Here is a 57,671-nt window from a genome sequence, read left to right as displayed (position 1 = left end):
GAGAAGAACCAGGCCAAGGCTCGCCGGGAAGAGCCTGCGATCGTGTTCTCTTTCGACCCCCAACGGCCGGCGGACGAAACATATCCGGCGGGGACCGCCGTCGAGCTCTCCACGCAACTTCAAGCCTGGATGGCGCTGGAAGCTGCGGCCACGCTCTAGCTGCCGTTGGAAGAGCCGCCGCTGGAAGCCGGACGCTTCCGCTGCGGGTACGGGGTTTCGTGGCGGGCCAGCATCTCCACGAAACCGGCGATCTTGCGTGCCCGGGTCTCTGCCCGTTTGACCCCGTTGGTGCGGTGAATGAGGGCGAAGCGGTTCTGGGAGGTCAGGACGTCATACATGGCTTGGGCTTCAGGAACGGCTGCGATGGCTGCGGCGAGGTCCTCCGGGACAACCGAGTCGGCGGGGCCAGCGTAGGCGGCTTCCCAGCGTCCATCAGCTTTTGCGGCCTCGACGGCGGCTCGTCCGGCGTCCGTCATTTTGCCCTCGGATTCCAGCCGCGCAATGTGCCCCACGTTGCGAGCTGACCAGATGCTCTTGCGGCCCCGCGGCGTCATGCGCTGCATGTAGCTTTCGGCGTCGCGGCTCTTCGCTTGTCCGTCGATCCAGCCGAAGCACAGGGCTTCGTCCAAGGCGGCGTCGTAGTCCAGCTCCGTGACCGTGCCGCCCTTCTTGTGCAGGATCAGCCACACACCGGGGCACGCTGCGGCGTTCGCCGACAACCAGGTGCGCCACTCGGCGCCGTCTCGGACAAGAAGTTCTTCAAGCTCAATGGGCATGGATTCATTCTGCTGTGAACGGCAGATACGGCATAGGCTGAAACGCGGAAGCCCTGACAAACCCAGGAGGAGCAATGTTGCGATCCCGCCCCATCCACTACACGTCCAGGCCCGAGGAGTGGTCCGCACTCCTGCAAGCGCTGGGCCTGGTGAGAACCGTGGACGACGGCGACTGGCGGGAGTTCGACGCCGGTTCGGGTCGCCTCGCGTTAGCCGCCGTGCAGCATGGCCACCCGCTGGACGGATCCACGGTCTTTGGCGTCGAGGTGGGAAATCTGGAGGAATTTGCCCGGCGTACCGAGGAAGCCGGCACCGAGGCGGAACTCCACGAAGGCCCTGACGGAATTACGGTGCGAATTTCTGCAGACGACGGCTTTGAGTTCTTCGCTTTCCCCGCGGAACGGGCAGCGGATGGCACCTGGGCCACCTCTGGCAACGCCCACCCGGCGCTGACCGTGGTGGCCACCTGGATCAGCCCCTTGGTAGGCCTGGCAGCCAACGCGCTCAGCAACATCGGCGCCAGGCCCCGGAACGAGGACGACGAATCGGCCACGTTCACCACCAAGAACGGCGGAATCCTGCGGGTGATCCACGGAGCGGATGGTGCCAACGGCGATCTCGCGTTCGAGTACGACGACGGGTTGGAACCACTGCTGGAACGCCTCAAGGAAGCGAAAATCGAGGCCCGGATCAGCGAGAACGTCCTGTACATCGCCAACCCTGATGCCTCGGGCGGCGCGGCGCCGGCGTCGATCCTGGTGGAAAGCCCACCGGCTGACCGAACGCCCGCACCGCAAGCGAGCCAGTACAGCTAGAGCTACAGCTAGTCCTCCAGCGCCCCGTCACACAGGCGGCCAACTACCTCGGTGAGCATGGTGAGGCCAGCCACGATGTCCTGGTCCGTGGTGTATTCGTGCTCGTTGTGGGAGATCCCGTCCACGCTGGGCACGAAGAGCATCACGGTGGGAACGAGGTCCTTCATGTTGGTGGAGTCGTGCCCGGCGAGGGTCATGACTTCCTTGTTGGACAGCCCGAGGTCGGCCGCAACCTTGGCCGCGAGCTCCACGCCTTCGGGCTGGTACGGGGTGACGGCCCACGAGTGTGAGTGGTGCTTCTCAACGGACACGTTGGCCAGCCGTTCGATCTCCGTGATGCGGGCGTGTAGCAGGGCGTCGGCCTCGGCCAGGACGGCTTCGTCGGCGCTGCGCAGGTCCAGCAACAGGTTCACGCGGGACGGGACAACCACGGGCGAGTTCGGGTAGACATTGAGCTGACCCACCGAGGTGTGCAGGGCACCTGGGAAGCGATCAGCGAGTTCGCGCGCGGCAACCACCAGCATCGAGGCCCCGAGCAGGGCATCCTTGCGGTCCGCGATCACCGTGGAACCGGTGTGTGCTTGCTCCCCGTGAACCACGAACTCGTACTTGTTCGCGGCCCAGTTGGAGCTGACCAGCCCGATAGTGACGCCTTCACGCTCCATGCTGCGGCCCTGCTCGATATGGATCTCGGCGCAGTACGCTGCCTCCGGCCCCTCAAACGTTCCGCGGCACCCGATAGCGTCCAAGGCGTCGCGCACGGTAACCCCGGCGGCATCCTGGGTGTTCAGTGCGTCCTCGAGTTTTAGCTTGCCGGTGTAGACGGACGAGCCCATCATGGACGGCTTGAAGCGGCTGCCTTCCTCGTTGAACCAGTTGACGACGGCGAGGTTGAACTTGGGTGCCGTGGCGCCGGCTTCCCAGCGGGCTGCCAGGCGGAACGCGGCGTGGGCAGCAGCGAGGACGCCGTACGCGCCGTCGTAACGTCCCGCCGTCGGCTGTGAATCCATGTGCGAGCCCACCACCACGAAGGGCGCACCGGGCACGGCTTCGTAAAGGCCCCACTGGTTGCCGGCGTGATCGAACTTCACCGTGAAGCCGTGCTCCTCCAGGAGGCCGGCGAGCCAGCGGCGCTGTTCGCCGTCGGGAATGGTTGCGGCTTGGCGATCCACGCCGCCGTTCGCCGTGGCACCGAAAGCGCTCATGGTCCGGAAGTCCTGCACGAAGGCGGTGTCCTGGGTGGTGAAACTGGTGGTGATGGTCATGGTCTCCCCTATGAGCTTTGGGTTGCTGATACACGGCCCGCTGAAACACGGGACGCGAACGAACTTTCAGGGGAAAGTTCAGCGTGGAAGTGGGTTGATTGGTAGGTAAAGCGGCCTCCGACGGCGGTGGCCAGGACCTGCAGTTCGCTGATGCTGGGTGCCGTCAACGGTGAGGCCGAAAGGACGGCGAAGTCGGCGAGTTTGCCCGGCGACAGGGTGCCCTTGTCCCCGAGGGAACCCGTGGCTGCGGCGGCTCCGCTGGTGTACGCGGCCAGAGCTTGATGGGGGGTGAGGCGTTCGGCCGGGTTCCCGAAGACGGCCCCGGACCCGGTCCTGCGGTCCACGAACGCCTGCATGCCGCGAAGCACGTTCCCGTCGGCTACCGGCCGGTCCGAGCTTCCCGCGAGCACCACTCCTGCTTCCAGGAAACTTGCTGCCCGGTAGGCCCACGGTAAACGGTCCGGCCCGAGGGACGCGGTCATGCCGTCCCCACCGTCGCGGAAGAAGCTTGCCTGGGGTGTCACGGCAATTCCTGCGTCCGCGAGCCTTGCCAGCTGCTCAGGGCGCGTCATGGAGGCGTGCTCGATCCTGTTGGGCAAGCGGCGCTGCCCGTACACGGCCTGGCAGTGGGTGATGATATCCACGGCGAGGTCAACGGCCCTGTCCCCGATGGCGTGGGCCGCGATGGACCACCCGGCGGCGTAGGCGGCCTCGATGCGTTCCCGCAGCTGGGCGGGGTCCGCTTGGAAGTAGCCGGTATTGCCCCTGTTGTCCTTGTGCCCGTGGCTGCAGAACTCGTGGCTCACGGCTGCGGTTTCGCCCAGAAGCGAGCCATCCAGGAACACCTTTGCGGGGCCGAGGGACAGGTGGTCATTGCCGAATCCGCTGGTGATGCCAAGATCCAGCCCGGCCGGGGTGGCACCAACGCTGTCCGAGGAATGCCCGTTGAGGCCGTGCAGTACATCAAGCACCGGCATGACCTGTGCACGGGCATGCAACCGGCCGTTGGCGGAGGCGCTCTGGTAGGCGGCGAGCTCGGCCGGGCTGTGCCCGATCCACCCGCCGCCCACCCCGGCCTCGGTAAAACTCGTGATGCCCTCGGAGGCGTAGTACAACGTGGCCCTCTCGAGGGCGGCTTCGATCTCCTCCAACGAATACGGCAGGATCAGCTGCTGGATCAACTCCTGGGCCGTCTCCTGGACCAGTCCGGTGGGGTGTCCCGCTGCGTCGCGGACGATCGCACCGCCGTCGGGATCCGGGAACGACGGCGACTCCGCACCTGCCAGCCGCAGCGCGGCGGTGTTGACCACGGCCATGTGCCCGGAGTTGTGGCGCATGAACAGCGGCCGCTCCCCCGTGATGCGGTCCAGCTCGGCAATGTCCGGGAAGGACCCGCCGTGCTGTGTCTGGCTGAACCCGGTAGCGAAGAGCCAGCCCCCGCCGTCGTCGGCGTTGGTACCAGCCCCGGCGTCGCTAACAGCACCTGTCAGCAGCCCATAGAGCTCCTCCAAGCCACGTGCACCGGACACGTCCAACTCCGCGAGGCCCAGCCCGAACCACGTGGTGTGGCAGTGGGCATCAATGAAGCCTGGAGTGACGGTGGCACCGCCAAGGTCCAAGACTTCAACGGCGTCCAAGCCATCCAGATCGTGGTCCAGGCCTACGATGCGGCCCTGCCAGATGCCCAGCGAACCGGCCACCGGGTGGTCCGGATCCATGGTGATGATGTCTGCGTTCCGCAGGAGGAGGTCGAGTTTCATGTCCGGTTCTAGCGGTGGGAGGTGGTGACGGATTTGATGCGCGTGTAGTCCTCAAGTCCGTAGACGGAGAGGTCCTTACCCGTGCCCGAATGCTTGAATCCGCCGTGCGGTGCTTCTGCCGGGATCACCTGGTGGCAGTTGATCCAGACGGCTCCGAAGTCGAGTTCGTTGGATACGCGGGTCACCACGCCGTGGTTCTCGGACCACACGCTGGAGGCCAGCGCGTACTTGGTGCCGTTGGCGAGTTCGATCGCTTCTTCCTCGGTGGCGAACGGTTGGACGGTCAGCACGGGGCCGAAAATTTCGTCGCACACCACCTCGTCTGTCTGGAAGACGCCGTCGATCACCGTCGGCTCAAAGTGGAAGCCGGTTCCGGTGCGCTTTCCACCGGAAAGGACGCGGGCGTTGGCAGGCAGGCGGGACATGAAGCCTTCTACCCGCTCCAACTGCGCAGCACTGTTGAGCGGGCCAAGATCGGCTTCTTCTCCCCCAACCTTCAAGGCAGAGGCGGCGTCGGCCAGGGCTGCTGCGAACTCCGTATGAATGTCCTGGTGCACCAGAACGCGGGTCACCGCAGTGCAGTCCTGCCCGGCATTGAAGAAGGCAGCCAGAGCGATTTCGCTCGCGGTCCGCTGGATATCGACGTCGGCAAACACCACAGCGGGCGCCTTGCCACCAAGCTCCAGGTGAACGTCCTTAAGCGTCTTGGACGCAGCAGACATGACCTGCGCACCGGCCCGGGTGGAGCCCGTAATGGAGACCATCTCCGGGATGTCGTGCTCCACCATCGCAGCGCCGGCTTCGCGACCGCCACACACGACGTTCAGCACGCCGGCCGGGTAGACCTGCTGCGCCAGTTCACCCAGGACCAGAGTGGACCAGGGGGTGGTGTCGGCAGGTTTGAGGACCAGAGTGTTGCCCGCAGCGAGGGCAGGACCGATCTTCCAGATGGCCATCATGAACGGGTAGTTCCACGGCGTAATCTGGGCCACCACACCGATGGGCTCGCGACGAATGGTGGAAGAGAAACCCTCCACGTACTCCGTCTGGGCCGTACCGGAAACCACCCGGCACGCCCCGGCGAAGAAGCGCAGTTGGTCCGCGCCGCGCAGGATTTCGAGCTCTTTGGTAAGGGCGGAAGGCTTGCCGGTGCAGGCAACCTCGGCCTCGAGCAGACGGTCAACGTTCGCCTCGATGAGGTCGGCCAGCTGCAACAGCAGCGACTGGCGCGTTCCCGGCGTCGTGCGCTTGTAGCTCTTGAAAGCTGCGGCAGCGGCCTGGAAAGCGGCGTCGACGGCGGCAGCGTCACTGTCCGGCGCGGTGCCGATCTGCTGGCCCGTGGCGGGGTCGAAGAAGGGCAGGCTGGCCGCGGCGTCCACGGACTCGCCGTTGATGATGTTCTGAAGCTGGATCACAGTGAGGGCTCCGGTCAGTTTGTTGAAGTCTTGGGGGAACGCGTGGTGGGGTCCTGCGGCAGGTGCAACAGGGCCGGGAGCCCTGAGTCGACGGCGCGGCGGAACGCGGCTGCGAAGTCTTCCGTGCGGTCCACGCGCTCGCCGAAACCGCCGTAGGAACGGGCGAGTGCGGCGAAGTCCGGGTTGGTCATGTGCGTGCCGGACGGCCGGTCCGGGTAGTGCGCTTCCTGATGTTCACGGATGGTGGCAAAGATGCCGTTATCCACCACCAGGACGATGAACGCGGCGCCGTAGCCCATGGCCGTGGCGATCTCCTGGCCGTTCATCATGAAACAACCGTCGCCTGCCACGGAGATGACCTGACGGCCGGGATAAGCGAGCGAGGCTGCCACGGCTGCGGGGATACCCATGCCCATGGCACCATTGCGCGGAGCGGCCAGGGAATTGGCCGAGTTGTGGTCCAGGTACCGGGCGGGCCACAGGGCGTGGTTTCCGGCGCCGAAGGTGAGGACGGCGTCGTCGGCCATTTCCTTTGTGAGGACCTCCATGGCGACGCCCAGGTCGACGCCGATGCCGCCGTCGGGCGCCGGCGTGGAGAACGTGAGCTGATCGGCGCGGGCGCTGGCGAACCAGCCTTCCTCGCGGTTACCGGTCGCGTTGGTGGTCGCGTTGGTGGTCGCGTTGGTTGAAGCGAGGGCGTTGGCGAATGCGGTGACATCCGCAACGATGTGCTGGTCCACGCGGCCGAAGTGGCCCAGGAGGTTGGCGTCCGCGTTGACCACGACGGTGTCGGCGTCGAGTCCGCGCTTGTAGCCATCGGAGAGGACGTCGCCGCGGACGCAGCCAACAAAAACGATCAGATCAGCGTCGTCCAGGCGCTGGGCGTTCGCGTCGCTGCGGCCGTAGCCAAGGAAACCGGCGTAGGCATCGCTGCGGTGCGGGACGGCGTCGTAAGCGCGGAAGTCGGCCACCACCGGGACGCTGTTACGGCTCGCCCAAGCGGCCAACTGCTCACCGGATTCCTGGGTCCAGCCTTCACCGCCGACGACGACCAGCGGCTTGCGCGCCGCCGTCAGCTTCCGGTTCAGCTCCTCCAGGTCCGTGAGGGCCGGCTCAGGGCGGGCAACCTTGCGGGGTTCCACAGTGGCGTTCTCCACGACGTGCACCAATACGTCTTCCGGGAGACCGATCACCACGGGGCCGGGGCGTCCGCTGAGGGCGGTGAAGATGGCGTCGTCCACCACGCGGGCGGCGGAAGCGGCGTCGTCGAGGGTCACTACCTTCTTGGCGGTACTGCCGAACCAGGCGTTGATATCGAATTCCTGGAAGGACTCACGCCCGCGGTCGGCCACCGGAATCAGGCCCACGAACAGGATGAGCGGAGTGGCGTCCTGGTAGGCGGTGTGGATGGCGATGAAGGCGTTGGCCGCACCCGGACCACGCGTCACCATGGCAACGCCCGGCAGTTCAGTCAGGCGGCCTTCGGCGAGTGCCATGAACCCGGCACCGCCTTCCTGGCGGGCCACCACGTTCTGGATGGGCGAGCCGTGCAGCCCGTCAAGGACATCGAGGAAGCTCTCGCCGGGAACGGTGTACACACGCTTGACGCCTGCCCGTTCGAGTTGGCCAACAATCAAGTGGCCGGCGGTGGTTGTGCTCAATGCTTCATTCCTTCTTCTTCGATGGAAAGGGCGGGGAGGAACAGTCCGGAGAGTGCCGTCAGTACGGAAACCACCAGCAGGATGATGGCGCCCGGCCAGAAGGAGTTGTTGGCTGCCACCAGGGCGGTGGCGATCAGCGGCACGAAGCCGGAGATGACGCCGGCAGTGTTGGAGGTGATGGCGACGCCGGTGTAACGAACCTTCGTGGCGAACAACGCGGTCAGGGCCGTGCCGGAGACGGCGTACGGGATGGAGAGGACGGCGACGCCGATCATCATGCCCAGGACAACCAGAACGGGGTCGCGGCTGTCGATGGCGAGGAACACCGGGATGGCAATGATGGCCGAAGCCACGCCGCCCCACAGGATGACCTTGCTGGCGCCGAACTTTTCACCCAGGCGGCCGGCCCAGATGAGGGCGCCGATCTCCAGGGCTGCAGCAAGCAGGGTGCCCATGAGCAGGAGTTCAGAGGGCAGTTTGAGGACCTTGGTGCCGTAGAAGACCACAAAGCTGGTGATGAGGTAGAAGCCACCGATGCCGAGCAAAGCCGAGCACATGCCCACCAGGATCTGGCGCCAGCTGTTCTTCAGGACGCCACGGATGGGAGCGTGTTCGGTCTCGCCGGACTCCATGAGGGCTTCAAATTCGGGTGATTCGCTGAGGCGGCTGCGGATCCACAGTGAGATGGCCAGCAGCGGGATGGCTGCGATGAAGGGGATGCGCCAGCCCCAGGCGTCAAAGTTGCTCTGACCCACCAGGAACAGCATGCCGAAGAAGCCGCCGGAGGACAGGATGGTGCCGATCGGGGAACCGATCTGCGGCAGTGCGGCGTAGCGTGCACGCTTCTCCACTGGTGCATTCTCGACGGCGATAATCACCGCGCCGCTCCACTCACCGCCGACGGCGAGGCCCTGGACGATGCGCAGGGCAACCAGCAGGATGGGGGCCGCCAAGCCGATGGTCATGTAGTTCGGCAGGAGGCCAATGAGGCCGGTGACAATGCCGATGCCCACGATGGTGACCATGAGGATCTTCTTGCGGCCAACCTTGTCTCCGAGGGCACCGAAGATGAAGCCACCGATCGGCCGGGCTACGAAGCCGACTGCGAGTGTGGCGAAGGATCCCATGGCCGCCACGAAGGGGTCCTGGGAAACGAAGAACTGTGCGTTGAACACCAGCGCAGCGGCTGTGGTGAAAAGGAAGAAGTCGTACCATTCCAGTGCAGTGCCCACGAGGGCAGCCAGGGCCACCTTCTTGGTAACGCTTTCATCGACGACGCGTACTGCCGTGGGACTTGCGTCCGTGGCTCCGCTGACCGTGCTTGCCATAGTTGCTCCATGAGTGCGAACGGGACCGGACGTTGGGGGTGCCCGGGCAAATTTGTGTGACTCAATCCATAGTGCCAGTAGTTTTTCCCAAAAAGACTAGCAATCCACCACGGAATCAGGGCGCTAGAATGTGTGAATGCACAATTCCGATACTTCAGGGCATTCTGTTCGCTGGGCCGAGTTGGTGGATGAACTCGAAGGCAGACTGGACACCCTGGCCCAGGCCTTCACCACCAGGGTCCGGGAGATCCCCGAGTACGGCGAAAGCCAAGTGACAGTCCTGGAAATCCAGGAGACTGCACGGGAGACATTCCGGCGGCTGATCAGCGGCCTGAGGAATGGCAGGACAGACAGCCGCGATGGCCTGCTCGACTTCGCTTCCGACCTTGGCTCCAAACGCGCCAGGGCCGGCATTCCACCGGAGTCCCTCACCTCTGCCGTACGGCTGGACTTCAGCATTCTCTGGGCCGAACTCCTGGAGATCGCCCACACCGAGGACGCCGCCTTGCTGGCCACCCGGGTGGACCAGGTATGGAGCGTGGTGGACGAATTTGCCACCCGGACGCACACCAGTTACCTGACCGAGCGCGTCAGCATGGCACAGGAAGAGTCCAGCATCCAACGGGAGTTCATTGCACGCCTGTTCAACCAGAGCAGCCCCTCCTTGGAAACGTCCTCCCAAGTAGCTGCGGCACTGGGCATCAGCCCTGAGCAACGCTTCGCCCTGGTGGCAGCAAGCGGCGAACCCGGAGCCCGGCTTCGCGCCGCAACATCCCAGTTCGGATCAGGGCAGCACACCCGGCAGCGTTTGTTCCTCCACGAGTCCGGCGGCAACACCTACGTTTTCTGGGCGCTGCCGGCTGTTCGGACGCGGGGTCCTGAGCCCCTTGGCGAGACGCGCAGCCCTGAAGCCGAAGGTCAGCAGCTGCCACCCGGCGTCGTCGATGTCCCCTGTGGCTACGTGCCCGAAGTCCTTGGACTGCGGGCCCTCCCAGGGGCCGCCCGCACGGCCGAGAGCCTGGCCGCTTTGCTGCGGCCACGCGATTCCGGTCCACTGTCAGCCGATTCCGCGTGGGCCCGGCTGGCCCAGCAAAACCTGCAGGACGCAGGCCTGGACCTCGCCGCGGAGCTCGAAGAGGCCCTGGCCGAGTGCCGCGGCGGCGAGCGCGAACGCCTGCTGGAAACGGTCCGGAACTACCTGGCCACCGGCAATGTCACCGTCACGTCCGAGCAACTCTTTTGCCACCGCAACACCATCCTCAACCGACTCAACCGCTTCCAGGAGCTGACGGGAATCGACCTCGCCGTTCCTGCGAAGACGGCACGGCTGGTGGTGGCGTGGGCCTAGCGCCCTTGTGGCGGCCATAGCGCTTCGGTGTGTGTTTCCACATTCCTGGCCCCGAATTGCTGGAGTTTATGCCATTGATGGTGTGATCCGGCACACACCATAGTTGTAGCTACCTTGCACCGGACATTCGTCCCCGCACCCCATCCGGAGAATCAGATGGCCCACACGGTAGATACTTCCTCCGCATCCACATCCAGGCTGGACCTGGCCAAGATGCGCAAGATTGCCCTTGCCAGCGTTATTGGCACCACCGTCGAGTGGTACGACCTTTTCGTGTTCGGAACAGCGTCCGCCCTCGTCTTCAACAAGATCTTCTTCCCCAGCTTTGATCCGATCGTCGGCACCATGCTGGCGTTTGGCACGTTCGCTTCCGCCTACATTGCCCGCATGGTGGGCGCCATCATCTTCGGCCACTTCGGAGACCGGTTGGGCCGCAAATCCATGCTGCTGGTCTCCCTCCTGACCATGGGAGCGGCAACGTTCGCCATCGGCCTGCTGCCCGACTACAACAGCATCGGCATCATGGCGCCACTGCTGTTGCTGTTCCTCCGTGTCATCCAGGGCCTGGCCCTCGGCGGCGAATGGGGCGGCGCCGTGCTCATGACGGTTGAACACGCCCCTCCCGCCCGTCGGGGCTTCTACGGTTCACTGGTGCAGGTTGGCGTCCCCGCAGGCACCCTGATCGCCAACGTGGCCTTCCTGATTGTGGCCTCCACGGTCAGCACCGAGGCCCTGTACTCGTGGGGCTGGCGCATTCCATTCCTGGCCTCGGTGCTCCTGGTCACCGTGGGCATCTACATCCGGCTGCACATCGAGGAAACCCCGTCCTTCCAGGCAGTCAAGACCGCCGGTGCCAAAGCCAAGATGCCGTTCGCCGCGCTGATGGCCAAGTACTGGAAGCAGGTTGTCCTGGGCGGCGTCGCCACCCTGTCCACGGGCAGCACCTTCACCCTGCTGGTGGCCTCCGGCGTCTCCTACGGCAAGAAGGAACTCGGCCACTCGGAGAGCCTGATGCTCTGGGTGGTCCTGGCCTCCTGCATCCTGGGACTGTTCCTCATCCCGTTCTTCGGAAAGCTCTCCGATAAGTTCGGCCGCAAACCCATCATCTTCGCCGGGGTCGCTGCCGAAGCCGCCCTCGCGTTCCCCATGTTCTGGCTCATGGACACCAAATCGGTGGCACTGCTCTTCGTCGCCTACCTGGCCATGATGACCGCGTTCTGCGCCAACTACGGGCCCATCGCCACGTTCCTTGCCGAGCTCTTCGGATCCAAGGTCCGCTACTCCGGCCTGTCCGTGGCCTACATGCTCTCCGGCCTCCTGGGCAGCGCCGCCACCCCGTTCGTCACCACCTGGCTCCTGGGTATGACGGGACAGAGCTCCTCGATCGCCTGGTACATCATGGCCGCAGCCGGGCTGTCCCTGGTGGCGCTCTTCCTGCTGACCGAAACCCGGTACGGCAACATCGACGCCGTCGATGAAGCCCCGGCGTCCGCTGGCTCCACGGAAGCCGCGGCAGCGAAGTGACCGTTCCCACCATCGGGCGCTTGGCCGGTATCCCCGGCCAGGCGCCCGCCGTCGGGCCCTTTTCCCCGGCGGTCATTGCCAACGGTTTCGTCTTCACCTCCGGCCAGATCCCCGCGATCACCGGCCTGGATGACCAGCCGGACACCTTCGAAGGGCAAGTCCGGCAAACCATCCAGAACCTGGCGGGCGTGTTGGAAGCCGCAGGGTCCAGCCTCGACCACGTGGTCAAGGTCAACACGTACCTCACCAGCCAGGATCAGCTCGAGGAATACAACCGCGTGTACGTGGAATACTTCGGCACCGCCAAACCCACCCGGACCACCGTATGCGTGAGTCTCTGGGGCGTGTCCCTGGAAATCGAATGCGTGGCTGTAGTTGCCCAGGACCCGGAGGTAACCCCATGAGCCCAGCACTCCTGCAGGAGCTGAGCGATGTCAGCTACCCCACCATCGGGCACTTCCTTGAGGACGGCTTCGTCTCCCCTTCCATCCAGTCGCTGCTGGCAAACGTGAAAATTGCCGGACCCGCCGTCACAGTGCGGATCGCAGACCACGATGCCACCGCCATGAACCACGCGCTCCTCGCGCTCCGTCCAGGCGATGTACTGGTGGTGGACATGGGCGGCGACCACCAGCATGCACCCGTGGGGGCCGTCACGGCAGCCGCCGCGCTCGCCCAAGGAGCAGCCGGCGTCGTGGTTGATGGCGTGGCCACTGACGTCCTGGAACTCCGGGAGGCCAGCCTGCCCGTATTCGCCCGCGGGACGTCCTGCCTGACCACCAAACGCCTGCACGGGACCGGCTCCGCCGTCAACGTCCCGGTGCACTGCGGAGGCGTGCAGGTCAACCCCGGAGACCTGGTCCTGGGCGACGACAACGGGCTGATCATCCTCTCCCCCGAAGCTGCACGCGACGTGCTGGGGAAGGCCCTCGCCTCGGACGCGGCGGAGCCCGCCATCCTTGCCCGCATAACATCCGGGGAGCCGCTCGCGTCCATTCTGGCCCTCTAATACCGCCGAGAGCGTAACCACGCAGCCACCGGAACGCCACCAAGGAACTTCGGCTGGGGATGGGGTAGAACTTAACCATGAGCGTACGTACACCCGACCCGTATCCAGGCTGGCTTTCAGATGAAGACCTCTTCGAAGCCCGCGGCCGACTCCCCATGGTCTACGTGGAGGCCGTCCCGGTCAGGCTGGATCCGCTCGGGTACGTGAACGAAGTTGGCACCCTCCTGCAGGGCGACGCCGACGGCAACATGGTGCGCTACCTCGTCTCCGGCCGCGTTCTCTACCGCGAGACCATCCGCGCAGCGCTCCTGCGGCACATGGAAAAGGACCTCGGTCCCCTGGCGTTCCCGCAGCTGCCCATCAGCCCCGTCCCCTTCACAGTGGCCGAATACTTCCCTGCCCCGTCACAGACCGGCTTCACCGACGACAGGCAACACGCCGTCTCGCTGGCCTACGTCATCCCGGTGACCGGCGAATGCGAACCGCGCCAGGATGCCTTGGAACTCACGTGGATGACGCCCCAAGAAGTGCTCAGCGACAACGTCCAGCAGGAATTCGACGGCGGCCGCGGGAACCTCGTGCGGCAGGCACTGGCTTTCTCGGGCATCGTCCTCTAGCGGGTCCCCGCCCCCGCGCCAGCCGGTCTTTGTAGACTGGACGGCGGACCCCACGAGAACCAAAGGACTTCCGATGACTCACAGCCCAGCCACACAGCAGTACACAGAAAAGCAGGCTGGGGACCTGCAGCCCGGAGATTTTGTGTTCCCACCCGGTGACGGGCCGGCCGAGGAAATCAGCACCATCGAGGTGCAGAACGACGACTACGGCGTGGCAGCCCTGCTGCTGGTGACAATGGTCGACGGCGGCGCGGTGCGGATCGCTGTCGGGTCCAGTGTTCCTGTGGGCGAGGGGGTTCCTGTGGGCTCTGGTGATGCGCCGGGTTCTGGTGATGCGACCGGCTCTGGTGATGCGCCTGACTCCAGCACCTCCGCCGAACCCGACGCCGAGGCTCCCGCCGGACCCGCCGTCGTCGTGCCTCCCCGCCCGGAGACACCCCCGGCGCATACCGGACCCAGCGCCGAAGAACTGGCACTCATCCCCGAGCCGGACGGCACCCCGGAAGCTGTTGTGCGCGCGGCTGCTGCCGACCACAAGGGCAAGAACGGCGTGCAGGTGTTGTCGGAACGGCTCGCGAAGGGCATCAACACCAAGTCCGGGAGCTGCCTCCGGGACCTCAGTGATCTCGCCTTCGATCTGTGCATTGTGCTGCGGGACCCGGACCACGCGCTGGCTGTGGCCGATCTGCTCAATGTGCTGCCCTTCGACGGCAACCTGGACCGCTGGGCATCGATCGAAAGGGCGCTGGCGCTGTCCAGCTTCATCTGCCGCGAAGCCGGTCAAGCCGAACGTGCCGCGGTCTACGAGAAACTGCTGCGCTCCCCCGAGTCCCAGGAAGAGGATCCGTTCAAGGCCCGGATCAATGCGCGGGTCCGCCAGCGCTCGCTCAACGAACCCAACCTTTATGACAAGGAAATCTTCCGCGCGATCGACAACGGCAACCACGAAGCCGAGCGCGAATGGCGGTTCCTTCGCCTCGAAGCGCTGATGTTCCTGCGTGCCCACGGCGGTTCGAAGACCATTGGCGAAGAAGAGCTGGCGCGTCGGATCGGCAATGAACTGGAATCGGTGCGCGCATAGGATTCCCCGTTCGGTTTATTTCCGGAAGATCAAGACCTGTTATGTGGGCGCCAACGGCGGTAGATTCGGGGCCATGACGAACAATCTGAGCGTTGTGATTAATGCCGACGCGCAGCAGGTTTGGACAATGCTGCGTGAACCGTCCCTGGTCGCTCAATGGCACGGCTGGGAAGCTGACGACCTCAGCGACGAAATCAAACAGATCTACTTCAACACGGACGTCGTGGAAGGACCCGATCATACGAGCCTGACCGTTAACGGCGGCGATGTCTTTGAACTCCACCCCGTTTCCGGCGGTACGGAAGTCAGAATTACCAGGGTTGCCCTGGACCACGACTCCGAGTGGGCCGACTGGGACGAGGACATCACCCAGGGTTGGCTCACGTTCCTTCATCAACTGCGCTTCGCGCTGGAGCGTCACCCGCACGGGCACCGGCGGACGCACTTCGTCTCCGTCTCCGGCAAAGGCGGTCCAGCCATTGAGAAGCTGGGGCTCGGGGATTTGCCGCCCGTCGGCGAAGAGTATTCGCTCACACTTTCCACGGGCGAGAAGATCTCCGGCAAAGTCTGGTTCAAGAGCCGGCACCAGGTTGGCCTCACCGTCCACAGCTACGCCGAGCATGGCGAAGGGCTGCTGATTGTGGCTGAGCAGCTGCCCATCCCGGAGAAAAGGCCCGACGGCGGGTCCATGGTGATTGCCTCAACCTACGATTTGGGGGCCCACACCTTGGCCGATATCAGGTCCTCGTGGGACAACTGGAAGGCTGAGAACAGCGGGTCCTAGGGTTTCCTGAACAGGTTACTCCCGGTAAAGCTGGCACACTTGGTAGCGTGCCAGCTTCCCTTCCTGCTTCCGCGTCTGTGCCCTCCCCTACTCCTGCTCTGCCTGACTTGGCTGCCCGGCAATCGGAGTTCTCCTTCTCGGTGGGCAAGCGCCTTACCGAAACGTGCCCGCCGTCGGACGCTCAGGTAGACGCCAACGGCGGCGCTTTCCTTGGCCGGACCGGAACCATCACCACACCGCACGGAACCATCCAGACGCCCGCGTTCATCGCCGTCGGGACCAAAGCCACCGTGAAAGCAGTGCTGCCCGAGTCCATCGCCGAGCTCGGTGCCCAGGCCGTGCTGGCCAACGCGTACCACCTCTACCTGCAACCCGGGCCGGAGATCCTCGATGCCGCGGGTGGACTGGGCGCCTTCATGAACTGGTCCGGGCCAACCTTCACCGATTCCGGTGGATTCCAGGTGATGAGCCTGGGCTCGGGGTTTAAGAAGGTCATCGACATGAAGAACGTGGACAGCTCCGGGCCGGATGACGCAGTGGCTCCGGGCAAGGAACGGCTCGCACACATTGACGACGACGGTGTCTGGTTCAAATCGCACCTCAACGGGGACAGGCACCGCTTCTCCCCCGAGATCTCCATGCAGGTCCAGCACCAGATCGGCGCGGACATCATGTTCGCCTTCGACGAGCTGACCACGCTGCAGAACTCGCGGGCCTATCAGGAGGAGTCGCTGGAACGGACGCGGTTGTGGGCGCTTCGCTGCCTGGAGGAGCACGCTTCGTTGACTTCTTCCCGCGCGGGCAAGCCCTACCAGGCATTGTTCGGCGTCATCCAGGGCGCGCAGTATGAGGACCTGCGCCGCAAAGCCTGCCAGGACCTCGGCGCCATGCCGTTTGATGGTTACGGGATCGGCGGGGCGCTGGAGAAGGAAAACCTGGGCACCATTGTGCGGTGGTGCAACGAGGAACTGCCCGAGGACAAGCCCCGGCACCTCCTGGGGATCTCTGAGCCGGACGACATCTTTACTGCGATTGAGAACGGCGCCGACACGTTCGACTGCGTCTCCCCCACGCGTGTGGCCCGTAATTCCGCGTTCTACACTCCGTTTGGCCGATTCAACTTGTCCGGAGCTCGCTATAAAACCGATTTCGGGCCGTTACAGGATGGCTGCGACTGCTACACGTGTGTGAACTACTCGCGCGCCTACATCCACCACCTGTTCAAGGCCAAGGAAATGCTCTCGGCAACGCTGATCTCCATCCACAACGAGCGCTTCGTGGTGAAGATGGTGGACGACGCACGCCTAGCCATCGAGTCCGGGGACTTCTTCGAGTTCAAGGCGGAGACGCTGGGCCGGTACTACTCGTAGGTGCTTCTCGCGCCGAGATCGCCGGAAGCGTGCGTGAGCGTGCGGAAACTTCCGGCGAACTCACACGCTTCCGGCGAACTCGGCCAGTTGCGCGGGGGCCTACGCGGCGACTACCCCGTAGCTGGGCTCGCGCTTCTTGATCCAGCCGACAACCAGCACGGTGACCGGGACGAACAGGAACTCCACGGCGGTCTTGTACACGAAACCAACAAGGACGTAGTTCAGGAACGAGCCCGCATCCGTGATGCCAATGACCGATGCTGCGATGCTGCAGAAGATCAGGGTGTCCACAAATTCGCCCACCACTGACGAACCCATCAGGCGTGCCCAGAGGGACTTCTCACCCGTGCGGGCCTTCATCTTCACCAGGATCCAGGAGTTGATGGTCTGCCCCGCAAGGAAGGCCAACAGCGAGGCGAGGACAATCTGCGGCACGGGTCCAAGTGCGCCTTCAATGGCCGCTTGCTTGCTGGTGCCGTACTCGTCATTGAAGCCGGGCAGCACGATGATGATCCAGTAGCAGAGCGAGGCGAACACCGAGAGCGCGAACGAGGTGATGATCGCCTTGCGCGCCACCTTGAAGCCGTAGACCTCGCTCATGACGTCGCCCAGGATGTAGGCAATCGGGAACAGGAAGAACCCGCCGTCCGTGATGATCGGTCCGAGCACAACGCCCTTGGAAGCACCAATGTTGGACAGGATCAGCACCACGGCCATGATGGCCAACATGATGCCGAAATACGGGGAGCCGATCGACGCGAAGCGCGGCGCGGGCTTACTCAAGGTACTGGAGCCTGAGGGCGAGGGCATGGGTCATCCATTTCTTAGTGGTTCGCGCAGGCTGCCTGGCTGAGGCGCCCCGCTGTATTAGCACTGTGGTTGGTGGGGCATCCGGCCCGGCACCGGTTCCATTGTCCCACCCCTTCCCCCAAACCCTCTCTCACTTCCCGCGTGCTTGAACCAGTCCCTCTCTCACATCCCGCGTGCTTGAACCAATCCCTCTTTCACATCCCTTTTTTGAACACGTTCAGAACTCGTGGCATACTCATTCTTGAACACGTTCAAAACATTCTGTGAGGAGCATGGCATGGCCGCAAAGAGTGAACAGACCCGCCAACTGGTGGCCGACGTCGCACTGAAGATGTTTCGCGAGGTCGGCTTCGAAAAGACCACCATGCGCGCCATTGCGCAGGAAGCCGGGGTGTCGGTGGGGAACGCTTACTACTACTTCGCTTCCAAAGACGATCTCGTGCAGGAGCTGTACATCCAGGTCCAGGATGAACATGCGGTGGTCGCGGCGCATGCCCTCGAAGGGGTTCAGGATCTCGTGGGCCGCCTGAAAGCAGTGCTGCATACCGGCGTCGACGTCATGGCGCCGTACCACCAGTTCGGTTCCGATTTCATTGCGACGGCGATCCGGCCGTCGTCGCCCGTCAACCCGTTCGGCGAGGCGTCCACCGCCGCCCGTGAGGCTTCGCTCGCCATCTTCCGGTCCGCCGTCGAAGGTGCCTCGCCCGCCGTCGCGAAGAAGCTGCGCCGTGACCTGCCCGAGCTGCTATGGCTGGCGCACATGGGCGTCGCGCTGTTCTGGGTTTACGACCGATCCGAGGGCCAACGCCGTACGCGCAAGCTGATCGACGGGGCGGCTCCGCTGGTGGCGCGCGGTTTGTCGCTGGCGAAGATTCCCGGCGTGAGCAAGGTTTTCGACGACGCCCTGGGACTCGTGCGCAGCGTCAAGGAAGACTCGTGAAGCCGCGGACCGTGGTGCTCGCGGGTGCGAGCGGCTTTATTGGCAGCTACTTCAAGCGGCGGTTTCTTGAGGAGGGCTGGCAGGTCCGGACCGTTGGGCGTGATGCTTCAGCTGACGCGCAGTGGAACGACGACGGCGCCATCACCACGGCGCTGGATGGCGCCGAACTGCTGGTGAACCTCGCCGGACGGTCCGTGAATTGCCGCTATGACGAACGGCATCGGCGGGAGATTCTGGACTCCCGGGTTCTGACCACACGGACGTTGGGCCGGGCTGTTGCTGCCTGCGCCGAACCTCCCAGGACGTGGATCAACTCAAGTACAGGCACCATCTACCGGCATGCTGAAGACCACCCGCAGACTGAGGCCTCAGGCGAACTGGGCCATGGGTTCTCCGTGGACGTGGCCTGCGCTTGGGAGGACGAGTTGGCTGCGGCCGATGTGCCTGATACCCGTAAGGTGCCTCTGCGCATTGCGATTGTACTGGGGCCTGGCGGTGGCGTAATGGGTCCGTTCCGGAATCTCGCCCGCCTCGGATTGGGCGGGCACATGGGACCGGGTACGCAGAAGTTCAGCTGGATCCATGTGGAGGATTTGTTCCGCTCGGTGATGTTTATCCACGAGCATGGTGAGCTCACTGGTCCGGTGAATGCGGCGACACCCTACCCCGTAGACAACCGCGAACTGATGTCACTGGTCCGGCAAAGCATGGGTGTGCCGTTTGGTATTCCGACACCGGCCTGGCTACTCGAGGCCGGAGCCGTCCTGATCCGGACGCAGACCGAGTTGGTCCTCAAGAGCAGATGGGTAGAACCCCGGAAACTGCTCGACGCCGGCTTCTCGTTTGAGCACCCCTGTCTTACCGGCGCCCTCAACCAGATCGCCAGCGCACGCCATGCACCCTCTCTCACATAACCGCCCCTTCAGCCGGACGCTCGCTCACATCCCTCGGGTTTCAGCCCGACGCTCTTCCACATCATTTAGGAAGGTAGCCATGAGTCAAGAACCATGGACTGACGAGGATGAGTACTCGTCGGCGACGCGGAGCCCGTCCGCTGGTTGGCGTTACGGTCCGAAGGACCGGGTGGTGCTCGGCGGCAAGGGGCTGGCTATGGGAATTGCCGTAGCGCATCTGACATTCTGCGCTTTATGGGGCATCCAAGCACCGGGATGGGCCATCATTGTCTTCCTTTACAGCTTGCTCCCGGTGTGGGCCATAGGCGCAGCAGTAGGGTCACTTCTCGGTTTGGCCCTGCGGCGAGTCCGGAATCAGTGGCTTCACGTTGCCGCGTTTATCGCCGGGGGTTTGCTCATGTGTGCGCCGTTTGGCGGATTTTCAGCGTCGGGTCCGCTACTTTTCTCGTCGTCGATTGCCTTGGCCGCTGGTATTGGCCGACTCGCCGCGTGGAAGCTCGTGCGCATCAACGACGCCGGCGCGCTCAGCGAGTAGTTCGCCGAGGGATGTGAGAGAGGGACGCGCGCAAACCCGAGGGACGTGAGAGAGGGACGCGTGGAAGCTCGTGCGCATCAACGACGCCGGCGCGCTCAGCGAGTAGTTCGCCGAGGGATATGAGAGAGCGTGAGTCCGTGCCGGCAGCAAACGCTAGCCGAAACCTAAGGAAGTGTTAGGAAATCCCCCGCTGACTAGGGCTGTGCCGTGCATCACCCATAGTTTGGAACATGTCCTCTTCACCTTGGAGGGCCTTTCTTAGTCGACGAAGAGCCATGCGCAAGGACGCCATGAGCACCCGCTTCATGGACAGAACGAACTCATGCAAGACACGGCCGCTGCAAAACGCTGCCGTCCAGGAAGGTTCATTGATGAGCACCCAACAAGCTGCACCTCTGAGCGAAGCCGCCCAGACACGCAAGGCCGTGAGCAACATCCTTAAGGGCTCCGCCGGCAACCTCGTGGAGTGGTTCGACGTTTACGTCTATACCGCTTTTGCGGCGTATTTCCAGTCGCACTTCTTCAACTCTTCGGATGACCTTCAGGCCGGGCTCGAGGCGATGGCGGTCTTCTCGACGTCGTTCCTCATGCGTCCCATCGGCAGCTGGTTCTTCGGCCGTTACGCCGACCGCAAGGGCCGCAAAGCTGCGCTGACACTCAGTGTGACCATGATGTCTGCGGGCTCTTTCGCCATCGCGATCCTGCCAACGCAGGACGTCATCGGCCTCTGGGCTCTGATCCTGCTGGTGTTTATCCGCATGATCCAGGGCTTCTCTGTGGGTGGCGAGTACGGTACCAGCGCTACTTACATGTCCGAGGCTGCAACGGCCAAACGCCGCGGCTTCTTCTCCAGCTTCCAGTACGTGACGCTGATCGGCGGGCAGATGCTGGCCCTCCTGGTGCTGGTGATCCTGCAGAACACCATGAGCAAGGAAGACCTGACGGCGTGGGGTTGGCGCATTCCGTTCGCCTTGGGTGGCGTCGCTGCGTTGGTTGTTCTCTGGCTTCGCCGCTCCATGGAAGAGACTCTTTCCGCGGACCAACTCCGCGCTGCACACGTCAAGGTTGAGGGTGAAGCGCAGCCTGGCACCATGAAGCTGCTGTTCACCAAGCACTGGAAGCCGCTGCTGATCTGCATCGGCATCACCCTGGGCGGCACCGTGGCGTTCTACACGTATACCAACTTCATCCTGAAGTTCATGAACGATACGTCCGGCATCGCCAAGACCGACACCTCCGTCATCAACTTCTGGGCACTGTTCATCTTCATGCTGCTGCAGCCTGTGTATGGCATGCTCTCGGACAAGATCGGCCGGAAGCCGCTGCTGATCTGGTTTGGCGTGACTGGCGTGCTGTTCACCTGGCCGCTGCTCTCCGCGCTTGCTGGAACCAAGGATCCGTTTGTGGCGTTCCTCCTGATGTTCGGCGGTTTGCTGATGGTGGGTGGTTACACCTCCATCAACGCGCTGGTGAAGGCTGAACTGTTCCCGGCATCCATCCGTGCGCTCGGAGTCGGACTCGGTTACGCGATTGCCAACTCGCTGTTCGGCGGCACCGTCCCGCTGATTGGTGCTGCGCTGCAGAAGTCGGGCCAGGTGGATATGTTCTTCACCTACGTCACGGCTGCCATTTTCATCTCGCTGCTGGTGTACATCTTCGCGCTGAAGAACAAGAAGCCCACGCACTTGGACGCGGAGCAGGGCAACGCTTTCGTCGCCAAGGTCTCTGCAAAGGAAACCGACGACGACGGCACGAAGGATCGCGTCAACGCCTGACCTGCCTGCCTTGTGAGGCCCGTTCTGCGCACTTTGGATACTCCGAAGGGCGCAGAGCGGGCCTCACAACGTTAAGCTCTAGTAGCGAACCAGCGAAGCGAACCAGCCCGTAGCGAAGCAAAGGACCCAGCCCGTGCACGTGCTCATCGTCGAGGATGACGACGCCATGGCGTCGGCCTTGAGTGCAGCCGTCGCCTCCGCCGGGCACAAGCACACCCGGGTCTCCCGCGGCGAGGATGCGCTTTTGGCCCACCGGCAGCACGAGGTCATCCTGCTGGACCTTGGCCTTCCGGATCTGGACGGCCTGGAAGTCCTGAGGAAACTCCGGCAGGTCACGCAGATCCCCATCCTGATCCTGACGGCCCGCGATGACGAGCGAAGCGTGGTCCTGGGCCTTCGATCCGGGGCCGATGACTACCTGGTCAAACCCGTGAAGCTTGTGGAATTGCTCGCCAGGATCGAAGCTGTGACGCGGCGAACCAACCGGTCCGGCCATCAAACCCCGCACAACATCGTCCTTGGAGATCTTGAGGTGGACCTCGATCGCCGCGTGGCCGCCGTCGGGGAACGGCAACTGGCCCTGACCGCCACGGAGTTCGACCTCCTCAGCCTTCTGGTCAGGAACGCCGGCTCGGTGGTCACTCGGGAACAGATCCTGGACGCGCTGTGGGGCGACGCGTTCCTGTCCCACTCGCGGTCATTGGACGTGCACCTGACGGGGCTAAGGTCCAAGCTGCAGCTTCCCGGATTCATCATCAATGTCCGCGGCGTCGGCTATCGTGTCGAGCAACCATGAAAGTCCGGGTCCTCGGCATCCTGAGCCTGCTGGTGGTGATCATCGTGGTGACGGTGTCCAGCGTGATCCTGACCTCGGCCAGCCGGGAGCTTACCCAGGAACTGCAGATCAACCGCGTGGCAGCCCTCAACCGCTTCGCGCAACTGGCCAGCGATGCCGCGGAGGATAGCGACACCACCCAACTCCAGCGGGAAATGGACCGATACTCCGAGCTTTATGGGGAAGGAATCCTGATCCGACTCCAACAGAACACCCTCCATTCCGGCGGTCTCAGCGAGGACCGGCCCGAGGCCCGGGACGCGTTGAACAGGGCGAGCCTCAACCTCAGCGACACCACACTCAACCCCATCCGTGCCTTCGGGTCCGGCACGGACATCATTTCCCGGTCCTTCGGCACCGCCAGCCAGGTACTCGGCGAGGTGGTCCTTGAAGTGGACCTCGACGCTGCCCGGCAGAAGCTACGGGAGCGCTGGCTCGTGGTGGTGCTTGCCGCAATGGCGCTGGGTGCGCTGCTCCTGCTGGCGGCCTCGCGCATCACCGGCTGGGTCCTTCGCCCGGTCCACAGGCTGAGCAAGGCTGTCCACGAACTGGAAACAACCGGTAAAACCAGCCAGCTCCCGGAGGCGGGCCCGCCGGAACTTCGCGCATTGAGCCGTTCCTTCACGGCCATGGCCGACACCGTGACGGAAAGCATGGAGTCCCAACGCCGGCTCATCGCCGATACCTCGCACCAGCTCCGGAACCCTGTTGGCGCGCTGCGCTTGCGCATCGATTTGCTGCAGCTGGCTCTACGCTCAGAACCGGAGAAGGAGGCGGCTGACGGCGTCGTTGCGGAACTTGAGCGGGTGGAGGAAATGCTCGACGGCGTGCTGAAGCTCGCTGCGGCTGAACACCGCGCCTCCGAAGGGTCTTCCCGCATGGAGCATGCCGAGCACAAGCGCCTGGCAGTCATCGATCCCTACCCGGTCCTGCAGGGCGAAGTCGAGCGGGCGGCACCGGCTGCCCGACATGCCGGAACCCAGCTGACGCTGGAGGGCCCTGCGTCCGAAAGCCACATCGTGTGCGACCCCGACGAACTCGCGCACATGGTGGGCGAACTCCTCACCAACGCCATGAAATACGCCCCCGGTTCCCACATCGCGGTGGCGACCCAAGCGACGCAAGGAGGAACCGCCGTCGAGATTTCCGACGACGGCCCGGGCCTCCCGCCCGATCAACTCGCCGCGTCAACCACCAGGTTTTGGCGGGCGCCGCAGCATGGCAAGATCCCCGGTAACGGCTTGGGCATGACCATCGTGGAGCGGCTGGCGCAGGCCAACGGCGGACGGCTCATCCTTGAGCCGCGCGAGCCCCACGGCCTGACGGCACGCCTCGAGTTCGCGAAACCGGAGGAGGACACGCATGCCTGATTCCCTCGCGTTCTCCCGGCGGAGTGTCCTCAAAGGCGCCGTCGCGATCGGCCTGGGCGGCAGCTCGCTCGCGTCGACCACCGCCTGCACGCCGGAAGAACAGCCCAAAGAACTTACGGTTGCCGGGGGCGAGTCCGGCGGCTTCTACCTGGAGTTTGCCACCCTGCTCGCGGCCTTGCTGCAACGGGAGGGCGTGGCCGCAAATGCCGTCGCGCTGACCACCGGCGGGAGCCTTGAGAACATTCAGCGGGTTGTGTCCGACAAGGCGACCTTCGCCGTCGCGCTGGCCGATGCCGCAGCGCAGGCAGCAGCGCCCGCCGGAAATCCCGCGCAGCCCGGCGACCTTGTGGCGCTGGGAAAGGTGTACCAGAACTATGTCCACTGCATCGTGCGCGAGGACAGCGGGATCCGGACCCTCGCAGACCTCGCCGGGAAGACTGCGGGCGTAGGTGAAGTGGGCTCAGGGACCACCCTGACCGCAGGACGGATCATCACAGCGGCGGGACTTTCTGAACCACCCCGCACCGTGAAGCAAGTGAACCTCGGCTTGAACCAGGCGCTGGCCTCGCTGCAGGACGGTTCGATTGAGATGATGATCCAATCCGGAGGGGTGCCCACCGCTCCCATCGCTGCCGCAGCTAAGGACATTGGCCTTCGGCTGCTGGATATTTCCGAACTCATCCCGGCGACACGGGCGCAGTCGGGATTCTTCTACGACCGCGTGCTGATCCCCGCCAACAGCTACGGGAACGCGCCTGCTGTGTGGACGGTGGGCGTTGCCAACCTGCTCCTGTGCCGCAGGGACCTGGCCGATCATGTTGTTCGGCAGACGGTGGAGTTGCTGGTGGACCAGGCTCAGGATCTGGTTCCAACCTCCAGCACCGGCGTGCAGTTCCTCAGCCCGGAAACCCTGATCAACACTGCGGGTATCCCGCTGCATCCGGCCGCGGAAGCTGCCTACAGGGCGCTGCACGGCTAGGCCTCACGGGGAAGTGTACGGGGTGAGTCACGGGCCGGAATCGGCGTACGGCCGGGCAACTGGCAAAATGGAAACCATGACTTCAGCTGTTGCCCCTGCCATCGCCCTGACCATCGCCGGTTCCGAAGCGACCGGTGGCGCCGGCGCGCAGGCCGACCTCAAGACCTTCCAGGAACTCGGAGTGTTCGGCATCGCGAACCTCACCTGCATCGTTTCCTTCAACCCGAAGGACAACTGGAACCACCGCTTTGTGCCGGTGGACCAGCAAGTCATCGCGGACCAATTGGAAGCCACGACGGCGGCCTATGGTGCCGCTTCCGGCGCCCCTTCGGTGTTGGACACCGTGAAGATCGGCATGCTCGGCAGCCCGGCAACCATCAGCACCGTTGAAAAGGCATTGGCAGATGGCTCCTTCAAGCATGTGGTCCTGGACCCTGTCCTGATCTGCAAGGGCCAGGAGCCCGGCCACGCCCTGGACACCGATCAGGCCCTCAAGGCCCAGATCCTGCCGTTGGCAACGTTTGTCACTCCGAACCACTTCGAAGCCGAGTCGCTATCCGGACTCACCATCACCGACGAAGAGTCGCTCAAGGCCGCGGCGATCCGCATCCACGAGATCAGCGGAGCAGCAGTCCTCGCCAAGGGCGGGGTGCGGCTGGAAGGCCCGGACGCCGTCGACGTTTACTACGACGGCGAAACGCTGGAAGTCCTGCGCGCTCCGAAGGTTGGCGAAGTGGCTGTGTCCGGTGCTGGTTGCTCCCTTGCTGCAGCTGTGACCGCCGAACTCGCGAAGGGCGCGACGCCGTTGGAAGCAGCACGGACCGCGAAGGCTTTCGTGACTGCTGGCATCAAGAACCGGGTGTCCTCCGGCGCTCCCTTTGATGCACTGTGGCAGGGCGGTGCTCTGTCCTAGCCTCTGCTGCACCTGCGAAAGCAGCCGCCCCGGAAACACTTCCGGGGCGGCTGTCTTTCTTTGCGTGAGGGTTAGCGCGAGACCTTGCCCATCAGCGAGGCGATGGGGCGCAGGAACAGGGGCCGGGCCAGGAACCAAGCCGCCGCCGTGAAGACAATGGAGGCTGCGAAGATGCCGAAGCCCCACCAGCTGTTGTTGTCGTCATTGGCCGCGTACATGTGGTTGAGGTTCCTCAGGGCGCCCGTAGCCAGCACCAGGGTGACGTGAACAATCACGAAGGCCACGAAGTAGATCATCACCGGGAAGTGGATCTTGCGGGCCAACTCGATCGGGTAGAACTTGTTGATCGCAGCCTTTTTGGGCCATGCCCCGGACATCCGGATGCCGGTGATGATGGCCAGCGGGGCCGCGATGAACACCGTGATGAAGTAGGTCAGGAGCTGGAGGCTGTTGTAGTTGTTCCAGCCGTTTTCAACGGGCCAGTTCAGCGAGGCGTATTGCAGTCCTGCCGAGACGGCGTTGGGGAAAGCGTCCCAGTTGGTGGGGACGATCCGCAACCATTGGCCGGTGGCGAAAAGGAGCACAATGAAGATGATGCCGTTGAGGACCCAGAGCGCGTCCAGCGTCAGGTGGAACCAGAGGTCCAGGCTGATCTTGGTGGGCGGGTTCTTGGTCTTGATGAAGCCCTTGTTGTTCCGGGTCCAGTTGGCCGCCGGGCGGGTGGTGGTGCGCACCTGCCAGCCCGAACGGATGATCAGGACGATGAAGAACATGTTGAGGAAGTGCTGCCAGCCTAGCCACGCCGGGAAGCCGGTGGGAGTGCCTTCAGGAATTGCCGAGTGCCCGGGGTAGTCCACCAGGAACTGCTGCACGGGCTGAAGGGTCCGGAGCCATTGCGCAACGAGCACCAGGATCAGTGCCACCACCAAAGCTCCTGCGGTGACGACGACGGGTTTGAACCACCTGTTCGACGTGATCCCGGACGACTTGCTTGAAACGGACATCAGGCCGCGTTCCTCTCTGGCTTGTTTGGCTGCGACCAGTTGGCGCTATATAGCGATTCAACCAGTTGCAGCCCGACGGTGAAAACGGCACCCGGGTTTCGGGGCGCTCGACGTCAAAAATCGCAGCATTCGGATACACGCCGCAACATGCATTTCTAGAACAGACTTCCAGAATTATTTCCCGTCCCATAAGGAGCAGTCAAGGCTTCTTGCTGGCTATGTGGATTCTTTGGAGGGTAGGATTCCAAAAAATAGCCGTTCGACACTCCGATCTACGTCCTGCCTGCGGGAGGAGCCCACGCGTGGTCCGTAAGACTTCCGAAGTTGCCAGCACCGCAGGCTCCTGGCAATGGACCCGCACCGCGGCAACCCAACGCAACCTGCTGGACGCCGCCACCGAAGTGTTCGTCCAGCATGGCTTCACCAACGCGAGCATCTCAGACATTGTGGCCCGCGCCGGATCCAGCGTCGGCAGCCTCTACCACCACTTCGGCGGGAAAACCGAACTCTTCCTCGCACTGTGGGACGACTACCAGAATGAACACGAACGGCTCGTGGCAGCCGCCGTGGCCAGAGCCCGGAAAGCTGGTGAAGAGAATCCCCTTGCACTGTTCAACGTGGGAAGCCGCAGCTACTTCGACTACACGTGGAAACACCGGGACCTGGAACGCGTGTTCATTGAAGGGGACACTCCCCCGGGTTTCGAAGTCCTGCGGCGGGAACGCGGACGCGAGTGGGTCCGGCAGAACTCCGTGCTCCTCGGCGCCAGTGACGACACCCTGGGCCGGCTCACCGTTGCAGTGATCACGGACATCGTGACGGTGTCCGGGCAGGAAGTGGCCCTGAGCGCCTCCAAGCGCGAGGCCGACGAAGTTGTTGAAGCCGCCGCGGTGCTGGTGGCCCGCCTGATCCGCTGAAGCTCACTCCCGGCAGGGGCTAGGGCAGTTCTGCTTTGAGCGCGAGCAGATGCTCCCGGGTCAGCGCGGCCGCCAACACCGCGTCCCTGCTGGCAATCGCTTCCAGGATGCCCACGTGGGTGAGTTGATCGGCGTCGCTTCCGTGTTCGCCGCGGCGCCGGAGCATCTCGATCATCGCTTGCCTGCTGCGCGGGGTGAAGGTGTCGAACAATTCGGTAAGGATCGGATTGTGTGCAGCCAGGACGATGCTGCGGTGAAGGGCCGTGTCTGCATCAACGTGCTCCTCCAGTCCCGAGCGCTTCAGTTCCCGCTCCTGGGCCGCACGCCTCATGGCCCGGAGGTCGGCGGGAGTGCGCCGTTCCGCGGCAAGCGCCGAGGCTTCAACCTCGATCGCGATACGCGCCTCTATCACGGCGGCGATGTCCGCGCGGCGAAGGACCTGGTCCCAATCTTCGGGCTCGTCGAGCGCCGTGACGAAGACTCCGGCACCTTGACGGGTAACGAGCACGCCGCGGCCAGCCAGGTGCCGAATGGCTTCGCGGATTGTGGACCGGCCGACGCCGAGCTGCGGAGCGAGCGTCGTCTCCCCCGGCAGCTTTTGACCGAGCGCCCACTCGCCGCCGCGGATGCGTTCGAGAAGTGCCTCGGCGGCTTGTTCGGCGAGCGGCTCGCGTCGCAGTTGTGTCATGGAACCATCATCTCCTATTTCCAGGCTTCTCTACTTGTCTGAGGAGTTGTGCTAGCGTGGACCCATGCTTTACGGACTCCTTCTTCTTCGCCGCCACGGCGGGGCATAGCCTGACCGGCTCCCCGACGTGGAGTCGAAACGCGCGCCGGTCCTAGGACTACAACCAATAAGAAGGACTCCCACGCCATGACTACCAATGACTTCCCCCGCGTTTCCACGCCCGCCGGTCCAGTGCCCGCCGTCGCACCATCTTGGAACCGTCAGCGAGCCTCACAAATGCCCTCCCACCGCTATCGCGATGTGTATTCCCGTGTGGAGATTCCGCTCGCCGACCGTAACTGGCCTTCCCGTCGCTTGGATAGGGCGCCGTTGTGGGTACCCGTGGATTTGCGTGACGGCAACCAGGCCTTGTCCGAGCCGATGGACCCCGACCGCAAACGCCGGTTCTTCGAGCTGATGGTGAAGATGGGCTACAAGGAGATTGAGGTCGGTTACCCGTCCGCGTCGCGGACCGACTACGACTTCGTGCGTCTGATCGCTGATACTGACATCGCGCCCGAGGATGTGACGATCGTCGTGTTCACCCCGGCCCGGCGCGACCTGATTGAGCGCACCGTCGCTGCGATCCGCGGCATCCGCAACCAGGTGGTGATCCATATGTACACCGCCACCGCGCCCGCCTGGCGCGATGTGGTCCTCGGCAAGGACCGTGACGAACTGCGGGAGCTGATCCTGACCGGCGGGCGCGACGTGCTCGAGTTCGCCGGGCAGCTGCCGAACGTGCGGTTCGAATTCTCACCCGAGGTGTTCAACCTCACCGAACCCGACTACGTCATCGAGCTCTGCGACGCCATGACTGAGCTGTGGGAGGCGACCCCCGATCGTCCCGTGATCCTGAACTTGCCCGCGACTGTGGAGATCGCGACACCGAACGTCTATGCCGATCAGATCGAGTACATGCACAAGAGCCTCGCCCGCCGGGACGCCGTGATCCTCTCAGTACATCCCCACAACGACCGCGGCACCGGGATCGCTTGCGCTGAACTAGCCATTCTCGCCGGCGCCCAACGAGTGGAGGGCTGCATCTTCGGCAATGGAGAGCGCACCGGCAATGTCGATATCGCCACCCTTGCGTTGAACTTGCACGCCCAAGGCATCGATCCGATGATCGATTTCTCCGACATCGACGAGATCCGCCGCACCGTTGAGTACAGCAACCGCCTCGAAATCCATCCACGCCACCCCTACGTCGGCGACCTGGTGCACACCGCTTTTAGCGGCACCCACCAGGACGCGATCAAGAAGGGATTCGTCGAGCACCGTGCACGGGCCAAAGCTGAGGGGCGTCCCGAAGGAGAGATTGAGTGGCGGGTGCCATACCTGCCGATCGACCCTGCAGACATCGGCCGCAGCTATGACGCTGTGATCCGCGTCAACTCCCAGTCCGGCAAGGGCGGCATCGCCTACCTGCTTGAAACGGACTACGGCATGGAGCTGCCCCGCCGCTTGCAGATCGATTTCGCCCGACGTGTGCAGGACCTCGCCGACAGCACCGGACTCGAAATCAACTCGGCAACCCTGCTGGAACTCTTCGAAGACAACTATCTGCAGCGGGGAACCGATGTCATTGAGCTCACCGACCTTGAATCCCTGAGTCACGACAACACGACCATTACACGCGTCAACGTCCGCATCGATGGCGTCCAGCGGAGCGGCAGCTACGACACTGTCGGTCCCGTCGAGGCGGTCATTCAACTGCTCGGCGAGCACGGCATCCCGATCGATGTCCTCGCACTGCACCAAACTTCCCTTTCCACGGGCGCCGACAGTGAGGCCTTGACACTCGTGGAATACCGCGACGCACACGGCACACGCTGGTCAGCAGGCAAGGATCGCTCCGTCCTGACTGCCAGCGTGAAGGCAGTCCTATACGCAGCTTGCAGCTCGGCCGCCCTTACCGCAGAGTAACGTCCGCTACCGGCGCATCTTCCCGGTCGAGTACTCCTCGGCCGCGTAGAGCCCGCCTTGAGGCAAGTTGGGATCAAAGTCCTCCTGCGCTCCCCACTGGGCAGCATCATCTTCGGGGAGGAACCCGACGTCGTGTCCAGCCTTTAGCTCCCACCACCGGTGGGTGTTCGAGGAAACCGCGTAGAAGACGGCTATGTGTTCGGTTGTGGTCATTGCGGCAAGGAATGCCCGGACCGCGTCTGACGGGCTAAGCCAGGTCCGCTGCTCACGCGCGGACCCTGGCCGAAGCTCATAGCTGCCTATGCGCACGGCGATGGTGCTCATCCCGAATTTGTCAGCGTACAGCCTGCACAGGGCTTCACCTGCCACCTTCGACACTCCATAGAAACCGTCCGGCCTGGGCGGCATCTCTGGTGAGACTTTTACGCCGGCGGAATACATTCCAGTCAGACGGTTGCTGCTGGCAAAGACCACACGGGGAACACCAGCTCGTCGGGCAGCCTCGAGAACGTGGTAGGTACCGACGATGTTCACCTCTGCCAAGTCGTGGAAATCCGCCTCATCAGGGATTCCGCCCAGGTGGATCACGCCATCCGCATCCGCGAACAGTTCCACCAACGAAACCAGGTCGCTGAGGTCCGCCGGCACGACTTCATCACGCGGACCAACCGGCGATACCGGGCGAATATCAGTAGACACCAACTCAACCTGCAGCTCGGAGAGGGCCGCACGAAGGGCAGAGCCGATCGTTCCAGCAGCACCCGTGATGACCCATCGGCTCCCCGCAACATCAACCATGTTTCAACCGTACTGCGCCTTTGTCCGCACCCCGGCCAAACATTCCGCACCCGGAACCATGTCCTTCGCCGCCGAAGGCTCAGCGCTCGGAGTGGGCCGCCAGGAAGCTGTACACCTCGGTCTCGTCCACGCCGGGGAATGCGCCGGGAGGCATGGCGGCGAGGAGGTGCGAGTGCGCGCGGGCTGAGGGCCATGCGTTGCCGGCCCACTCGTTCGCCAAAGATGCCGGAGGCCGCTTGCAGCAGGTGGGATCCGGGCAGTTGGACGTGGCACGCGCCGTCGTCTCCCGGCCCCGGAACCACTTCACATGCTGGTAGGGCACGCCAATGCTCAGTGAAAATTCACCGGCCGCCGAGCGTTCCGTCCGGGCCGTGCACCAGTACGTGCCTGAGGGTGTGTCCGTGTACTGGCTGTACGCGCTGAACTTATCGGGTACATCAAACACTGCGCGCGAGGTCCATGCCTTGCACGACGGCTGCCCCTCAATGGCCCCGGTGTGGTCCTGCGGGAAGGCCACGCCGTCGTTCTCGTACGCCTTGTAGATGATGCCGGACTGGTGGGTCTTCTGGAAGTGAGTAGTGATGCCCAGGTGCTTGGTGGCGAGGTTAGTGAAGCGGTGCGCAGCCGTTTCGTAGGACACGGCAAAGGCATCCCGGATGTCCTCCACCGCGATTTCCTTTGCCGCCTTGGCCTTCTGCAGGAACTCCACCGTGGCCTGCTCCGGCAGCAACAACGCCGCTGCAAAATAGTTGGTGGCAACGCGCTGCGCCAGGAAATCGCCGTAGTTCCGCGGAGTTTCATGCCCCAGGACGTAGTGGCCAAGGGCCTGCAGGAGCACCGAGCGGGGGTCGTGATCCTGGCGCTGGTTCTGCGTCAGATAAATTCTGCGGTTCTTCAAATCGGTGACGGACCGCGTGGAGTGCGGCAGATCGCCCACATGATGCAACGAGAAACCGAGGTTCTCGGCGATGTCCGCAATGACGTGCTGGCTGAGCGGGCCAGCGGTGTAGCCGACCCCCTTGAGGACCTTCTGCGCCTCGGCCTCATACTCCGGGAAATAGTTACCGCGCTCGCGCATCATGGCACGCAACTCGCCGTTCGCGCGGCGGGCTTCTTCCGGCGTCGCCACCTGCTCGTTGAGTTTGCGTTCGAGCTCCTGAAGCAGCCCCACTTGCGACTCCAGCACATCCAGCGGAAGCCGCGAACTGATGCGGATTTTAGGCAGGTTCAACGACTCGTACAGAGGCCCGCGCTGGTACCGTTCGAGCTCGATTTCCAGAGCGGCGCGACGACTCGGCGGCTCCGCTCCCAGCAGTTGATCGATGGTCACGTTGAGGGACGCGGCGAGCTGCTGCAACAGCCCCAGTTTGGGTTCGCGCTTGCCGTTTTCGATCAGGCTCAGCTGGCTCGGTGCGGTCCCGACGGCGGCACTCAAGTCGTCCAGCGTCAGTCCCGCCTGCTTGCGCAGGTGCCGCACACGGCGGCCAAGGCTGATGACGTCCAGTTCAGGGGACGCAGGGGACAACGACGGCGACGCGACTTCGCGATTCCAGCTCACAGGAGACATTTCTTGAGAATACGCGAAGAAGTTCATTTCTTTCCATAGTTTTCCTCTAGTAACCCTCTTGGAAGTGCAGAAAAGTAGGACTTACGAAAAAGAAATACAGACCCCGGGTATGCCGGCCGATGCAGCAAAGGCGCAGCGGAGGCCGGCCCGGGCACCACATAGGAGATCAAGATGACCGCTTCATTTGAACCCGCAGAGCCGTCCGCAGAGCAGCAGGCCGCAGCGCTGGAACTTGAATGGTCCGCCAACCCGCGGTGGGAAGGCGTCACCCGTGATTACTCGGCCACCGACGTCGTCCGCCTCCGCGGTCGCGTCTCCGAAGAGCACACCCTGGCCCGCCGCGGTTCGGAGAAGCTCTGGAAGCAGCTCACTGAGGAAGCTCCCACCGGCGGCTACACCAACGCCCTCGGAGCCCTGACCGGCAACCAGGCAGTGCAGCAGGTCAAGGCCGGCCTCCGCGCCATTTACCTCTCAGGCTGGCAGGTAGCGGCAGACGCCAACTTGTCGGGCCAGACCTACCCGGACCAGTCCCTGTACCCGGCCAACTCGGTACCCCAGGTTGTCCGCCGCATCAACAACGCCCTGCTCCGCGCAGACCAGATCGAGTATGCCGAGGGCGTCAAGACTGTTGAGGACTGGTTGGTCCCGATCGTTGCCGACGCCGAAGCCGGTTTCGGTGGCCCGCTGAACGCCTACGAGCTCATGAAATCCATGATCACCGCCGGCGCCTCGGGCGTTCACTGGGAAGACCAGCTCGCATCGGAGAAGAAGTGTGGCCACCTGGGCGGTAAGGTCCTCATTCCCACCCAGCAGCACATCCGGACCCTGAACGCAGCCCGCCTCGCAGCCGACGTCGCCGACACCCCCACGGTGGTCATCGCCCGGACCGACGCCGAAGCAGCAACCCTGATCACCTCAGACGTTGACGAGCGCGACCAGGAATTCACCACCGGCGAGCGTACCGCCGAGGGCTTCTACAAGGTGCGCAACGGAATCGAACCCTGCATCGCCCGCGCCAAGGCCTACGCACCGTACTCCGACCTCATCTGGATGGAGACCGGCACCCCGGACCTGGAACTGGCCCGCAAGTTCGCCGAATCGGTCAAAGCCGACTTCCCGGATCAGATGCTCTCCTACAACTGCTCCCCGTCCTTCAACTGGCGCAAGCACCTGGATGACACCACCATCGCCAAGTTCCAGCGCGAACTCGGTGCCATGGGCTTCACGTTCCAGTTCATCACCCTGGCCGGCTTCCACGCCCTGAACTACTCCATGTTCGATCTCGCCCACGGCTACGCCCGTGAAGGCATGAGCGCGTACGTCGAGCTCCAGGAAAAGGAATTCGCCTCCGAGTCCCGCGGCTACACCGCCACCAAGCACCAGCGCGAAGTCGGCACCGGCTACTTCGACGACATCGCAACCGCGCTCAACCCGAACGCATCCACCCTCGCACTGGTCGGATCGACCGAAGAGGGCCAGTTCCACTAACCAACACGCCCACGGTGAGCTGTTCGCTTCGCTCACCGGAAGGCACGACGGCGGCACTCACCGCTGCGGCCGGGAGGGGGAATCCGGAAGCGTGCGTAAAAGGGGCCCTGTCCCGAACGCCGGCCGAGCTCTGCGAGGTCATGCGGTCGGGACGGGGAATAGCACGCGGAGGATTTCTCTTCCCGACCCATCCAACCAGGCGAGTGCCGCCGTCGAACATTTGCTTCTCATAGGAGAGATTGAAATGAACAGCTTCACTGACAACTTCACTATCAATGGCATCACTATCACCGCGCAGCCCATTTGCCGGCAGAATGAGGTCCTCACGCCTGACGCCCTTGAGTTCATTGGCAAGTTGCACAGGGCTACGGCGGATCGTCGTCAGGAGCTGATGCAGGCACGGCACGCCCGCCGTGGGCAGATCGCCGCGGGTCAGGATCCGCGGTTCCGCCCGGAAACTGAGGGTATCCGGAACGATCCGTCCTGGCGCGTTGCTCCCCCGGCTCCGGGTTTGGAGGATCGTCGTGTTGAGATCACGGGGCCGGTGGATAAGAAGATGACCATCAACGCCCTGAACTCGGGGGCGAAGGTGTGGCTGGCTGACATGGAGGATTCGTCCACGCCGACGTGGCGGAACGTCATCCAGGGCCAGCTGAACCTGACTGATGCTCTGGAGCGGCGCATCGATTTCACCTCGCCTGAGGGCAAGGAGTACAAGCTCAAGTCGGCCGAGGACCTGCCCACTATTGTGGTTCGTCCCCGTGGTTGGCACCTGCCGGAGAAGCACATGCTCATTGACGGCAAGCCGATCGCCGGCGGCATTGTGGACTTCGGGCTGTTCTTCTTCCACAACGCCCGCCGTCTGCTGGCCCAGGGTAAGGGACCGTACTTCTACCTTCCCAAGATCGAGAACCACCTCGAAGCCCGGTTGTGGAACGACATCTTCGTCCTGGCCCAGGACCTGTTGGGTATCCCGCAGGGCACCATCCGCGCCACGGTGCTGATCGAGACCATCACCGCCGCTTTCGAGATGGAGGAGATCCTGTACGAACTCCGCGACCATGCGAGCGGTTTGAACGCCGGTCGGTGGGACTACATTTTCTCGCTGATCAAAAACTTCCGTACCCGCGGACCTCGTTTCGTGCTCCCGGACCGCGGCCAGGTGACCATGACCCAGCCGTTCATGCGCGCTTACACCGAGCAGCTGGTCAGGGCATGCCACCGCCGCGGTGCCATGGCAATCGGTGGAATGGCTGCAGCTGTCCCCAACCGCAAGGACGAGGCAGCCAACACCGCCTCGTTCGAGAAGGTTCGTGCGGACAAGACCCGTGAGGCCAACGACGGCTTTGACGGTTCGTGGGTGGCCCACCCGGATCTGGTGCCGGTGTGCCGGGAAGTTTTTGACTCAGTTCTCGGAGACCGCCCGAACCAGCTGGACCGCTCCCGCGAGGATGTAACCCCGGATGACCGTGCGCTGATCGACATCGCCAGCACAGAGGGAACCATCACCGAGGGCGGGGTTCGCCTGAACATCGAGGTGGGCATCCGCTACATCGAGTCCTGGCTGCGGGGCAACGGGGCTGTGGCCATCCACAACCTCATGGAAGACGCCGCCACCGCCGAGATCTCCCGGTCCCAGCTGTGGCAGTGGATCCACTCTCACGCCATCATCGAGAACGGTGACGTCATCACCCGTGAATGGGTTGAGGACCTGCTGGACGAGGAATTCGCCCGCCTGGAACGCTTCGATGGAGACCGCTTCGCTGATGCCCGCGCCATCTTCGAGGAAGTCACCCTGGCTGAGGAATTCCCCACCTTCCTGACCATTCCCGCGTACGCCCGTTTCCTCACCGAGGCCCGAGAAGAGGCCACGGAAGAGGAACTCGTCGCCGCCTAGGTCTCATGACCTGAGGTAGCGACACACAACAAGCCCCGACGCTGGGCTGCCTGCACTCTTCGCAACAAGTGACCCCGACCGCCGGGGAGGCAGCCCAGCAGCGGGGCTTTCCCTGTGCCCCATGCCCCCGAGCCGCCAGCAGCCCGCCCACTTCGATGCCCCGCTGCACACCATGCCGTGCGCACGGCACGTTCAGCAGGGAACCATCGAACCGGCCCAGGAACTACCCCTGCCGGGCCACCCAGCGCACAGACAACGTGGTGCACATACAGAACGCGAGCACCGAGCCGAGGATCACGAACAACGGGACGGTCCACCCCTCGGTAACACTGTGCACGTAGCCAATAACCGTGGGCGCCAACGCAGCGAAGCAGTAACCCACCCCTTGCACCACGGCGGACATCCTGCCGGCGGCGGCCTGGGATTGCGCGAACTTGATGATGGCAATGAAGATCACCGTGATGCCACCACCTTGGGCGACGCCGCCCAGCGAGGACCACAACCACCACAGCGAAGGCGCCAGCAGCAAGCCCACGGGAACCGTCAGCCACAGCGCGCTCAAGGTGACCGCCACCGTCGTCGTACTGGCGAAGCGGGCCAGAAGCGGCACGCCCAAGCCGCCTACGATCGCGAAGATCTGGAACAGCGAGGACCCCGCACCGGCTTCGGCGGTTCCCATGGCGAGTTCGTCGGACAGGAAGCTGGGCAGCCACGCGGTGACGCCGTAGTAGGAGAAGGCCTGGCCCGCAAAACCGAGTGTCAGGCCCACAGTCAGCCAGCCCACACCCGCAACAGGCCCGGCGCCGGAAGCCGGAGGAGCAGTAACAGCTGCCGGAACAAAGGCCTGCCGCGCCCCAACGGTGGGAACCCAGAACAGGATGGCCGCCAACGACAACAAGGCGCTCGCGGCCAGGGCCAGCCTCCACCCCACCAGCTCAGCCAAGGGTGCAGTGGCTACAGAGGTGAGGAAAGAACCGATGTTGAGGGCCGCCGTGTACACACCCATGGCCGTTGCCTGACGCCTGGGCGCAAAGTCCCGCCGGATGATGAGCGGCACCGCGATGTTGCCAATGGTGATGGCCACACCAATAATCACCGTGCCTGTCATGACCAGGGCACTGCCGCCACTGGAGCGGATCACCACCCCGGCCAGCACACCGAGCAGCGTGAGCATCACGGCGAATTCGGCTCCGAGGCGTCGTCCGGCCAGCGAGGCCAAGGGGGACGCGAGGGAGAAGCAGAGGACGGGAATGCCGGTCAGCAGCCCGAGTTCCACCGGCGAGAATCCCAGATCCTGGCGGAGGGAATCCACCACGGGGGCCACGGCCACAAAGGGTCCGCGCATGTTGAGGGCGATGAGGCCAATGCATGCGAGGATGAGCCAGCCGCGGGGAATTTTGGCAAAGAAAGTAGACATCACTTTCATTGCTATCACGCCGGCGCTGGGCGGCCGGTCACAAACAAGGCTTAGCCCGTAGCCTGAAGCGTGGCCTCGATCACTGCCGGAGACAGGACATGCTGGGTGACCATTTGGCTGGCACCCAGGATGGCGGCGCGGTCGCCGGCCATGGAAATGCCGATGCGCAGGTGCGTGGTGGCCAGCGGCAGGGAGCGCCGGTAGACCACTTCCCGGATGCCGGCCACAAGGTGTTCGCCCGCTTCTCCCACGCTGCCGCCGATGATGATCATGGAGGGGTTGAGAAGGTTAACCACGGTTGCCAGCACATCGCCAACATCGCGTCCCGCCTGCCGCAGCGCCTGAATGGCCTGCAGATTTCCTTCACCCACCAGCCGCAGGACATCAGCACCGGTGGAAGCTTCCAGCCCTTGGGACTGCAGTTGACGCGCGACGGCGGGACCCGAGGCGAGCGCTTCGAGGCAGCCGTGGTTGCCGCACCGGCAGAGGACGTCGTCGCCGCGGGGAACCCGGACGTGGCCGAGGTCGCCGGCGGTGCCGTTAGCGCCACGCTGCAGTTCACCGCTGCTGATGATGCCTGCACCGATGCCGGTGGCAACCTTGATGAACAGGAAGTTCTCATGGTCCGGCCAGTACGCGGTTCGTTCGCCCAGGGCCATGATGTTGACGTCGTTGTCCACCAGGACGGGTACAGGCAGCGAGCGCTGGACGTAAGTGACGACGTCGAATCCGTCCCAACCCGGCATGATGGGCGGCTTCACGGGCCGTCCGGTGTCGTGCTCAACGGGGCCGGGCAAACCGATGCCCATGCCGGCGAGGTCGCCAAATTCGCGGCCCGCCTCGGCAAGGAGTTCACGGCCTGCGGAGACGACGCGGCCCAGGACAACCTCAGGGCCGTCGGCGACTTCTTGCGCGAGTCGTCGCTCCGCGAGGATGCTGCCGCTGAGGTCGGTGACGGCAACAATCACGTGGGTTGCTCCGACGTCGACGGCCAGGACGACGCGCGCGGCGGGGTTGAAGGCAAAGCGCGACGGCGGCCTGCCGCCGCTGGAGCTCGCCTCACCTGCGGGGCCCACCAGTCCGGAATTGATGAGGGCATCGATGCGGGAGGCGACCGTTGAACGGGCCAGCCCGGTGGTGACTGCGAGCTCGGCCCGTGTGCGGGCTTGGCCGTCGCGGAGGAGTTGGAAGAGATCGCCAGCACGCGAGAGATTACCGGCCTCCTGGACGGAGGCATTTCCGGCGTCGTGAGTGGTGGCGGTTGTCATGCCTTTAGTGAAGCACGATTGCTTATGCGTGTCATGCAGCAGAAGTTTGTCGGCAATATTTCAACTTTTGCTTGACGCTCGGCAAAAGTCCCCCTAGGTTGTGATGAGCAGCACATCAGTCCGCTTACGAAGAGGTAACTGAACTTGTCCAGCCATTCAAAGGCACCGCAGCAGGCACTTCCCAAACCAATGGGTGTTGGCATCCTCGGCGCCGGCCCGGTCACCCAGGCCATCCACTTGCCGTCCCTCGCCCGACTGGGCGACATCCTTACCGTCCGCCACATCATGGATGTGGACCCCGCCGTGGCTGAGTCCGTTGCAGCCCGCGTCGGTGCCACGCACAGCACCAGCATCGATGCCCTCTTGGGTGATCCCGACGTCGAGATTGTTGCCATCTGCAGCCCGCACCAGTTCCACGCCGAACAGGTCATCGCCGCCTGCCGCGCCGGAAAGAAAGCCGTCCTCTGCGAGAAGCCCTTCGCCATGAACGCCGAAGAAGCAGCACTGATCTCCGCGGTCAGCGCGGAAACCGGGGTGCCCATCATCGTGGGCGCCATGCACACCTTTGATCCGGGCTGGCTTGCCGCCTCGGAGAACTGGGATGACCTCCCGGAGACGGCCCACACCATCCGCTCCTCGATCGTCCTTCCGCCCAACGCACGTTTTGAAGACTTCGCCACGGAAATCATCACGCGTCCGGCCGGCGGCGCTCCGGACTACACGGACGCCGAGGTCATCAAGGGCGCACTTCGCGGCGGCGTCATGGGCTTGGCCATCCACGACCTCCCTTTGATCCGCAGGTTCACTCCGGACTTCAAGGACGTGGAGGTGCTCGAGGCACGCCACGTGCGCCCGTTCGGCTATGTCATCTCACTCCGCACCCCCACCCGGACCATCGAGCTCCGCGCAGCCATGAACAACACGTGGAAGCCGGAGTGGAGCTTCGAGGCGTTTTCCGACGACGCCGCCCTCCGCATCGATTTCACCCCGTCCTACGTCCAGGCTGGCTCCGCCGTGGCAACCTTCACCCGCGGTAGCCGGACAACAGTCCACGGCCCTTTCGAGCACAACGGCTACGAAGGAGAGTGGCGTGAACTCGCTGCCCTCGCCGCTGGCAAGCAGCCGCCCGCGGCGCAAACCCTGATTGACGATCTCACCTTCGCCCTGGACATCGCCGACGCCACGGTGGCCAATGTGGAGAGCCAGCACGCCGTTGCCGAAGGAGCCCACGCATGAGCGCCGCCGTCACGTTCCAGCAGTACACGGTCCACGCCGCTCCGGAGGCCCAGGAGGCCGGCGCCGTGGCGTTGGCGGTCGCCTCCCTCCCCGAGTCCTTCGGTCCGGCCGCCAGCGTCAACCAAGCCGACGTCCAGGTCATCTCCGGACAGCCCGGTTGGACTGTACGAGCAGCGGAAGCCGTCGCTACCGGAGCCCGCGGCGTAGTGGTGGTCAACCCGGCAGCAGAGAACACCGACTCACTTCAGGCAGCCGCTCAACAATCCGGTGCAGCAGTGGTCCTTGATCAGCGCTGGGCGTCCAACCCCGCCGTCCCGGGGGCCGAGGACGCGGTCCGTTCCATGGTGGGCCGCGCGGCTCTCCTCGACACGGTCGCCACCGCTCAAGTGGGAACCGACTCCGGCGAGTTGTTCGCGGACCATCTTGCCGCCGTCGTGCGCCTTGCGGGTCCACTGGCGAACCTCCGTCACCTCCGCCGCGGACCTCACGGCTACACCACCACAGGGGTCCTCGCCAACGGTGCGCCGGTTGCCATCCAGGGCGTGGTGTCGAACGCACGCCCGGCGGCCCTGGACTTCCGGCTGCTGACCGACGACGGCGGCGTCAGCGTCACGCTGCCCGAACCGCTGGCTGCGTGGCCGGCGACGGTCAAAGTCACCGGACCTCAAGGCGAGCTTCTTCTTCCCACGATCTACGAATCTGCTCACCGCGCCACGTGGCGCCGGCTCAAGGAACACCTCGATGCCGGCTCCAGCTCCTCCGATCTGCACCGCTTTGCGGCGCTCACGGAATCCATCACAGCCCTTTCCTAAACCGAGCTTTACAACAAACAGCACTACCAGCCATTCAGTACGCATTGCCCTACTCAAAGTTGAGCTGGACCGGCACGCCCACGCAAACCTGCGGTGCCCGTCCCGAAAGGAATCACTATGAATGTTCAGTCTGCAGCCTCCCGTTCCGTCTCCCGCCGCGGTTTCCTCGGCCTGACCGCCGCGGCAGCTTCAGTACCTCTGCTGGCAGCCTGCGGCGGCGGCTCAGCCACCCAGGGCGGAGGAGGCGGCGGTGCCGGTGGGACCGTCAAGTTCTGGGACATGCCCTGGGCAACGCCGGCCTACAACGATTCCGCCAAGAAGATCGCTGAAGGCTTCGCAGGTGCCAACAACGCCAAGGCCAACTACCAGATCATCCAGTGGAACAACTTCTACCAAACCTTCTCCTCTGCCATCGCGTCCAAGACCGGCCCGGCAGTATCCACTGGCGGCGGTTTCCAGGCCTTCCAATTTGAGCAGCAGGGCCAGATCGCGTACGCGGACAAGGTCATTGAGAAGCTGAAGTCCAACGGCCAGTTCGACGATTTCCTTCCCGGCGTGCTGGACCCGTTCAAGTCGGACAAGGGCTACGTCGCCGTGCCGTGGCAGCTGGATATGCGCGTGTTCTGGTACCGCAAGTCCCTGTTCGAGAAGGCCGGAGTCTCACTCCCCACCGACTGGCCGTCCCTCCTGGAAGCCGGCAAGGCACTGAAGAAGGTGGGCGCGTTCGGCTTCGCTACCGGTGCGGGCTCAGGCAACAACTACGGCAACCACTCCATGATCATGATGATGGTCAACAACGGCGGCGGCGTGTGGAACAAGAACGGCGAGCTGGACCTGCTCAACGACCGCAACGTCGAGGCGATTGAGTTCGTCCGCGAACTGGTCTCCAACGGCATCGTGGACCCCGCAGCCGTCAGCTACACCACTGACAACATGTCCGCACAGTGGAAGGACGGCAAGGCCGGATTCGGCCTGTTCCAAGTCAACGTTCCCCAGCGTGTGGGCGATACCTCCGGGGACCTGCTGGTGGCCGACCCCATCACCGGCCCGCACGGCGACAAGGCCACCATCGTGTTCCCGAACAACATCATGATGTACAAGAACACCCCCTCGCAGGAAGCGTCCGAAGAGTTCCTGGTCTACTACCTGGGCCAGCTCAAGGAACTGTGGAAGCAGAAGCTCATGTCCGCGCTGCCGGTCTTCAAGTCCATCACCGAGATCCCCGAATTCGCCGATGACCCCAACAACGTCAAGATCGTCAAGGACTGGCAGCCCATCGCCAAGACCTTCGCTTCCCAGGGCAGCACCCTTAACGCCAACCTCGCAGCACTCGACGGCGGCCAGGCACTGAACCAGTTCAGCCAGTCGATCCTGACCGGCCAGGCAGCAGATGCCAAGAGCGCACTGCAGGCCTTCCAGTCCGGCCTCGAATCGGTCCTGAAGAAGTAGAACGGTACCTGCCATGACATCCACCACCGCACCATCAGGCCTGTCCCGGGCCCGCCGGGGGCTCGCTCCCGGCGGCTCGGGGGCCTCCCCGGGGAGACGCAAGAGCAAGCTCAGCGCTCAAACCACCCGCACCTTCTTCTGGCTCCTGATTCCCTCCGTGGTCCTGCTCGTCCTGATCCACGGCTACCCTCTGATCCACGCCGCAGTACAAGCCACCCACGACGGCGACCTGCTCCAGACCGGCAACTTCGTGGGCGGCGAGAACTTCGCAAACGTCCTGTCCTCCCCTGCATTCTGGAAAGCCGCACAATTCACCCTCTGGTTCACCATTGTTGGGGTCTTCGGCTCCTGGCTGGTGGGCCTGGGACTCGCCTTGTTACTGAGGACCAAGATCCCTGCCGGGAACACCTTCAAGGTCCTGCTGCTCCTGCCCTGGGTGGTGCCGATCGTAGTCTCCTCCACCGCCTGGAACTGGCTGGTGGCAACCCCTGACAGCCTGATCCCCTCGATCTTCCGTGGCCTCGGCCTGGGCACCCCGCTGTTCCTGGCGGATCCCACCCTGGCTTCCATCACGGTGATGGTGTTCAAGGTGTGGGTGTCATTCCCCTTCATGATGATGATGATCTCCGCGGCCCTGGCCTCGGTGGACACCACGGTCTACGAAGCCGCCAGCATGGACGGCGCCAGCCCCTGGCAGCAGTTCACGCAGATCACCCTGCCGCTGATCGCCCGTTCCACCTACATCAGCTGGATCCTGATGACGATCTTCTGCGTCAACGACTTCCCCACTATCTACCTGCTCACTGGCGGCGGTCCCGTCAGTGCCACCACCTCCCTGGTGGTCCTTGCCTACCGCACCGTCTTCCAGGACTTTGCCACCGGCCCCGGCGTCGCAATCGCCTTCCTCATGACCATGACCCTGGTAGTCATCTCCGTCATCCTGTACCGCCAGATCCGAAAGTCGAGCGTCGAATAATGAGCGCTGTACTCCACGCACACCCCGAATCCGGCCCCGCCCTCGGCATCACCGACACCGGCAAGACCCGCCGTGTTCTCTCCGAAGCCGGCATGCGCGGACGCTGGTGGCGGTTCGCCCTGATCCTGGCCATCACCGTGATTGTCCTGGTCCCCATCATGGTCACCGTGGTGCTGGCCTTCACTCCTGGTGTCAACAGCACGGCCACCGGGTTCACTTTCGAGAACCTTGCCAACGTCTTCAATGGGACGCTCGCCGCGACCTGGCTGCAGAACAGCTTGGTCACCACGCTCTCCACCGTGGTGGTCTCCGTGGCCGTGGCAGCTCCCGCCGGTTACGTCCTTTCCCGCGGCCGCTCCAAAGCAGTCTCGGGCTACTCCCTGCTGCTGTTCGTCATGCAGTCACTGCCCATCATCACCTCGGTGGTCCCACTGTTCATCCTCTTCGCAGGCATGGGTCTGGTGGACAACCTTCTGGGCATCACCATCATCTACGTCGGCTCCACCATGACCGTGGCCACCTGGATGATGGCCGCCTACTTCGACTCCATCCCCATCAGCCTCGAAGAAGCGTCCTGGATTGATGGCTGCTCAGTGTTCGGATCGTTCACCAAAGTGGTGCTCCGAAACTCACTGCCAGGCATCCTCTCCACCGCCATCTTCGCCTTCCTGCTGGCATGGAACGACTACCTGGTAGCCATCGTGTTCCTCCGCTCCAACGAGATCTTCACCCTCCCCATGGGCGTCCAATCGTTCTTCCAGCAGAATGCCACCGACTGGACATCCGTCATGGCCCTGGCCGTCGTCATGATGCTCCCGCCCATCATCGTCTTCGCCGCACTGAACAAGTACTTCAGCGTCGGCGGAATCGGTGGCTCCCTCGCCGGGCGCTAACTAGACTGGCGCCAAGTCCCTGAAATCCCGGAAAAACCCACTCCCGAAAAGGAACCCAATGTCTTACTCACTCCAGCTGTACACCCTCCGCAATGCCATCCAGGAGGACCTGCCTGGAACCATCAAGAAGGTGGCCGAGATCGGTTTTACCCAGGTTGAGCCGTACAACTTCGTGGCCACCGCCAAGGAACTCGGTGCGGCTTTGAAGGAGAACGGGCTTTCCGCTCCATCCGGCCACGCGCCCCTCTTGAGCCAGGACCAGGACGAGATCTTTGCTGCCGCCAAGGAACTGGGCATCACCACGGTCATTGATCCGTTCCTTCCCGCGGAGCACTGGCAGGACGCCGAAACCATCCAGGGCACGGCCGCCAAGCTCAACGCAGCAGCGAAGAAGGGTGCTGAGTATGGCATCCGTGTGGGTTACCACAACCATGCATGGGAGCTGGAGTCCACCGTCGAGGGTAAGACCGCCTTGGAATACTTCGAAGGACTGCTGGATCCGGAACTCGTCCTTGAGGTCGACACCTACTGGGTGGCCGTTGGAGGAGTGGATCCTGTGGAACTCCTGGCTCGCCTCGGTGACCGCGTGAAGCTCATCCACATCAAGGACGGCCCGGGGAACACCGATACCAAGGCTCAGCAGCCCGCTGGCCAGGGAACCATCCCTGTGCTGGATGTCATCGCAGCTGCCAAGTCCCTGGAGGTTGGCGTGGTGGAATTCGACGACTACTCCGGTGACATCTTCGAAGGCATCACCGAGAGCCTGGCCTACCTGACCGCCGCAACCAGCGCCAACGCAGCAGAAGGAGCCAAGGCATGAGCTTCGCTCCTTCCACCCGTAAAGGCCCGGTGGGCGTCGCTGTCATCGGCGCAGGCAACATCAGCAAGCAGTACCTGGACAACCTCACCACTTTCCCTGACCTGAAGGTCCTGGTGATCGCCGACCTCTTCGTCGACGCCGCCGAGGCACGCGCCAAGGAATACGGCATCCCGGAGTTCGGTGCGCCTGAGCTGGCACTGAACCATCCCGACGTCGAAATCATCGTGAACCTGACCATCCCGGCAGCGCACGTGGAGGTTGCCACGGCCGCGGTCAACGCGGGCAAGCACGTCTGGACTGAGAAGCCCTTCTCGCTTGACCGCGAGTCCGGGCTTGGCCTGCTCAAAGCCGCGGATGCCGCCGGCATCCGCCTCGGCACCGCCCCGGACACGTTCCTGGGCGCAGGCCTGCAGACAGCCCGCCGGATCATCGAGCGTGGTGACATCGGCACCCCGCTGACCGGCATGACCACGTTCCAGACCCCCGGTCCTGAGTCGTGGCACCCGAACCCCGCGTTCTTGTTCCAGCACGGTGCCGGGCCGCTGTTCGACATGGGCCCGTACTACCTCACGGCCCTGATTCAGACCTTCGGCTCCATCCGCAAGGTGGCCGCCGTCGGCTCCTCCGCCAAGGCGACCCGCGTGATCGGTTCCGGTCCCAAGGCGGGCGAGGAATTCGCCGTCGAGGTCCCCACGCATGTGTCCGCGATGGCGCAGTTCGAAGGCGGGCAGTCCAGCCACAGCGTCTTCTCCTTCGAATCGCCGCGCCTGCGGATGGGCTTCGTGGAGATCACCGGCTCGGAGGCTACGCTGTCATTGCCGGACCCGAACTACTTCGACGGCGAGTTGAAGCTGTGGCGTCCGGGCGCGGAAGAACCGGAGATCATCCCTGCCACCGGGCCGGCCAACGGCCGCGGCCTGGGTGTGCTGGACATGGCCCGCGCCTTGCGTGCCGGCACCGCACACCGGGCCACGGGCGATCTCGCCTACCACGTGCTGGACAGCATGGTTTCGATCGCTGAATCCGTGGAATCGGGCTCGTTCGTGGATGTCATCAGCAACGCCCCTGCTTCGGCTGCGGTCCCTGAGGACTGGGCACCCGAAACAGCCACTCTCTAAGAAATAGCGAGGAACAAGAACATGACCACCCCCGCCCACCCATCCGACCACCCTTCCCAGACGCGTCAACCACTGGGCGTTGCCGCCATTGGCTACGCCTTTATGGGTAAGGCCCATTCGAATGCGTGGCGGAACGTGGCCAGCTTCTTCGACGTCCCGGCTTTCGAGCAGAAAGTGCTCGTGGGCCGGGACGCCACCCAAGTGGCAGAGGCCGCAGCCAAGTACGGCTGGGCCGAGTCCGCCACGGATTGGCGTTCCGTGATTGATCGGGACGACATCCACATCATCGATATCTGCGCGCCCGGCTGGATGCACGCCGAAATCGCCATCGCGGCATTGGCCGCCGGGAAACACGTGCTCGTTGAAAAGCCGCTGGCCAACACCCTGGGCGAGGCCGAGTTGATGGTGGCCGCGGCCGCCTCCGCGCGGGCCAACGGCGTGCAGTCCATGATCGGTTTCAACTACCGCCGCGTCCCTGCCCTCGCACTGGCGCGGGAACTCATAGCGGAAGGACGGCTCGGCACCATCCGGCACGTCCGCGCCGCCTACCTTCAGGACTGGCTCTCCGACGCCGAGTCCCCCATGACCTGGCGCCTCCGCAAGGAAACCGCCGGCTCCGGGGCGCTCGGCGACATCGCCTCGCACGCCATCGATCAGGTTCTCTTCCTCTTGGGTGACGCGGTCACCGAGGTCTCCGGCCGCCTGCACACCTTCGTGGAGCGCCGCCCCGGAACTAATGGTCCGGAAGATGTCACGGTGGACGACGCCGCTTGGGCCACACTGACCCTCGCCTCCGGAGCAATCGCCTCAGTTGAGGTTTCGCGTGTAGCGACGGGCCAGAAGAACTCCCTCAAGCTCGAAATTTACGGCGACAAGGGCACCATCCTTTTTGACCTTGAAGCCCTGAACGAACTCGGCTTCCTGGATGCCACCGCGCCCGTGCGTGAGCAGGGCTTCCGGAGAATCCTGGTCAACGAGCCCGAACACCCCTACCTCGAGGCGTGGTGGCCGCAGGGTCACATCATCGGCTGGGAACACACTTTCACCCACCAGATCCGGGACTTCCTGACCGCCATCGCGGCTGGTGAGGCGCCGTCGCCGTCGTTCGAGGAAGGCCTGAACGTCCAGCACATCCTCGCGGCAGTGGAAGAGTCCGCGGCCGCCAAAAGCTCACTGATCCAGCTCAACGCAACCACAATTGAAGGAGCCTGACATGCCCCGCCCGTACACCCTCTTCACCGGCCAGTGGGCCGACCTCCCCTTCGAGGAAGTCGCGCGCCTAGCCTCGGGCTGGGGCTACGACGGCCTGGAAATCGCCGTCTCCGGAGACCACCTGGACGCCTGGCGCTGGGACGAACCCGGCTACGTCGACTCCAAACTCGCCATCCTGGAAAAGTACAACCTCAAAGTCTGGGCCATCTCCAACCACCTCAAAGGCCAGGCCGTCTGCGATGACCCCATCGACTTCCGCCACGAAGCCATCGTCGGCTCCAAAGTCTGGGGCGACGGGGAACCCGAAGGAGTCCGCCAACGCGCTGCCGAGGAAATGAAACACACCGCCCGCCTCGCCCGCGCTTTGGGCGTGGACACCGTGGTTGGTTTCACCGGCTCATCCATCTGGCAGTACGTCGCCATGTTCCCACCCGTCCCCGAAAAAGTCATCGAGGCCGGCTACCAGGACTTCGCCGACCGCTGGAACCCCATCCTGGACGTCTTCGACGAAAACGGGGTCCGCTTCGCCCACGAAGTCCACCCCTCCGAAATCGCCTACGACTACTGGACCACCGTCCGGACCCTCGAAGCGATCGGTCACCGGCCCGCTTTCGGCCTGAACTGGGACCCCTCCCACTTCATGTGGCAGGGCATCGACCCGGTCTCCTTCATCTGGGACTTCAAAGACCGGATCTACCACGTGGACTGCAAGGACACCAAGCTCCGCCCCACCGGCCGGAACACCGTCATGGGCTCCCACCTGCCCTGGGGCGACCCCCGCCGCGGCTGGGACTTCGTCTCCGCCGGGCGCGGTGACGTGCCCTGGGAATCATCCTTCCGCGCCCTCACCGCCATCGGCTACGACGGACCGATCTCCGTAGAATGGGAGGACGCAGGAATGGACCGACTCCACGGGGCACCCGAAGCCCTGGCCGCACTGAAGAAGTTCGACTTCCCGGCGTCGCAGACCTCCTTCGACGCCGCCTTCAGCAGCAAGGACTAAGCACGTGACCCTCAGCAACGGCACCTCCGATGGAACAATCCGCTGGGGCATCCTCGGCACAGGATTTATTGCCGGGCTCCAGACCACGGACCTGAACGAGAATGGTTTCGCGGTGCAAGCCGTAGGCTCGCGCTCCTTGGAATCGAGTGAGTCGTTCGCTGAGGAGTACGGCGTGGCCACCGCGCACGGCAGCTATGAGGACCTTGTTGCTGATCCCATGGTTGATGTGGTCTACGTGGCCACGCCACACCCTTTCCACCACGCAAATGCTCTCTTGGCGTTGAATGCCGGCAAGCACGTGCTGGTGGAGAAGGCGTTCACCATGAACGCCCGCCAGGCACAGGACATCGTTGACCTCGCGGAATCCAAAGGGCTCGTGGCGTTGGAGGCCATGTGGACCCGGTTCCTGCCGCACATGATTCGTATCCGGGACATCATCGCTGCCGGCACCATCGGTGAGGTACGCAAGGTGGTGGCCACCCACAACCAGAGCCTTCCCAAGGATCCCGCGCACCGGCTCAACGATCCCGCCCTGGGCGGCGGAGCGCTGCTGGACCTGGGCATTTACCCGATCTCCTTTGCCTTCGACATCCTCGGCACGCCTGCGTCGGTGAAGGCCAGCGCCTCCATGTCCGCCACCGGCGTCGACCGCCAGACCGCAGCGATCTTCGAATACGCCAATGGTGCCCAGGCGATGGTGGATTGCGAGCTGGACGCCGCCAGCGCCAACCGTGCCATGGTCATCGGCACCGATGGCTGGATCGACATCGAAAGCACCTGGTACAACCCGGTGCCCTTCACGGTCTTCGGGGTTGATGGCAGTGTTGTTGAGCGGGATGACCAGCCTGTCACCAGCCGGGGCATGCAGTACCAGGCCGCCGAGTTGGAGCGCCTGATCCGCTCAGGCGAGACTGCCGGGACCATCTTGCCACCGGCCGAGACCGTGGCCATCATGGCAGCCATGGACGAAATCCGGAAGCAGATCGGGCTCCGCTACGAGTCCGATGCCGTCGTGGAAGGAACGACTAATGACTGATTCACCGCGCCTCGCTGAACTCCGCCAGCAGGAAGATGAGCTGGTCTTCGCTTCGTTCGATCACCACGACGCATGGCGGCTCGGCTCACTGATAGCCAACCATGCCATTGCTTCCGATCTTGGCGTTGCAATCGATATCCGACGCCACAACCTCGTGCTCTTCCGCTGCGTGCTGCCCGGCACGACGTCCGACCAGGAAGAATGGATCCGCCGCAAGTCCGCGTCCGTGCTGCGGTTCGAGCACAGCACTGCCTTGTTGGGCGAACAATTCGCCGAGCGCAACCCATTTGGTGGTGGGTGGTTGGCTCCGGAGGACTACACGTTGGACGGCGGTTCTTTCCCCATCCGTGTGCGTGATGCCGGTGTGATCGGTGCCGTCACAGTGTCCGGCTTGTCGTCCGAGGCGGACCACCAGATGGTGGTGGACGGAATCCGGAACTACCTGAAGACGGTGGGGGTCTAGGAGCGGAGGCTCCACGGGTTCATCGGCCCGGGTACACCACGGCTTTAAGCTGGCCGGGCTGCTTGCCGGCCTTAAGCGCTGCCTCGGACTCAGCGAGGGAGAACCTGCCCGTGACCAGGATGTCCAGGTCCACTTTGCCGTCCGCGAGCAATTGGATGGCAAGGGGCCAGGTGTTGGTGTAGCGGAAGACGCCGGAGAGCCAGATTTCGCGGTTCTGGATGTAGGAGACGGGCAGTTCAACGTCGTCCGCACCGAGTCCCACCAGGATTACGCGGCCTGCAGGCCCCACGGCCCTAATGCCGGAACGGACCGCCTGCGGTGCCCCGGAAGCGTCAATGAAGGCATCGACGTCGAGCCCTTCCACGCTGTCCGTCTTCGCGTTCAGCGCATGCGTCGCACCGTGTTCCAAGGCGAAGGCGAGACGGTCGTGGGCGATGTCCGTGATGTAGATTTCGCTTGCGCCGAAGGCCCGTGCGGCCTGCGCCGCGATGATGCCGATGGGACCGGCGCCGGCGATCAGGACCCGGCTGCCGGGTTTGATTTCGGCACGCTCGCACGCCCAGAGCCCCACAGAGAGCGGCTCGATCAGGGCAGCGGCTTCGTCGCTGACGTTGTCCGGGATGTCGTATGCGAAGTCGCTTTGGATGGTGACGTACTCGGCGAACGCCCCGTCCACGGGAGGGGTCGCGTAGAACTCCATCTCCGGGCAGAGGTTGTAGCGCCCCGCCTTGCACTGCTTGCAGGTCCGGCACGGGCGTTGGGGCTCGACGGCGACTCTCGCACCAAGGCGGACAGGGTCTACGGAACTTCCGACGGCGGCAATCCGCCCTGCGAGTTCGTGGCCGAGGATCAAGGGGTGGTCCACCACGTAATCGCCGATCCGGCCGTGCTCGTAGTAGTGGACGTCGCTTCCGCAGACTCCGACCGCGGAAACCTGAACCAGCACCTGGTCGGCTTCGAGGTGCGGGATGGGCAGTGCTTCCATGGTCATCCCGCCCTGGCGCTGCAGGATGGCCGCACGCATGCTGGCCGGCAGCTCGGGCTGGTTGAGCAGAGGGGTTTGAGTGGTTGAGGTTGTCATGATGAAAGTCCTTTGGAGTTGATTACGTGACCGCGCCGAATTACTTGACCGCGCCGAGGGAGAGGCCTTGGACGAGCTTGTCCTGCGCCGCGAATCCTGCGAACAGGACAGGAAGCGAAATGATGACGGCGGCTGCGCAGACTTTGGCGAGGAAGAGGCCTTGGCTGGAGACGAATCCCGTGAGGAAAACGGGAGCAGTGCCCGCCACAACGCCTGTGAGTACCCTTGCCAGCAGGAGTTCGTTCCAGCTGAAAATGAAGCAGATCAAGGCTGTGGCTGCGATGCCCGGCATTGCCACGGGTGCGATCACCTTGCGCAGCGTGAGGATCAGGTTAGCTCCGTCGATCTGGGCCGCTTCGAGCATTTCCACGGGGACTTCGGCGAGGAAGGACCGCATCATCCACACTGCGATGGGCAGGTTCATGGAGGTGTACATGAGGATAAGGAACCAGATGTTGTCCAGTGCGCCAACGGTCTTGGCGAAAAGGTAGAGCGGCAGGATGGCTGCGACCACGGGCATCATCTTGGTGGAGAGGAAGAAGAACATGACGTCCGTCCATTTCTTCACCGGTCTGATGGACAGGGCGTACGCGGCGGGAATGGCCAGGACAAGCACCAGGACGGTGGACAGAATGGAGGCCGTGGCGGAGTTGATCAGCGAAGGCCAAGGGCTAACGCCGGACGTCTCTCCGAAGAACTCCTTGTAGGCATCCAGGGTGAGGTTCGCCGCGATGGAGGGCGGGTTGGTGGCGGCGTCCGTCTCGGAGTGGAACGAGGTCAGTATCATCCAGAGGACGGGTGCGGCGAAGAGTAACGACATCAGCCAGGCTGCGATGCCGGCGGCCGTGTTGTTGCGGGTGGGATCCATCCGGGACTTGCCCCGACGACGGACACCGGAAGGTGAGCTGGATTTTTCAGGGGTGATGCGGGTTGCGGCAGGACTGAGTGTGCTCATCGTGCTGCCTCCTTCTTGAAGAGCGAGAAAACGGTGCGGAGGGCGAACGTCGCCACCAGGATGGTGCCAATGACCACCACAACGCCGGCCGCGGAGGCAAGCCCGTACTCATTGGCGTAGTAGAACGTCTGGTAGATCGCGTACGGAAGGTTCGCGGTACCCAAGCCACCCGACGTAAGGGTGAAGACGGCGTCGAAATTCTGGACGATATAGATGGCTCCCAACAAGCCTCCAAGTTCCAGATACTGCCGCAAGTGCGGGAGCGTCAGGTGCCGGAAGATGGCCCACGGCGTGGCACCGTCCATCTGGGCCGCCTCCACGGTATCCATAGGCCGGGACTGCAAGCCTGCCAGGAGGATGAGCATCATGAACGGGGTCCACTGCCACACCAGCGAGATGATCACTGCCATCAGCGGTGCTTGGGACAACAGGTCCAACTGCGGAGGAGCATCGCTGCCGAACAGGGACCAGATCCATGTCAGGACACCGTTGATCAGTCCGTACGTGGGGTTGAGGAGTGCGTGCTTCCAGATCAGGGCTGCGGCCACGGGCACCACCAGAAACGGTGCAATCAGCAGGGTCCTTGCCAGTCCGCGTCCGATGAACTTCTTATCCAGCAGCAGCGCCAGGCCAAGTCCGATGACCAGGCTGGCCAGGACCACGGCCACTGTGAGGAGGATGGTGGTAAAGATTGCTTGGCGGAGGTCGGGATCGGTAAGGACCGTGACGTAGTTCTGCAAGCCGGCGAAACCCGTGGTGTTTGGGCTCAAGCTGTTCCAGTTCAGGAACGAGATGATCAGGGTCACCACAAAGGGAAGCTGCGTGACAATGATGAGGAAGATCAGGGCTGGAAGCAGCGGCGCACGCCGGGCCCAGGCCAGTGCGCGTTCCCGCGATGCTTTGTTTCGTGAAGGTGTGGCTGTGGCATGTCCCGGGCGGGAGATGCGCGCCGTTGCGGTAGTCATGATGTTCTCCTGCGGTTCGGTTATTGCTTGTTCTTGTACTTGTCGCCGACCTTTTGCGCGGCTTCCTGGCCCTTGGCCAGTGCGTCGGCCACGCTCCCCTGTCCGGCAATGGCAGAGCTGACGCCTTGGGAGACGTTGGTGCCAAGCGCGGCGAACTCGGGGATGCCCACAAACTGGATGCCGACTGCAGGACGTTCCTGGAGGCCGGGGTTCTTAGGGTCTGCATTCTCGATGGCAAAGCGTTCGGCTTCGAAGAACGGGGCAGCGTCCTGGAATTCCGGGTTCTCATACGTGGAGATGCGCTTACCTGACGGCACCTTGGCCCAGCCGAGCTTGGAGGCCACCAGTTCTTCGTAGTCTCTTGAACTTGCCCAGGCGATGAACTTTTCCGCGGAGTCCTTCTTCTTCGACGCCGCCTGCAAGGCCCAAGACCACGTCCACAACCAGCCTGAGGACGCGGTTTCCTTCACCGGGGCCTGCGCATAACCGATCTTGCCCTTCACCGGGGAGGCCTCCGCCTCCAGTGCGCCGGCGGCCGAGGTTGCGTCGTACCACATGGCCACTTTGCTTTGCGTCAGGTTATTCAGGCATTCGGTGAAGCCAGCCTGGGCTGCACCGGCTTGACCGTACTCCCGGACCAGTTTCGTGTAGAACTCGGTGGCTTCCGTGAACTCGGGCGAGGTGACCTTGGCGTTCCAGTCTTTGTCGAACCAGGTACCGCCGAAGGTGTTGACCACGGTTGTCAGCGGCGCGAAGACCTGCCCCCAACCGGGCTGGCCCCGGAGGCAGATGCCCTTCATCCCGGGTTCTGCCCCGTCCACCTTGGCGGCAAGATCGGCCACTTCATCCCACGTTGGCTTCTCCGGCATGGTGAGGCCCTTGGCATCGAGTACGTCCTTGCGGTACATCAGGAAGGACGATTCACCATAGAAGGGTTCCCCGTAGAGCTTGCCGTCGTTCCCGGTGAGGGAGGCGGTGTAAGCCGGAAGGATGTCGGCCTGGTTGAACTCAGGGTCCTCGGCTACGTTGTCCAACGGTGCCAACCAGCCGTTGGCCGAATAAAACGGGATTTCGTAGTTGGACAGCGTGGCGACATCGTACTGTCCGGCCTGGCTGGAGAACTCCTGGCTGATCTTTGCCCGGACGTCATTCTCGGGCAGCACTGTGTAGTTCACCCGGATGCCGGTCTCTTTGGTGAAGTTGTCCGCAGTAAGCCTCTGCAGGTCTTCCATCTGCGGGTTGTTGACCATCAGGACGCTGATGCTGTTCTGGTCACCAGTCCCGGTTCCGCCCGCTCCGGCACAGGCCGTAGCGGTGAGCGCGATGCACAAGACGCCGGCTGCAAGGGCTGCCACACGTGTTTTTGGGCGCATTGAGGACTCCTTCGTTCTTCATGGGGGTGCGCAGTCTCCGCACTCCTACCACTGCGTGGAAGTACAAGACTTGGGCGGGGCATTCGACCGGATTTCCGGGTCGCCTCGCTGTGTTCCTCAACATTAGGCGTGTGGGGTGGGGCACAACTAGCGTCATTGATGACGCATACTGATACTTATTTTCCCGACATCTCCGGAGGCCCCCATGAGTTCCGCCCCTCCTGGCAACGCTGCGGCCCGCCTGGCCCAACGGCTGGTGGGGATGCGCGCCAATCGCGAAGTGATCCCGGAGGATCCGAACCATTCGGTCCGCTGGCACCAACATGACTACCCCAGCCCGGTAGCGCGTTGGAACTATCACCCTGAATACGAGATCCACCTGATCCGAAAGGGCCACGGGAAGTTCATTGTGGGCGACCACATCGGTACGTTCGAGGCCGGCCACGTTGCCTTGGTAGGGTCCGGACTCCCCCACGACTGGGTCAGCGATCTCGAACCAGGTGAAATGCTGGCCAACCGTGACGCCGTGATCCAGTTCGACGGAAAATGGTTGGAGCAGGCGGCTGCACTGGTCCCCGAACTAGCCGAAGTGCGTCCACTGCTGGAACAGGCTGCACGCGGAATCGAATTCGCCGGCACCACAGCCAAAGCGGCGGCATCCTCCATCGAAGCCATGGGCACTTCCACCGGCTTGGAGCGCCTGCGCCATCTGCTGGCATTGTTCGCGACCCTCTGCCAGGCGCCGGATCACGAGCGCACCTACCTCGCCGACGAATGGTTCCGGCCGCAATTGGACGGCCAGGCCCAGGCAGTAGTGGACATCGTCCTGGAGTACGTCTTCAGCAACCACGCCGGAAGCATCTCCATGTCAGAAGCAGCAGCCATGGTGGGAATGGCCGAGCCCACTTTCTCCAAGTACTTCAAACGATCTACGGGCCAAAACTTCACGGACCTCGTCCGCAAGCTGCGGCTGGCACACGCACGCCGCCTCCTGGAACGCACCGACAAGCCAATCTCGGACATTTGCTACGAGGTGGGCTTCAGCAATCTGTCCAACTTCAACCGTCGTTTCCTGGCAGACGCGGGGGTGAGTCCCAGCCAGTTCCGCAAGCGCGTACAAGGCTAGCCAAGGCGACTGGTGGTCGTACCCCTCACAAAAGGTAACCTCCCGCCGTCGTCGTCGGTACCGGCGCCTATTCTGGGCAGTAGCCGCACGCCCAACCCGAAGGAACTGACCATGCCCACTCCCAAACAGCCGCTCCGCAAGCTCGGTTTTCTCACCATTGGCCTGTTCGACGCCGCTGATCCGGCAGCCGGCCACCGGTCCACGTTGGAGATCATCGAGCTCGGTGAGCAGTTGGGATTCGACAGTGCATGGTTGCGGCACCGGCATTTGCAGTTCGGCATCTCCTCCCCCGTGGCGGTGATGGCCGCCGCCAGCCAGCGCACGTCCAGGATTGAGCTGGGCACAGCGGTCACTCCGCTGGGTTGGGAAAGTCCGTTGCGCCTGGCAGAGGACCTGGCCACAGTGGATTTGCTCGCCGGGGGACGTGTCAATCCGGGGCTGAGCGTGGGCGAACCGATGCACTACGACACCGTGAAGCATGAGCTGTACCCGGATTCTTCGGAAACAGAGGACTTCTCGTACGCCCGCGTGGACCGGTTCGCACGCTTGGTCGCAGGCGAAAAAGTGCGGGACTTTTCCGGCAAGCAGGGCGTCGTGGAAGAGTTCTCCAACCGGGTGGAGCCGCACTCTCCCGGACTGCGCAGCCGCCTTTGGTATGGGGCGGGCAGCATGAAGTCGGCCGTCTGGGCGGGGGCCAACGGCTTCAATTTGTTGTCCAGCAGTGTGATTTTCCCGGACCAGGATCAGGAACCGGACTTCGCCAAGGTCCAACAATCGCAGATTCGGGCATACCGCGAAGCAGCCGCCGCATCAGGAAACACCGCCCGGGCTTCGCAGGGCCTGGTGGTGATCCCCACTGATTCCGCCTCGAAGGCGCAGCGCGAGAAGTACCAGCGGTACGTCGACGAACGCACGCCACGCACGACTGCTCCGCAGGGGCCCAAGGGCATGATGTTCGCGAAGGATCTCATCGGCACCAGTGACGAAATCGCCGCGCAACTGTACGCCCATGAGGGTTTCCAGGAAGTGGATGAGGTGGCGTTCGCGCTGCCCTTCAGCTTCGACCACGAGGACTATGTGCAGATCCTCACCGACATCGCGGGAAGGTTGGGCCCGGCTTTGGGCTGGAAACCGACCGCATGAGCGGTTAGCGCTGAAATATACATTCGCCCAGCTAGAGTCGCTCAGCTCCGTCGGCGAAAGTGCCCCCGAACGAGCTTTCCCGCACGCATGTGTTCGGGCACCCATACATCACCGTGCGATTTCGGGGGTACCGGGGTGGATGATCCGCCCATGTCTATCACGGCCGGGGCGGGAGCCAAGGACGCCACCCGCATGGCATTCCCACCTTCGAAGGCCTTGGTCATGTAGTCAAGGGAATCAGGTTCAGCTCCCAGGCTGAGGGCGTCTTCCCGCCAGTGGGATATCGCGGTTGCGACCTGCTGCAGCCGACCAATGGCCGCGTCCCTGGTCAGCCGAAAAGCATCGGCGAACTCCAAGAGATCCCGAACGTCCCTGTCGAAGAGCCCGCCATGTGGGGTGAGCGGCGTATCTGATGTACCTGACGGCACAGGGTTCACGTCGAACGAGGGTGAAAGGCGCCAGCCTCTCTTGGTTCGCAGGAGCCCGTGGTTTCGCATATGGTCATCGGTGTTGTTGACCATGGCGATGAGAGCGGCCCGGCTGAACATCTCGTTGGCATCCTGAACAGGTTCGGCAGAGATATGGGCCACTTCGGAGGCGATTTTCACGTAGTCCGGGTGTGAGTACGTATCGAGTTGGAGGGCTGTGCGAACACTCATGTACGGGATTCGCCGCTCACCGTCGCGGTCAAAGCGCCGGGTGAGGAAGATGTGGGAGTATTCAGATAGCTGCATGAGCCGCGACTCGGCGACCCTGATGCCTGCCCGTTGCTGCAGCCTGATGGCGACCATTTCCCACAGTTGCACGTTGCCGACGTCCGATGTCTTCGGGAACTTTGCCAACAGCATGGATCCGTCGTCGTCCCGGACCCAGGCTTTGGGCTGAGCACCACCCGGAGAGGAACCGGCACCCATGAGCAAGGAATTTTCTTCCTTGACCTCGCCAGTTTCAGCGAAGAGTCTGGCCTCTTCCGAGAGCCCCCTAAGGTCGCGGATTCCTGCACCCCGACCCCACGACGACAGGAATTGCCCGTTCTCCCGGAAGCGAAGTGCGCCCTGCCTGGTCTCATCGTTGACCAGCAGCAAGTAGCCCGCCTCGCCCGTTGGCGGAATGCGGCCGGCACCCTTGGCGAGGGCCTGTTGGCGCAGTTCTTCGAATAACAACTTCTTGCCCC

The 57,671-nt window shown here is 63.7% G+C and carries 53 protein-coding genes (2 of these 53 cut by a window edge); 35 read left to right on the top strand and 18 right to left on the bottom strand.

The annotated features are described in order from the left end of the window. Positions 1-159, top strand: the 3' end of a protein-coding gene (locus CQ020_RS16310; protein WP_105692798.1) for a glycoside hydrolase family 76 protein. The gene continues 1,005 nt to the left of window position 1, outside the view; only the last 159 of its 1,164 coding nucleotides appear in the window; the start codon falls outside the window, past its left edge; the stop codon is at positions 157-159. On the opposite strand, the gene CQ020_RS16305 is transcribed toward CQ020_RS16310, so the two are convergent. Next, positions 156-776 carry a YdeI family protein gene (locus CQ020_RS16305; RefSeq protein WP_105692797.1) on the bottom strand — a complete coding sequence of 207 codons (621 nt, stop codon included), beginning with the start codon at positions 774-776 and terminating at the stop codon, positions 156-158. The genes CQ020_RS16310 and CQ020_RS16305 overlap by 4 nt on opposite strands. Before the next feature lie 74 nt (positions 777-850). On the opposite strand from CQ020_RS16305, the gene CQ020_RS16300 reads away from it, so the two are divergent. Then, complete coding sequence (locus CQ020_RS16300) at positions 851-1,591, top strand: hypothetical protein (protein WP_105692796.1); 741 nt, start codon at positions 851-853, stop codon at positions 1,589-1,591. 8 nt (positions 1,592-1,599) lie between these two features. Here the strand turns inward: CQ020_RS16300 and CQ020_RS16295 are convergent, their stop codons facing one another. From CQ020_RS16295 to CQ020_RS16275, 5 genes are read right to left on the bottom strand one after another with little or no spacing between them, the layout of a single operon-like run. After that, the gene (locus CQ020_RS16295) at positions 1,600-2,856 is read right to left on the bottom strand and encodes a M20 family metallo-hydrolase (protein ID WP_105692795.1); all 1,257 of its coding nucleotides are present in this window, start codon (positions 2,854-2,856) and stop codon (positions 1,600-1,602) included. Between the two features lie 8 nt (positions 2,857-2,864). After that, complete coding sequence (locus CQ020_RS16290) at positions 2,865-4,616, bottom strand: amidohydrolase (RefSeq protein ID WP_105692794.1); 1,752 nt, start codon at positions 4,614-4,616, stop codon at positions 2,865-2,867. A gap of 8 nt (positions 4,617-4,624) precedes the next feature. Then, complete coding sequence (locus tag CQ020_RS16285; RefSeq protein WP_105692793.1) at positions 4,625-6,031, bottom strand: gamma-aminobutyraldehyde dehydrogenase; 1,407 nt, start codon at positions 6,029-6,031, stop codon at positions 4,625-4,627. 14 nt (positions 6,032-6,045) lie between these two features. Next, the gene (locus tag CQ020_RS16280; RefSeq protein WP_105692792.1) at positions 6,046-7,692 is read right to left on the bottom strand and encodes a thiamine pyrophosphate-dependent enzyme; all 1,647 of its coding nucleotides are present in this window, start codon (positions 7,690-7,692) and stop codon (positions 6,046-6,048) included. Beyond that, positions 7,689-9,020: an MFS transporter gene (locus CQ020_RS16275; RefSeq protein WP_024819528.1), complete on the bottom strand. Its 1,332-nt coding sequence runs from the start codon at positions 9,018-9,020 to the stop codon at positions 7,689-7,691. The genes CQ020_RS16280 and CQ020_RS16275 overlap by 4 nt, the downstream gene beginning before the upstream one ends. 136 nt (positions 9,021-9,156) lie before the next feature. Between CQ020_RS16275 and CQ020_RS16270 the strand changes: the two genes are divergently transcribed. From CQ020_RS16270 to tgt, 8 genes are all read left to right on the top strand, one after another. Further along, positions 9,157-10,368, top strand: a complete 1,212-nt coding sequence (locus CQ020_RS16270; protein WP_105692791.1) for a CdaR family transcriptional regulator — start codon at positions 9,157-9,159, stop codon at positions 10,366-10,368. A 156-nt stretch (positions 10,369-10,524) separates the two neighbouring features. Beyond that, positions 10,525-11,892, top strand: coding sequence for an MFS transporter (locus CQ020_RS16265; RefSeq protein ID WP_219844522.1), 1,368 nt, complete (start codon positions 10,525-10,527; stop codon positions 11,890-11,892). Further along, positions 11,889-12,296 (top strand): RidA family protein, encoded by a 408-nt coding sequence (locus CQ020_RS16260; RefSeq protein WP_105692790.1) that lies wholly within the window; start codon positions 11,889-11,891, stop codon positions 12,294-12,296. The genes CQ020_RS16265 and CQ020_RS16260 overlap by 4 nt, the downstream gene beginning before the upstream one ends. Further along, positions 12,293-12,901: an RraA family protein gene (locus tag CQ020_RS16255; protein ID WP_105692789.1), complete on the top strand. Its 609-nt coding sequence runs from the start codon at positions 12,293-12,295 to the stop codon at positions 12,899-12,901. Before CQ020_RS16260 ends, CQ020_RS16255 begins: the two co-directional genes overlap by 4 nt. 77 nt (positions 12,902-12,978) lie before the next feature. Next, the gene (locus CQ020_RS16250) at positions 12,979-13,518 is read left to right on the top strand and encodes an NUDIX hydrolase family protein (protein ID WP_105692788.1); all 540 of its coding nucleotides are present in this window, start codon (positions 12,979-12,981) and stop codon (positions 13,516-13,518) included. Positions 13,519-13,591: 73 nt separating this feature from the next. After that, entirely contained in the window at positions 13,592-14,599 is a 1,008-nt protein-coding gene (locus CQ020_RS16245) for a DUF6707 family protein (RefSeq protein ID WP_105692787.1), read from the top strand. Between the two features lie 73 nt (positions 14,600-14,672). Beyond that, positions 14,673-15,383, top strand: a complete 711-nt coding sequence (locus CQ020_RS16240) for an SRPBCC domain-containing protein (RefSeq protein WP_105692808.1) — start codon at positions 14,673-14,675, stop codon at positions 15,381-15,383. A 98-nt stretch (positions 15,384-15,481) separates the two neighbouring features. Then, positions 15,482-16,753, top strand: coding sequence for a tRNA guanosine(34) transglycosylase Tgt (gene tgt, locus CQ020_RS16235; protein ID WP_181151913.1), 1,272 nt, complete (start codon positions 15,482-15,484; stop codon positions 16,751-16,753). A gap of 99 nt (positions 16,754-16,852) precedes the next feature. Here the strand turns inward: tgt and CQ020_RS16230 are convergent, their stop codons facing one another. Further along, a complete protein-coding gene (locus CQ020_RS16230; RefSeq protein WP_105692785.1) occupies positions 16,853-17,563 on the bottom strand; it encodes a queuosine precursor transporter in 711 nt (236 codons plus the stop codon). A 277-nt stretch (positions 17,564-17,840) separates the two neighbouring features. On the opposite strand from CQ020_RS16230, the gene CQ020_RS16225 reads away from it, so the two are divergent. The 8 genes from CQ020_RS16225 (at position 17,841) to CQ020_RS16190 (ending at position 25,824) form a co-directional block, all read left to right on the top strand. Next, positions 17,841-18,503, top strand: coding sequence for a TetR family transcriptional regulator (locus CQ020_RS16225; protein ID WP_105692784.1), 663 nt, complete (start codon positions 17,841-17,843; stop codon positions 18,501-18,503). Further along, entirely contained in the window at positions 18,500-19,417 is a 918-nt protein-coding gene (locus CQ020_RS16220) for a TIGR01777 family oxidoreductase (protein WP_105692783.1), read from the top strand. Before CQ020_RS16225 ends, CQ020_RS16220 begins: the two co-directional genes overlap by 4 nt. Before the next feature lie 79 nt (positions 19,418-19,496). Then, positions 19,497-19,952: a hypothetical protein gene (locus CQ020_RS16215; protein WP_105692782.1), complete on the top strand. Its 456-nt coding sequence runs from the start codon at positions 19,497-19,499 to the stop codon at positions 19,950-19,952. 371 nt (positions 19,953-20,323) lie between these two features. Further along, positions 20,324-21,727: an MFS transporter gene (locus CQ020_RS16210; protein ID WP_105692807.1), complete on the top strand. Its 1,404-nt coding sequence runs from the start codon at positions 20,324-20,326 to the stop codon at positions 21,725-21,727. Positions 21,728-21,860: 133 nt separating this feature from the next. Then, on the top strand, positions 21,861-22,523 hold the full coding sequence (locus CQ020_RS16205) for a response regulator transcription factor (protein WP_105692781.1): 663 nt from the start codon (positions 21,861-21,863) through the stop codon (positions 22,521-22,523). Beyond that, entirely contained in the window at positions 22,520-23,932 is a 1,413-nt protein-coding gene (locus CQ020_RS16200) for a HAMP domain-containing sensor histidine kinase (RefSeq protein WP_105692780.1), read from the top strand. Before CQ020_RS16205 ends, CQ020_RS16200 begins: the two co-directional genes overlap by 4 nt. Continuing rightward, on the top strand, positions 23,925-24,911 hold the full coding sequence (locus CQ020_RS16195; RefSeq protein ID WP_105692779.1) for a TAXI family TRAP transporter solute-binding subunit: 987 nt from the start codon (positions 23,925-23,927) through the stop codon (positions 24,909-24,911). The genes CQ020_RS16200 and CQ020_RS16195 overlap by 8 nt, the downstream gene beginning before the upstream one ends. Before the next feature lie 76 nt (positions 24,912-24,987). Then, on the top strand, positions 24,988-25,824 hold the full coding sequence (locus tag CQ020_RS16190) for a PfkB family carbohydrate kinase (RefSeq protein WP_024819511.1): 837 nt from the start codon (positions 24,988-24,990) through the stop codon (positions 25,822-25,824). A gap of 71 nt (positions 25,825-25,895) precedes the next feature. Here CQ020_RS16190 and CQ020_RS16185 read toward each other — a convergent pair whose 3' ends face one another. After that, complete coding sequence (locus CQ020_RS16185; protein ID WP_105692778.1) at positions 25,896-26,828, bottom strand: cytochrome b/b6 domain-containing protein; 933 nt, start codon at positions 26,826-26,828, stop codon at positions 25,896-25,898. Positions 26,829-27,130: 302 nt separating this feature from the next. Here CQ020_RS16185 and CQ020_RS16180 point away from each other — a divergent pair, with 302 nt between their 5' ends. After that, positions 27,131-27,745 carry a TetR/AcrR family transcriptional regulator gene (locus CQ020_RS16180; RefSeq protein WP_105692777.1) on the top strand — a complete coding sequence of 205 codons (615 nt, stop codon included), beginning with the start codon at positions 27,131-27,133 and terminating at the stop codon, positions 27,743-27,745. Between the two features lie 19 nt (positions 27,746-27,764). Here the strand turns inward: CQ020_RS16180 and CQ020_RS16175 are convergent, their stop codons facing one another. After that, complete coding sequence (locus tag CQ020_RS16175; protein WP_105692776.1) at positions 27,765-28,433, bottom strand: FadR/GntR family transcriptional regulator; 669 nt, start codon at positions 28,431-28,433, stop codon at positions 27,765-27,767. Positions 28,434-28,709: 276 nt separating this feature from the next. Here CQ020_RS16175 and CQ020_RS16170 point away from each other — a divergent pair, with 276 nt between their 5' ends. Then, entirely contained in the window at positions 28,710-30,401 is a 1,692-nt protein-coding gene (locus CQ020_RS16170; protein ID WP_374955201.1) for a 2-isopropylmalate synthase, read from the top strand. Positions 30,402-30,407: 6 nt separating this feature from the next. Here CQ020_RS16170 and CQ020_RS16165 read toward each other — a convergent pair whose 3' ends face one another. After that, entirely contained in the window at positions 30,408-31,199 is a 792-nt protein-coding gene (locus CQ020_RS16165; RefSeq protein ID WP_105692774.1) for an NAD(P)-dependent oxidoreductase, read from the bottom strand. A gap of 79 nt (positions 31,200-31,278) precedes the next feature. Beyond that, positions 31,279-32,793: an XRE family transcriptional regulator gene (locus CQ020_RS16160; protein ID WP_105692773.1), complete on the bottom strand. Its 1,515-nt coding sequence runs from the start codon at positions 32,791-32,793 to the stop codon at positions 31,279-31,281. 144 nt (positions 32,794-32,937) lie between these two features. On the opposite strand from CQ020_RS16160, the gene aceA reads away from it, so the two are divergent. Continuing rightward, entirely contained in the window at positions 32,938-34,254 is a 1,317-nt protein-coding gene (gene aceA, locus CQ020_RS16155) for an isocitrate lyase (protein WP_105692772.1), read from the top strand. Positions 34,255-34,498: 244 nt separating this feature from the next. After that, on the top strand, positions 34,499-36,151 hold the full coding sequence (aceB, locus tag CQ020_RS16150; RefSeq protein ID WP_105692771.1) for a malate synthase A: 1,653 nt from the start codon (positions 34,499-34,501) through the stop codon (positions 36,149-36,151). A 223-nt stretch (positions 36,152-36,374) separates the two neighbouring features. Here the strand turns inward: aceB and CQ020_RS16145 are convergent, their stop codons facing one another. Both CQ020_RS16145 and CQ020_RS16140 read right to left on the bottom strand, forming a co-directional pair. Further along, positions 36,375-37,568 (bottom strand): CynX/NimT family MFS transporter, encoded by a 1,194-nt coding sequence (locus CQ020_RS16145; protein WP_105692770.1) that lies wholly within the window; start codon positions 37,566-37,568, stop codon positions 36,375-36,377. Positions 37,569-37,618: 50 nt separating this feature from the next. Next, a complete protein-coding gene (locus CQ020_RS16140) occupies positions 37,619-38,836 on the bottom strand; it encodes an ROK family transcriptional regulator (protein ID WP_105692769.1) in 1,218 nt (405 codons plus the stop codon). A gap of 189 nt (positions 38,837-39,025) precedes the next feature. Here CQ020_RS16140 and CQ020_RS16135 point away from each other — a divergent pair, with 189 nt between their 5' ends. From CQ020_RS16135 to CQ020_RS16085, 11 genes are all read left to right on the top strand, one after another. Next, entirely contained in the window at positions 39,026-40,072 is a 1,047-nt protein-coding gene (locus CQ020_RS16135) for a Gfo/Idh/MocA family protein (protein WP_105692768.1), read from the top strand. Continuing rightward, positions 40,069-40,884 carry a hypothetical protein gene (locus CQ020_RS16130; RefSeq protein WP_105692767.1) on the top strand — a complete coding sequence of 272 codons (816 nt, stop codon included), beginning with the start codon at positions 40,069-40,071 and terminating at the stop codon, positions 40,882-40,884. Before CQ020_RS16135 ends, CQ020_RS16130 begins: the two co-directional genes overlap by 4 nt. Positions 40,885-41,001: 117 nt before the next feature. Then, positions 41,002-42,333, top strand: a complete 1,332-nt coding sequence (locus CQ020_RS16125; RefSeq protein ID WP_105692766.1) for an ABC transporter substrate-binding protein — start codon at positions 41,002-41,004, stop codon at positions 42,331-42,333. Between the two features lie 13 nt (positions 42,334-42,346). Then, on the top strand, positions 42,347-43,309 hold the full coding sequence (locus CQ020_RS16120) for a carbohydrate ABC transporter permease (protein ID WP_062070051.1): 963 nt from the start codon (positions 42,347-42,349) through the stop codon (positions 43,307-43,309). After that, positions 43,309-44,202: a carbohydrate ABC transporter permease gene (locus CQ020_RS16115; protein WP_062070049.1), complete on the top strand. Its 894-nt coding sequence runs from the start codon at positions 43,309-43,311 to the stop codon at positions 44,200-44,202. Before CQ020_RS16120 ends, CQ020_RS16115 begins: the two co-directional genes overlap by 1 nt. Positions 44,203-44,260: 58 nt before the next feature. Then, positions 44,261-45,022, top strand: coding sequence for a sugar phosphate isomerase/epimerase (locus CQ020_RS16110; RefSeq protein WP_105692765.1), 762 nt, complete (start codon positions 44,261-44,263; stop codon positions 45,020-45,022). After that, positions 45,019-46,140: a Gfo/Idh/MocA family protein gene (locus tag CQ020_RS16105; RefSeq protein ID WP_105692764.1), complete on the top strand. Its 1,122-nt coding sequence runs from the start codon at positions 45,019-45,021 to the stop codon at positions 46,138-46,140. The genes CQ020_RS16110 and CQ020_RS16105 overlap by 4 nt, the downstream gene beginning before the upstream one ends. 21 nt (positions 46,141-46,161) lie before the next feature. Beyond that, the gene (locus CQ020_RS16100) at positions 46,162-47,352 is read left to right on the top strand and encodes a Gfo/Idh/MocA family protein (protein ID WP_105692763.1); all 1,191 of its coding nucleotides are present in this window, start codon (positions 46,162-46,164) and stop codon (positions 47,350-47,352) included. Between the two features lies 1 nt (position 47,353). After that, on the top strand, positions 47,354-48,355 hold the full coding sequence (locus tag CQ020_RS16095; protein WP_105692762.1) for a sugar phosphate isomerase/epimerase: 1,002 nt from the start codon (positions 47,354-47,356) through the stop codon (positions 48,353-48,355). 4 nt (positions 48,356-48,359) lie between these two features. Continuing rightward, positions 48,360-49,391 (top strand): Gfo/Idh/MocA family protein, encoded by a 1,032-nt coding sequence (locus CQ020_RS16090; RefSeq protein WP_105692761.1) that lies wholly within the window; start codon positions 48,360-48,362, stop codon positions 49,389-49,391. Continuing rightward, positions 49,384-49,854: a heme-degrading domain-containing protein gene (locus CQ020_RS16085; RefSeq protein ID WP_105692760.1), complete on the top strand. Its 471-nt coding sequence runs from the start codon at positions 49,384-49,386 to the stop codon at positions 49,852-49,854. The genes CQ020_RS16090 and CQ020_RS16085 overlap by 8 nt, the downstream gene beginning before the upstream one ends. Before the next feature lie 19 nt (positions 49,855-49,873). Here the strand turns inward: CQ020_RS16085 and CQ020_RS16080 are convergent, their stop codons facing one another. From CQ020_RS16080 to CQ020_RS16065, 4 genes are read right to left on the bottom strand one after another with little or no spacing between them, the layout of a single operon-like run. Further along, positions 49,874-50,935, bottom strand: a complete 1,062-nt coding sequence (locus CQ020_RS16080) for an NAD(P)-dependent alcohol dehydrogenase (RefSeq protein ID WP_105692759.1) — start codon at positions 50,933-50,935, stop codon at positions 49,874-49,876. Between the two features lie 40 nt (positions 50,936-50,975). Continuing rightward, positions 50,976-51,890, bottom strand: coding sequence for a carbohydrate ABC transporter permease (locus CQ020_RS16075; RefSeq protein WP_105692758.1), 915 nt, complete (start codon positions 51,888-51,890; stop codon positions 50,976-50,978). Next, entirely contained in the window at positions 51,887-52,855 is a 969-nt protein-coding gene (locus tag CQ020_RS16070) for a carbohydrate ABC transporter permease (protein WP_105692757.1), read from the bottom strand. The genes CQ020_RS16075 and CQ020_RS16070 overlap by 4 nt, the downstream gene beginning before the upstream one ends. A 20-nt stretch (positions 52,856-52,875) precedes the next feature. Further along, entirely contained in the window at positions 52,876-54,228 is a 1,353-nt protein-coding gene (locus tag CQ020_RS16065) for a sugar ABC transporter substrate-binding protein (protein ID WP_105692756.1), read from the bottom strand. A gap of 205 nt (positions 54,229-54,433) precedes the next feature. Between CQ020_RS16065 and CQ020_RS16060 the strand changes: the two genes are divergently transcribed. Together CQ020_RS16060 and CQ020_RS16055 are read left to right on the top strand one after the other, a co-directional pair. After that, positions 54,434-55,354, top strand: a complete 921-nt coding sequence (locus tag CQ020_RS16060) for an AraC family transcriptional regulator (RefSeq protein WP_105692755.1) — start codon at positions 54,434-54,436, stop codon at positions 55,352-55,354. A gap of 111 nt (positions 55,355-55,465) precedes the next feature. Beyond that, positions 55,466-56,497, top strand: coding sequence for an LLM class flavin-dependent oxidoreductase (locus CQ020_RS16055; protein WP_105692754.1), 1,032 nt, complete (start codon positions 55,466-55,468; stop codon positions 56,495-56,497). A 41-nt stretch (positions 56,498-56,538) separates the two neighbouring features. On the opposite strand, the gene CQ020_RS16050 is transcribed toward CQ020_RS16055, so the two are convergent. Then, on the bottom strand, positions 56,539-57,671 hold the 3' portion of the coding sequence (locus tag CQ020_RS16050; RefSeq protein ID WP_105692753.1) for a type II toxin-antitoxin system HipA family toxin. It continues 244 nt past the right edge of the window; the window shows 1,133 of its 1,377 coding nt (coding positions 245-1,377); the start codon falls outside the window, past its right edge; the stop codon is at positions 56,539-56,541.

The sequence above is a fragment of the Arthrobacter sp. MYb23 genome, from assembly GCF_002979775.1.
GTDB lineage: Bacteria > Actinomycetota > Actinomycetes > Actinomycetales > Micrococcaceae > Arthrobacter.
The sequence above is the reverse complement of the archived record's forward strand: the minus strand, read 5'-3'. Positions and strand labels throughout refer to the sequence as shown.

Coding starts and splice junctions, on each gene's coding strand:
- CQ020_RS16305 (WP_105692797.1), bottom strand. CDS start 776: ATGCCCATTGAGCTTGAAGAACTTCTTGTCCGAGACGGCGCCGAGTGG.
- CQ020_RS16300 (WP_105692796.1), top strand. CDS start 851: ATGTTGCGATCCCGCCCCATCCACTACACGTCCAGGCCCGAGGAGTGG.
- CQ020_RS16295 (WP_105692795.1), bottom strand. CDS start 2,856: ATGACCATCACCACCAGTTTCACCACCCAGGACACCGCCTTCGTGCAG.
- CQ020_RS16290 (WP_105692794.1), bottom strand. CDS start 4,616: ATGAAACTCGACCTCCTCCTGCGGAACGCAGACATCATCACCATGGAT.
- CQ020_RS16275 (WP_024819528.1), bottom strand. CDS start 9,020: ATGGCAAGCACGGTCAGCGGAGCCACGGACGCAAGTCCCACGGCAGTA.
- CQ020_RS16270 (WP_105692791.1), top strand. CDS start 9,157: ATGCACAATTCCGATACTTCAGGGCATTCTGTTCGCTGGGCCGAGTTG.
- CQ020_RS16265 (WP_219844522.1), top strand. CDS start 10,525: ATGGCCCACACGGTAGATACTTCCTCCGCATCCACATCCAGGCTGGAC.
- CQ020_RS16255 (WP_105692789.1), top strand. CDS start 12,293: ATGAGCCCAGCACTCCTGCAGGAGCTGAGCGATGTCAGCTACCCCACC.
- CQ020_RS16250 (WP_105692788.1), top strand. CDS start 12,979: ATGAGCGTACGTACACCCGACCCGTATCCAGGCTGGCTTTCAGATGAA.
- CQ020_RS16245 (WP_105692787.1), top strand. CDS start 13,592: ATGACTCACAGCCCAGCCACACAGCAGTACACAGAAAAGCAGGCTGGG.
- CQ020_RS16240 (WP_105692808.1), top strand. CDS start 14,673: ATGACGAACAATCTGAGCGTTGTGATTAATGCCGACGCGCAGCAGGTT.
- CQ020_RS16230 (WP_105692785.1), bottom strand. CDS start 17,563: ATGCCCTCGCCCTCAGGCTCCAGTACCTTGAGTAAGCCCGCGCCGCGC.
- CQ020_RS16225 (WP_105692784.1), top strand. CDS start 17,841: ATGGCCGCAAAGAGTGAACAGACCCGCCAACTGGTGGCCGACGTCGCA.
- CQ020_RS16215 (WP_105692782.1), top strand. CDS start 19,497: ATGAGTCAAGAACCATGGACTGACGAGGATGAGTACTCGTCGGCGACG.
- CQ020_RS16210 (WP_105692807.1), top strand. CDS start 20,324: ATGAGCACCCAACAAGCTGCACCTCTGAGCGAAGCCGCCCAGACACGC.
- CQ020_RS16200 (WP_105692780.1), top strand. CDS start 22,520: ATGAAAGTCCGGGTCCTCGGCATCCTGAGCCTGCTGGTGGTGATCATC.
- CQ020_RS16195 (WP_105692779.1), top strand. CDS start 23,925: ATGCCTGATTCCCTCGCGTTCTCCCGGCGGAGTGTCCTCAAAGGCGCC.
- CQ020_RS16190 (WP_024819511.1), top strand. CDS start 24,988: ATGACTTCAGCTGTTGCCCCTGCCATCGCCCTGACCATCGCCGGTTCC.
- CQ020_RS16185 (WP_105692778.1), bottom strand. CDS start 26,828: ATGTCCGTTTCAAGCAAGTCGTCCGGGATCACGTCGAACAGGTGGTTC.
- CQ020_RS16175 (WP_105692776.1), bottom strand. CDS start 28,433: ATGACACAACTGCGACGCGAGCCGCTCGCCGAACAAGCCGCCGAGGCA.
- CQ020_RS16170 (WP_374955201.1), top strand. CDS start 28,710: ATGCCCTCCCACCGCTATCGCGATGTGTATTCCCGTGTGGAGATTCCG.
- CQ020_RS16165 (WP_105692774.1), bottom strand. CDS start 31,199: ATGGTTGATGTTGCGGGGAGCCGATGGGTCATCACGGGTGCTGCTGGA.
- CQ020_RS16160 (WP_105692773.1), bottom strand. CDS start 32,793: ATGAACTTCTTCGCGTATTCTCAAGAAATGTCTCCTGTGAGCTGGAAT.
- aceA (WP_105692772.1), top strand. CDS start 32,938: ATGACCGCTTCATTTGAACCCGCAGAGCCGTCCGCAGAGCAGCAGGCC.
- aceB (WP_105692771.1), top strand. CDS start 34,499: ATGAACAGCTTCACTGACAACTTCACTATCAATGGCATCACTATCACC.
- CQ020_RS16145 (WP_105692770.1), bottom strand. CDS start 37,568: ATGTCTACTTTCTTTGCCAAAATTCCCCGCGGCTGGCTCATCCTCGCA.
- CQ020_RS16140 (WP_105692769.1), bottom strand. CDS start 38,836: ATGACAACCGCCACCACTCACGACGCCGGAAATGCCTCCGTCCAGGAG.
- CQ020_RS16135 (WP_105692768.1), top strand. CDS start 39,026: ATGGGTGTTGGCATCCTCGGCGCCGGCCCGGTCACCCAGGCCATCCAC.
- CQ020_RS16130 (WP_105692767.1), top strand. CDS start 40,069: ATGAGCGCCGCCGTCACGTTCCAGCAGTACACGGTCCACGCCGCTCCG.
- CQ020_RS16125 (WP_105692766.1), top strand. CDS start 41,002: ATGAATGTTCAGTCTGCAGCCTCCCGTTCCGTCTCCCGCCGCGGTTTC.
- CQ020_RS16120 (WP_062070051.1), top strand. CDS start 42,347: ATGACATCCACCACCGCACCATCAGGCCTGTCCCGGGCCCGCCGGGGG.
- CQ020_RS16115 (WP_062070049.1), top strand. CDS start 43,309: ATGAGCGCTGTACTCCACGCACACCCCGAATCCGGCCCCGCCCTCGGC.
- CQ020_RS16110 (WP_105692765.1), top strand. CDS start 44,261: ATGTCTTACTCACTCCAGCTGTACACCCTCCGCAATGCCATCCAGGAG.
- CQ020_RS16105 (WP_105692764.1), top strand. CDS start 45,019: ATGAGCTTCGCTCCTTCCACCCGTAAAGGCCCGGTGGGCGTCGCTGTC.
- CQ020_RS16100 (WP_105692763.1), top strand. CDS start 46,162: ATGACCACCCCCGCCCACCCATCCGACCACCCTTCCCAGACGCGTCAA.
- CQ020_RS16095 (WP_105692762.1), top strand. CDS start 47,354: ATGCCCCGCCCGTACACCCTCTTCACCGGCCAGTGGGCCGACCTCCCC.
- CQ020_RS16085 (WP_105692760.1), top strand. CDS start 49,384: ATGACTGATTCACCGCGCCTCGCTGAACTCCGCCAGCAGGAAGATGAG.
- CQ020_RS16080 (WP_105692759.1), bottom strand. CDS start 50,935: ATGACAACCTCAACCACTCAAACCCCTCTGCTCAACCAGCCCGAGCTG.
- CQ020_RS16075 (WP_105692758.1), bottom strand. CDS start 51,890: ATGAGCACACTCAGTCCTGCCGCAACCCGCATCACCCCTGAAAAATCC.
- CQ020_RS16070 (WP_105692757.1), bottom strand. CDS start 52,855: ATGACTACCGCAACGGCGCGCATCTCCCGCCCGGGACATGCCACAGCC.
- CQ020_RS16065 (WP_105692756.1), bottom strand. CDS start 54,228: ATGCGCCCAAAAACACGTGTGGCAGCCCTTGCAGCCGGCGTCTTGTGC.
- CQ020_RS16060 (WP_105692755.1), top strand. CDS start 54,434: ATGAGTTCCGCCCCTCCTGGCAACGCTGCGGCCCGCCTGGCCCAACGG.
- CQ020_RS16055 (WP_105692754.1), top strand. CDS start 55,466: ATGCCCACTCCCAAACAGCCGCTCCGCAAGCTCGGTTTTCTCACCATT.